The organism is Tenacibaculum skagerrakense (assembly GCF_004345825.1).
GTDB classification, from domain to species: Bacteria; Bacteroidota; Bacteroidia; order Flavobacteriales; family Flavobacteriaceae; genus Polaribacter; species Polaribacter skagerrakensis.
In genome coordinates this window covers 173,015-230,685 of record NZ_SLXM01000007.1, presented here as the reverse complement: position 1 = coordinate 230,685, position 57,671 = coordinate 173,015, and the positions used below count along the sequence as shown (strand labels likewise).

Here is a 57,671-nt window from a genome sequence, read left to right as displayed (position 1 = left end):
CACTTACTTTTTCCTTTATCTCATCAAACTTCTCTTGAAGTACATCAACATTTTCTTTATATGACTGTGCCAAGTCTGATGCAAGTTCTTCTTGTTTCTCATAAACACTATCTTCTAAATCAGCATATTGATCATTAAAATCGTTATACGCATCTTCAGCAAGTTTCTTTTGAGAATCATCTAAGCTATCAAACTTTTCTTTTGATTTTTTCTTACCATCTTCAATGGCTTGCAAAGCTCCATTTAAACCATCGGCTATAATTACAGAAATATCATCTAAAACGGTATTCATTTTAGATACGAACTTTCTTTTTTCTGATCTAAATAGTCTGTCAATAGCTTCTGTATCTTCACCAAAAATCCAATCATCAACTACAGTCCAACCATAAATTTCCCCTAAACCATCTTCTACATTTTTCTCAAACGTTTTCTGAGCACTTTCAGCTTCTTCACTGAATTTCTTATCAACATCCTCTGATAATTTCTCTAAACTATCTGTTACTTTTTGTTTAGTTTCATTGTAAATAGCTTCAAACTCAGCATAAATTTTCTCTTGCTCAGTTTTATCGCTCGTTTTATTCGTAGTTTGATTAGTAAGAACTGTATTTTCCGACAACACTTTTGCTGCCTGTATTTGATCTAATCCTTCTTGACTTGTAGTTGCAGCTGTTTTTTGTGCCGCTCCTAACTGAGCTTGTTCTTTTTTTCTATATCTAACAGGAGCTAATTTAGCTTCTTTTTGTGCGTTATTCTTTTCATCTAATGCGCCCGTAAATTTAGGTTCATTTGATTTAGCCAATTGATCTTCCGTTACCTCATTTTCACTCATGTAATCATCAAGAGATTGACTTTCTTTTTCCATCGAAATTTCTTGATTGGTTTTTGGTTTTGGAATTGCTGCCTGAGCATTCAATGGCTTTGGTGGTGCTCCAGGATCTGCTACTGGTAAAGGCTTAGCTTCTAAAGTTGGCTGACCACTGTCTGGAGCAGGTTTATCTGCTTCCTGTTTCATTGGTCCAGCTAGTTTATCACTTTCTGAAGTTACTTGCCCCGATATATTTTCTTTGATTCCTTCAATTGGCTTATCATCTCTAAAGTCTTGAGCTTCATCTGAATTTCTAGGTAATTGATTTTCTAAATCATCAAGGTTTTTTTCAAGTAACTTTTTAAACGATGCTGGTGTAAAAGGCTCTCTTTTCTTTTCTTCCTCAGAAGTAGCTTCCATAGATGTCGCATGAGCCTGTTGATTGTTTTTAGTTGTTTGCGCAGCAGGTGAAGCATGTCCTGCTTCTTGCTGTTCAGTTACCTTAGTGTCCGGATCTGGGTGTTGAGATTTTTCTTCTTTTACTGCTTCAGTTGTTTTTATTTGAGCTTGAAATTCAGGATCATCTTCTGGTTTCGTAGGAGCTTTAGGTGTTTTATTTTCTTTATCTCCTTTTCCTTTCTCTTTTGATTCTTTCTCTTCTTTTTTGTCTTTTTCTTTATCTCCTTCTTTTGCTTCAGGAACTGCAGGCTTCGCATTCGGGTTAGGCATTGCTGTTGCTTCCTTTGTAGCTGGTACAGCATTGCTTATAGCTTCAGATGAACCTCCACCAGCATTGGTAGCTGCTCCATTTACTTTAGAAGTTACCTCTGTTTGAGGATTATCTGAAATTAGCGAATCATTTGCATCTCTTTCTTTTTCTTGTGTAGCTCTTTGTAATTTCTGATTCGGGCTGTTATTTTGTTTAGGCGCAAAAAAAGTAGGTACTTCTTTTTTTAGAGCAGCAAATACTTCACTTGTTGTTTCTTTAGTAGTACCTTTTACAGCAACATCCTCTTTATTTGTATCAGGTTTTTCAGCCTTCATTTTAGGCTGAATAAAAGAATCACTAGGTTTTTGATTCTGAGAACTAGGTTTAGTATGTTGCGCTTTTGATACAAACATCCTTTATTGCTTTTTTATGTTTAATTCGGCAGTAATACCTGCATCAAAATCTTGGATTTTCCCTTCTATTTTTTTCCCTCTGTTGGTTATTTTTCCTGTGAATTTCCCACTAGTTCCTAAATAGGTTGTATAAGGAATGATTACATTAGTTCCATTTACATTTACATTTCCAATTCCTGTGGCTGTAGTTACCCATTCTCCAAACACAAATGAATATTCTGTAAAATTTATTGTTCCAGAATCTTCATGGTTAATTTGATACCTCCCATTAGAATTATTAATATCAACCCATTTCCCAGTTAAATTGTACGTTTTTTTAACCACAGTAAGTGTTTCTGGTTTAACAGTTGGAATTACTTTTACTTCTTTTGCTTTTATATCTTTCGGAAGTTCAGATTTATCTATTATTACTTCCTTTTTTTGTTCCTCTTTTTTATGATCTTTTTTTTGTTCTTTATTTCCTATAATACCAACATTAAATAGTATAGTTATTATACTACCAATGGCAGTAATTAGCCCTGTAATGGCTATTACTGAAGTTGAAAATTTGGTATTTGTTGTGTGTTCCATTTTCTATTTATCTATCTTAGGTATAGGTGGAATTAAACTTTCATCTATTAGAGAAGGGTTCTTTTCTAGTTCTTTTAATGTATTAGGATCTAGGTAGATTCCTTTTGCATGTGCAGCGTAGTTCTGTAATCCGTCTATCATAGAACTTCCATAAAACTCAAAAATCTCGGCAACAGCTTCATTTCCTTCATCATACTCTGAAGTAAAATTTCCTTCGGCTCCTTCGCCCGGATCCATATTATTTACCACATTCCCCTGATCATCTTTAATAGCATCGATTCCATCTAACGCATCTCCATAATGAGTAAATTCGTTAATTAGAACTTGATTTAAACTAATACTAATGGCATTTTTTTGTTCTGCTGTTGCATTTGGATTAGACATAATTTCTTCATATTTCTCAACCAATCGATAATCTAACTTGATAGTATTTCCTTGATTAAAATATTCCCCATGCTGATCAGGGTTTGAAAATTCTACAAGTTCAATAGTAGGTCCATTTCCTTTTTCAAAATCTGTAGTTTCCTTTATTTTTTCTTCAGTTAAAATTCCTACTGAATTTTTTAATAATGCTTGTTTTATTTTATCACTACCTGTTAAATAATCTCCAAAATGACTAGTCATATACTTGTAGAAATATGGAAATGCTGTTTTATATTTTTTGAGTTTATTTTTGTCTTTATCCTCGGTTCCAGGAACTACAGATTTTTTTTGAACCAATTTTTCTATCCCTCCCTTTTGTTGAATGGTATGGGTTAACTCATGAGCTAATAAGTGTTTCCCTTCTTTTGAATTTGGATTATATTGATTTTGATTAAAGTAAATATCATTACCATTCGTAAAAGCTTTAGCTCCAATATCTGAACTCATTTGAGCAGCTTCAAAATCAGTATGAATTCTAACATTCGAAAAGTCAGCACCAAAACCATGCTCCATTTCTTGCTTTGTATTTTGATCTAATCGTTGTCCTCCCGAACCTTTCCTTAATTTTGATTCTATTGATGATGTTTTAGTTACTTTCCCATTAATTGTTTTAGTTTGAACTTCCTCGTCCTCTTTGCTCTGAACCGTTTCCTCTTCTTCCGCCTTCTGAACTTCCTCTTCCTCCTTACTCTGAACAGCCTCCTCTTCTTCTTGTTTCTGAACTTCCTCTTCCGCTTTACTCTGAACAGCCTCCTCTTCTTCCATTTTTTGAACAGGTTGCTCCTCGTCTGCTGTTTCCTTTCTTTGAACTAAAGGAGTAACCTCTGACGCTAACGGTTTTTGTTGTACTTCTTCTTCATTTCCTTTACGTTGTACGGTAGCATCAGAAGACGAATTGTTAACAACCTTGTCTGCCATTTTATCTGCCTCTACCTCGTACTTATCGCCAGCCTTACCCATTTTTAACTTTGGCTGAATAAATGCTCTTTCTTGTTCTTTATTAGTATTCCCTTGTTTATGTTTTTTATCTCTTTTGAACATGATTCACTCAGTTTTTGTTGATTTAGCTTCCTCTCTTTTTGACTTCGTAATGTCTTGTATCAAACCGATAATTTGATGCCATCCATCGGTACCACCTGCAATAACAACTGCAGTTAAAACTGTATCAACAAACTTGAAAACTATTGCTTGAATTGTAAAAGCTTCAGATGGAACTTCCATAAACGTTTCTAAAATTCTAAACCCGGCAATGGCTAATACAATCCCAACACTAAAAGAAGCCAATGTTGTTTTATGAATATTTCCTTCTTTGGTTGCTGTTTTGGAAACAATAAAAACCTCATTAAATCTTTCAGTTAATGCTAGTATTACTGGAAATGACATGAATAGTGTACTGAGCTCAATATCTGATATAGATTTTAAATGAATTAATTCTAAATCGATATTAAAAAGTACTACAGCTGTAATTGCTATAGGAATCAAGTAAGCTAGTTTTGTTTTCATTTTTTAAAAAGCTAATTATAATTTATTATGCTTAGCACACTATTTACCAATCTGTAAATAGTAATGTATTCATCCATGGTAGTTTACACAATCCGTAACTCCATGGTAGTTTGTCTAATAATATATCTTGTGTTCTTCTTTCAATAGTAAGTTGTGGATTGTCCTTAGTTAAATCCAGTTTACCTTGTCGTTGAATAAATTCATTTCGAATTAAATCTGGCGATGAGTTTTTTAATATCTCCCAATTCTGAACTACCGATTTTAGTAAGTTTTCTGTATTCTCTTTCATTTCATCTGAAAGCGTTACATCTCTTTCTATAGTTTGATGGATGGGAACATTACATAAGAACTTTTCAAATATCAAATTACTTTCTAACTGTTTTTCTTGTTTAGTAGCTACATAATGTAATAAGTGTACAGCTTCAGATGGGTTAATAATTTGATTATTTTCATCTAGTAAATTACATGAAGTAAAAAACTGCTTTAGAAAAGGATGGATTAGAATAAGTCCGGCATTATTAATTATATACGATTTCGGTTTATTGAATCCTTTGAATAGTTCTTTTATCGTTTTCAATGGTGTTATAGGTTGTTGCTCATCAGTTTTCAAATCGTTTAGAACTTTAGCATCACTAATTTTCAACTCTTCATTTGAGCTATTATTTGGATGTATTACTATTGCTTGATTTGAACTATCTGTAGTGGTTTCCTGTACTTCTTGGTTTGTTACATTTCCTTTTGATAAAGACGAATTATCTTTACTTTCTTTTTTGTTTATACCTGATTCAGAATCGATTCTATCTTCACTATTTTTATCATTAATGTCATTTTTCTGATTAAGATTTTGACGCTGAAGTTGAATCTGATCTGAAGAATCTGTTTCCTCTATGCTATTAGACTCTTGGATTTGTTTCTCTGAACTTTGAGTGGTTGAAGTTGTTTCTAATTGAGAAGATTCTTGATTTTTAAACAGGTTGTTGTTAGTAGTTAGATTACACTCTAATTTGTTTTCTAATAATTTCTCATCCCCTACTAATTTTTCTTCATTTAAAACTTCGATATGCTGTTCGTTTTCTTGTGTAAACTCTGTTTTTACTTCTCTTGAGTCTTTCAATACTTTTGTAGTAATCTCCGCCTCGATATTATCTTTTATGCTTTCTGAAACAATATCTTTCGTTTCTTTAGTATCAGTTGAAGTAAACTGATTTTCTAACTCCTTTGTTCTTTCTATAAGTTCAATTTCTGAAAACCCACTACTTTCAATTTTAGTTACTATTTCCTTTGGAAGAATCTTACTAATTTCAGAGTGTTTGACAAAAATTTGTTTTAAAAACGTTTGTAAACTTGCTGCTGATTGTTTGCTCTTTTGATGTTTAGCTAATTCAATGATATTCAGCATATACATGATAAAAACCATTAAATCTCCCTGAACAACGTAATGAGCAAGCGCATTCCAAACTTCTTTTCTACTCTCGGAAGTAACAACAGTACTATCAAGCGTTTTAATTTCAGTTAGCAGTTGCTTTAAAAACAATGGTTTTTTTTCAATTCCTATAAACAATATTTGTAACTCATTACTTAAAAACTGATGCAACAATCGAAGTTTTTGTGATGGAGTATCTAGCACTTTTAAAAAACGTGCACTAAAACTTGACGTTTCCGTTATTTCATAAAGATCTTTTTGATCAAAATTAAAGCTCTTTGTATGATTATTCCACCAAGAAAAAGTACCATTTTCTAGAAAAGAAAAGAATGTATCTGTTTTAGAGTTTAAATACGATTTCTCTTCTATTTTAACGTTATGTACTTCTGGTTGGTTAACAATTTTGGTTAAGGTATCAGAGAGTTGCTTTTTTAATTCTCTTCTAGAAGCTTCTGATGTAATTGAAAAATTTTGATTGCTAACATCAATATCCAACGTTAATTCTGGTATTAGTTTTATAGAATCTTCAGAAGAAATAGATTCAAAAAAGGATTCAATAAGAGGAAATATTTCCTCTTTTAAAAAAGTATCAATAGAGTTTTTCAATTCTTCTGCTATCTTTTTAGAATTGGTATTAATGTCTATAGAGACTTTATTAATTATGTGTTCTTGAATCCTCATTTGAATCTTCTCCCAAATTTTTAGCCTACAGTTTCTGTAAGTGTTTTTATTAATTTTAATTGGATAACATCTATAATTATTTGTGAAGTTATTACTTCAGCACATTTTTCTAAGAAACTTAATAGCACTTTACTTTCAGTATCTACATTAATTTGTCGCTCTAAAAACTCTCGTAAGTCTAAATCAATTGCTCCTAAAACTCTTTGAATTTCTAAAGCAATAGTATTATCTCCATCTCCTTTTGTTTCAAGTGTTTCTGGGCTTTGACAATGTAGAATTGAGAAATACAGTTTAATTTGAGCTCGGTAATATTTCTTTAAGATTTCGTTATTTGGTTCTTTTTTAAGTGCCTCAGAAGTATCGTTTATTAGTTGTAAAAATGGTTTTTCGATAGCTGAATTATTAGCTCCAATAGTATAGGCCGGTAAAGCTTTAAATACTCCTTCATACATCTTTTGAGTTCTATCAATTATAGAACCTTCTTTATCAATAGGCTCAGTTAATAATTTTAATTCAGCATCTAAGATATCTCTAACATCATCAGTACAAGTCCTTATGACAATAAAAGGAGTTTCAACAACATCTGAATACGTATTTGTTCCACAATCGCTAACTGTAGTTAAAGAAACTCTAACTGACTCTCCATCATAATTAGATAAATCGACAGTAATGGTTCTTCTCGTAGTTTGAGGATCTCTTTCTTCTCCGTTTATATTCCAGATATATTCGTTACCAATCTCAGAAGTATTGGTTAATGTTAAGATTCTAGTTTCAGCATCAAAACTACTTGTAAAGTTTGCTCTAGATCTTTCTGTAACTTCTATTGTTGCAGAAACAGATGTACCTACTAAGTTTACAGTAACTGAGCCAGCACTCGTTAATCCTGAGTTTGCTCCAACAAATTCCCAAACACCTCTATCTTCGTTAAACGAAATTCCATTACCATCTAACTTCATTCCATCTATTTGAGGACTTATTCCAATGACATGCGCTGTTTTATCTTCTAAACAAAAGATTGCATCAGGTACCTCAATTACGAAATCTGGATACGAAACATTAACTTCAATACTCGCTTCTGAAGAACATCCATTTTTACCTTCAACTCTAACATTAATTTTGAATGTATTTACAGAGCCCGGTTCTATTAGATACTTTGGAGTAAACATTTCTACTTCGCTAGTTTGTCCTTCAGATTCCCATTTGATATTTAATGAACTTGGATCAATTCCATCAGGTAATTGAACAGTAAAGTCTCCTACATAAATTAACTTCTCTTCTTCCCAAACGAAACCTGCTGTTTTTCCTTCTACAATTGATATTTGTTTTACTTCATGAATGATAATTCTAGCATTGGTAGATTGACCATCCTCAAAGAATCGGATAATTCTTTCAAATTCAGTGAATAATGATGAATCAACAACCAATTCACTTCCTTCAATAGACAACCCTGCAATTGGAGCTCCTTCAATAGTAATTTCACCTCCAACATTGGTGAATGAAATTCTTGCGGTTGGTTCTGTTTCCGTATCTAAACAATATGAAGGAATAATTGCTAATTCTGATGGTGTTTCGCTATCAAAAATGATAGTTTCTATAGTAATGGTTTTACTACAAGGTCCTAATGATACCTCTAACGAAGGTGTAATGATATTTAAATCGTTAATTGGCAACGTATAAGTATGTGTAAACTGATTGTTAACCGGAGTTTCTTCAACTTTTACTCCGTTACCTAAAAAGTCGAAGTTATATTTTACTTTATTGATAAAGTTAGACGTGATAAAAATATCATCTCCCCAGTTTAGAGTGAATACAACATTTGCTTCCGTTTTATCATCATTATAGGTAATTGGTTCCACTGTAACACTTAAATCTACATCTGGATACACTATAATTTGGCAATCTGTAGGTTCATCATTTACTGTAAAGTTGATTGTTTTTCCTAAATAATTTTTATCAATTTTAGTAACATCAAGTTTAGTTTTATTATCTGTTGGATCGATGAAAATACCTGACTCAAAATCTTCTGGAATATCAGATTTTACAACACCATCTATTGGTAGTTTATTAAATACTAATGGATCAATAGTTGTACTGTTATCTAAACAAACATAACTTACCGGTAAGCTTAAGAAAACAGGTTCTTTAGGCACGATGAAGTTAATTGGCGCACAATCTGAACAACACATGTATGGCAATGAAAAATCTGCTACTACTGTATTTCTCAACGTTTCATTTTCACGAATTACTTCGTTTTCGTCGAAATACAATCTGTTATTGGTTCCTACTACCGCTGGGTTGTAAATTTGGAAGTAGTATTGATCTTTTGGCACTAAACGATCTTTAATCGTAATTCTCATTCCTACAGAACCATCCCTATACATTAATGTTCCTTCCGCAGAAATAACTTCTGATAATCCTGCTCTAGACCAAGCTCTATTTAAAAATGCTGTAAAGTTTACAACGGTATCTCCTAATGTTTTTCCCACTAATACCACATCATCATCTAAGAACAAACGCTTGGTAAAATCTGTTGACTTAGTATCTACAAATGAAAAGTTAATAGTGGAGCTTTTATCCCAAAGATTTATAACTCCTCCGTTTTTAAAGCTAAATAAACCTTCTTTTTCTAAAAATTCATTTTTAACAGGAAACGCAGTATCTCTAGTCCTATCGAAAATTGTATCTATTGGTTTTTCGTCAGTTGGTTGATTTCTAAAAATTACATCTAAAATTACATCGTTAAACGTATTGGTATCAGAAGCATTTTCAGTAACATACACCATTACAAAAGTTCCTCCTGGAATAACTCCAGCTTTATGCTCTAAACCTGGATGATGTTTTACAAATTCTGAAAGTTGTATTCTTTCTAATATTTTACGTTTTCTTTTTTCAATTTCTGCAAGTAAGGTTTCTAATTTTTTACCTGAGCAACAAACAATTGACAATTGATTAATTAACAATCCAAGTATTTGTTTCGTTGTTAATGCTAACGTAGTTGCATTGTATCTTGCCTGTAATTTTTTTACTTGCTGACATAATTTTTCGATAGTTAATTTATAACTTACTAAAATACTATCGTTAATATCTCTAATATCTAATGGAACCTTAGTATCTAAAACAAAAGCGTGTACTAACGTTTCTGTGATATCAGTTAAAATAAAATCCGATAATTCTGGTTCTTTTACCCAAACTTCACTCTCTCTTATTGGCGCAATTTCTTTTTCAAGCTCTACAAGAATATCACTTGAAGAACCGCCCTTATTTTTATCAAAAATGTCTGCTATAATAACTCCTAGCGTATCTTGCTCTTTCGTTAAGTTTTCCTCAATGATGTTTTTATCATACGATTTGTACAACATTTCTTGATCGGATAAAAACTTTTGATCCTCTAGTAATCCATCATTAAATGCATATTCTTTACTTACAAAATCTGTTTTGAATAATGTTTCTTTCGACGTCATTACATCTCTAGTCATTACTACTTCATCTCCTGCAGAATCTTTTACTGCATCTCTTACATTTTTATACTTATCCGCAACAGTATTTACTTTTGGCTCTGTTAATTTAAATGCAGAAAAGGTTTTACTTACTTCAGAAAGAATACAATTTTGTTCTGCTTTCCATGCGTTTAATAGCATTTTCAAATCTTCAAACTCGCACTCATAATCATTGATATTAATAGTTTGAGTAGTTGCATTGATTGAAAGTGTTTTTACATCGAAACTTAATCCATAATCTTTCTTAAGCTTTTGAATCTTTGCTAACGCTTCTCCATACATTTTTCCTTGATGTCCTTCAATTCGATAGAAATCATTTTTATCGATATTATAGGCTAAAGGATTTTGAATCGGTAATGATGCATCAAGATTCGTTTTATGGTAACTTAAATTCTGATTTGCTTTATAATTTACCGTCTTTTGAAAATTCCAGTTTTGTAATAAGTTATTAGATACATTGTAGTAAAAAGGAACAGCTTTATCACTTAAATTAGTATGTGCCATTGAAGGCGTGATTTCTATTTCCTTGGTTTGTGTAGTTCCTATATAACTGTTTGCAATTGAAATAGCTCTGTTTAACAACAATTGAATCTTACTAAGATTATCATCTTCTGTACTAACAATTGGAGAGTTATAAAATCGGTGTCTTAATTCCGGGATTTCAGTTGCAGCTATTTTTCCTAACATTAAATGCTTTGGAAATGCTCCGATATTTGGACAACAATTTACATTGATGTGTAATAATAATTGCTTGATTTCATTATAGGTATCAATTAAATCTTTTAAGGTGTCATATCGATACTGAAAATCTAACGGAACACTTAAGGGACTAAAACTGAATAATGATTTTATTTTGTTACTGATAAGCGGTAATCCGAACTTATTTAAAATTACTTCGTATCCTAAGATTAAATCCGTAGCAATGCTTTCATCTTTAACAGCTGAATTGTACAAGCCTTTTAAAGAAGAAAATGTTTCTGTATTATTTTCATTTAGTACTACTCTTTTAGCCTCAACAACTGGTAAAGAATCGTTAATCTTAAACCAATCGTGTTGTGTAAAAATATCGTCTTTAGCAGCTATTGCTTCTATATCTTCGCAACTAATTAATAAAACACGTAAGTTGTTAATTTGCTCAATTCCTTGATTATCACAATTCAGTTTATTACACAGCGCATCTTCATTTGGATATTGCTCTAAATACAATAGCACAGCCATTTTATTGATATCGGTAAACTCAACTAAATTGGTATAAGAACTATCACTTTCAGTATACACTTCCCATAAGTTATACTGATTGTTTTGACTGTTTAAAAACTTCGGATATTTAGCATCATTGTCTTCAAACTTCTTGAAAAACTTGAACTTCTTAGACTTTAAATTCTTCTCTATTAAATCATGAAACTGAACTAAATCACCATCCGTTGTAACTCCGGCTCCTTGTGTAATTGTTAAACTATTTATTGCCGATTTATCTACTGTAAACTCAGGACTAAGGTGAAATCCACATGCAATTCCAACACCACTTAATCCTATTCTTGACAAACGATCTTGATCATCAAAATAATCGATGAAAGAATTTAATTGCTTAGCTGTTAATACCTGATTGGTATTAAACCTGCTGTACTCTGTAGTGATATCTTTTAGTTTAGTTTCCATACCGAATGTGTTTTGGCTGTGTTATAAAACACTATGTTTTTTACGTTATTTAGTTGTTATTTGTATTCTCTTCTTTATCTTCTTCAATCATTCCAATGCTCGATTGTCCTAGAATTACTCTTCCATCTAATGCCTCATCTTCTGCGTCGCAATCTGTTAATCTACCAACAGGATATACTGTATTTAGTTCACGCATAGCAAACATTAAATTCTTCAATTCTGGTTGCGGTTGCTCTTGTGCTGAGTTGGTTCTTTTGAATAAGTATTCTTTGTATGCTTTTTCAAATCTGAAAAGATCATTGTCTTCTGTAATTCCTTTTCTTGCTCCTACCCAACAAATTCTTGGAAGTATATGTGATGGTAATTCTTCTCTGATAACATCTTCTATGTATCTTCTAAAATCTGGATTAGAAAAACGATAGGTAAATCCAGGAAGTACAATACTAACTCTGTATGAATACGGATCGATCGTTCCACAGTCATCACAATTATCAGCACAAATTGGTAGAAATCCTTTAGTTGTATTTGTGGTAACATCTGGACGAAGCAACATATGTTCTACTAGAAAAATTCCTTCTTCCGTAAACTCATTTTTCATGAAATTAATGAGGTACAGAATTGCTTCTTTTAACTCATTTGTATCCTCATAATATTTAAACTGCTTCGCAATAATGTAGTCTGAACTACTTTCAGATTCTTCAGGATTAATTACATCAAATGAATATTTTACTGGAATACTTGGGTTTGAAGGCGTACTTGCGTGAATCTTTAAGTTTCCGATTTGTACATCATCTAAATTGCTTTTTTCAAATGCATTTTCTACTGCTCTTTCTGTAGTTTGAACAATTTGTAAAGCCGCAAAATATAATTCTTCTACTGCAAATGCTGTAGTTGGATAATCATCTGTGGCAGACACTAAAATATTCCCATCATTATCTTTAATTCTCCAACGATATACAGTGTTTCCGCCACTTACTAAATCATATACCTCAACATTTGAATTCGTTAGATGTCTTCTTTTTTCATTGGTAATTCCCATTAAACGAGCAATTCGTTTTTGAAAACCTGATATGTTTAGCGTATCCCAAAGGTTTGTTTTAGGTTGATTGTAATAATTAAATGCCAATCCACGATGTGAACTAATTACTTTATAATCTTTTAGGAAAGCCTCTTTATTCGCTAAAACTATTTCATCAGTTGCCGTACCGTAAAGTGCCTTCATTAAAAAAGTATACTCTCCGAAACGTTCCGCAAAACGGGCAATAAGATGATCTAAAATTGAGTTTCTTCTTTCGATATTATTATCGAATTGACTTAGTAAAAGTTCTGTCAATTCATCATCATTAGATTGAGGATATTCACTTACTAAATCGTCGAAGTCTTTAATATCTTTAACAGCTTGCGTAAAGAAAGAACGTGTTTCAGTTCCTGATACTGATAACAACGTACTTACTTCTGACAAATGCTTGAAATAGGTTGCTAAAATTTGGTCGAAAAAAGTTAAATATCCCTTTAATTGTTTGGCTTTTGCTCTTCTTGAATTGGTTACATGTATTCCTAAACCTTCTTGTCCGATTCCATAAGCATCTGGAAAATCGTTTTGAATTGTTGTGTATTCCTCAGATTCTAAAGCAACTCCTTTTGGTAAATCTAAAATTAAATCTTCCTTCGAAATTTCTTGAGCAGCTATTGCATCTTCTTTAATCTGAGCTTTATAAGTTTCAACCCTCTCTAAATTTAAATTCAGTGGTAAAAATCCTTTAGTAAAATTGAAGGTACTTTTGCTACATAAAACAGGTTTTTTGTCTTTATCAATACATACTACCCATTTGTTTTCCTGTACAATAGTATCATCACAAAAACCAACCGAAATATCTTTAATCAGTTTTACACCTTCCACATTCATGATAATTTTCATGATATCTGAAAGACGGACTTCTGTGCGAAGCTCTGCTTCTTTTAACTCTTCAGTATCTATAAAACCATTTGATAAAACCGGACCTTCAAAGATTTCATCAGTTGAATATCCTTTATCTTGCATTCCTTCTAAAGAATAGAATTGCAGAGAAGGCGATAAGTAATTTTCTATTTGATATAAAATATTGGCATACACCCACTCTTCATCAACTTCAGAAAAGACATCAATATTTGCACAAACCGATATTGGTTGCGATTCAACTTGTTTTACTTCAATTAAATCTTCACATAAATTTCGATTGCTATGGTAGGTCTTTTTAATCTTATTTATAACCAATACTTTATCAACTTTATCTTCAAAATCGACTAATAACGTATACAATCCTTTCAGTTTAAAATCTTTCTGAAATTCATCTGGAATATCAGTAAACTCAGCATACGACAGCAAACTGTTTTTACAATCTACATATACCGTTTTGTCAAATTTTCGTAACCAACAATTTTTCACACCCTCTAAATCAATAAACAACTTTCTATAGTCAAACTCATTTACAGGTTTAGATGGAAAAATTTCTGAAGCTTTATAAAACTGTGTTTGGATAGCTTTTTTTGGATCTTTTGATGCTAATAAATTCTCAAGCGGAATATCGATTCGCATTCCTAAATCCGTAATCGCATAACATAACATTTCTAAGATGGTAATTCCAGGATCGTGTGAGTTGAAATCGGTCCATAATTTACCTCCAAGCTGCTCTAAATAAGCAATTCCTTCTTTACGTAAAAAATGAAAATCTAAATCGTTATTAGAACTAACATTTTTAGGAATTGTGATATGTTGATTTATAGTTGACATACTGGTTCAATGATTGTTTTGGTTCCTTTACAAGTAGTTAATACCGTACTTACTGAATGCTCTTTAGCGGATACTAAAATTGATTTTGGATCGCTTGGAACAATCTTGTAAATGTTAGCATCACCATTCATCGTTACATTTTGTAGATAATCTACATAAGGAAGTTTCTCTATATAATCTATTAATACACTTTTGTGAAGCGCAATTCCGAAAGTGACTTCTTTTGTATCGTCAAAAGCCCACGGTGATAAGAACTTTGTAATATCAGTTTTTAACTGTTCTTTATAAAAATTCTCATCATATCCATCATAGAATTTTGCTTCTAAACCAATTGCTACCTCTTCGTAATTTGGGTTGATAATGTTTGCCTCTACATGAAGTGTATTTAATGCATTTACATGAGCTTTAATTTTGTTTAATAAAGCCATGCTAACACGAGGCTGATAGATATCGAATACATTTTTATTTACGGTATCAGGAACTACAACTATGGTAACATTTCCAGCCGAAGTAAAACTTGTTTCTGATGTATGATTTAGACATTTTACTTTATAAATTTCTGGAAATTCTTGTAAAATGATATGTTCATAGTCCCAAAGTGTAATTGCTCTGTTTTTGTGACGTAGACGTTCGCTTATTCTTCTGTAGAACTTTTCATCCGTTTCTTCGGGACTTCCTCCAAATGCATTATAAGGTTGTGAAATACCTTTTACTTGCGGAATTCTAGTCACCATCTTTTTGATAGTTCCTGCCGGTAATCCGTCTTTTAAATGACTTACTTCGTTATTATTATTTTCGAAACTTGCTAATACAGCTTGCGCATGTATATCGATAGCCTGACAAACAGCATCGAATGATTTATTCATTTGTGCTTTAATCCAAACATAGCCTTCTGGTAGTAACGTATTATCGGATGTTGCTTCTCTTGGAATCGTAAATTTGAAAATTCCTGACTTTAAAAAATTATCAGCGTCGTTTGAAATAATACTATCTTCTAAACTCTTCCATTTATTATTACACAATACTGACCAAAGTACTTTTTCGGTATCAGTAAAACTATCTGTAAGAGGATTTTCACTTCCCTCTAACACTTGAATTAATAATGCAACACTTTGTTGATTTACAACCTCTTCAAGCCCAATATATAAGTGTCCTCCAAGACAATATCTTGGTACTAATACTGTTTGAATAGTGTCTTTATCAAATACGTCAATAATGTTTTTCTCTTCCTGTAAATATTTCTTTATCGCATAGTTTTCTTCGCTTTGACCAAAAGCATGCTCGTGAAATAATTGAATTCTATTATCTGATTTAGCTGCTTCAGACATTACTAATGATTCTTCTGCTACATAACCAACAGAAATTCCTTCAATAAGAGGTGTATAAGGTTCGTTAGGCAAATTAATTGTCTTACTTTGAGAACTAACAGCCAATGCATATAACTTTGGATACAATTCATGTAAAAAAGATTGTTCTAAAGACAATTGTAAAGGTCCTGCTTTATCTATTCCATAAGAATTTGCGACGTTTTGAGTAGTTATAATAGAAGAATATGTTATTTCTACATTTTCTCCATCTATAATTGTTTCTCTTTCAAAAAGATTAATAATTGCTCCTTCTGTTTCTTTGCTAACACCTCCAGCATGCAATAATCTTTTTTCAATTTTAAAATACTCTGGGCCAGATACAATCAAGTTGTCTTCATTCTCTGAAATAGTTTTCCCTAGTAAACTAGCATAACCATTTATTGATGAATAAGAGGTAGACTTCATATAAGCTGCATACCAAGTTTTTAAATCCTCTGGTACATTTTTCCATCTAAGATTTACTGTGAATTCAGTCCACTCTTTTGAAAAAGCCTCTTCATAGTTTATAGTAAAATTGCTTCCTATGATTGGTCTAGTTGTAAAAGGAGTAAATGGCTTGTTTGATTTTAAGCTTCCATTATCGTTTTCAATAGCTACAGAGGTGATACCTTGTACATCTGTGTTTATTGTAATTTCATTTAAGGTATTTTCTGCTAAAAGCTTATAAAACTCATAACCAGTTTCATTAGACACATCAAATTCGAAACGAACTAACGGATGCGTTGTATTGTATTTTGTAAGCAAAAATTCTTGATTATAATTTACTAAAGCATCCGCATCATAATCTAATTGAAACGTAAATTGTACTTCCTTTTTATTTGTATTGAATTCGCCATCATTGGCATTGTCAATTAACGTTAATTCTGGTTCTATCCAATTTTCTTGACCACTAGCAAACAATGAGATGCTTTTAATTACTTCATCAATATTTACTGTTTTACTACTAAAATTATCATCGAAGTTAAACGTAATTGTAACTGTTCGTAAACCTTCCTTCAAGAACAACATCGGTGAAGCAATTGAAAAACCAAGCTTTGCATCAGGCAGTTCATCAACATTTTTTGCAGTTTCAGGATAACCAAAAGGATACCAGTAAGGTTTACCTTCTTCTAATGGCTCTTCTAATCCATCTTTGGTTTTTACATTGTTACTAACTTTAATTTTCTTTACCTCTTCTGTGTTGCTGTTATACAATGTTTTTAATTGACTAACAGTTGTTTTGTTAGCAATTAGCTCTTCGGTAGTTTTATACACAAGCGGATTTCCTAAAGCATCTTTTTTAGCATCTAAAGCAGTACCTTCAACTATTTGCTGGTCGGTAACTTTTTTTGCCAATTCAAAAAGCACATGCGCTTGATCTGCAATAGGTTCTCTTTTATCTACTTGTAAAATTTCTTTATAATAAAAATCTAAATGACGTTTGGTTAGTTGATTAAATCTTTCTTTAGATAATTCTAATAGGTTTAAAAAACAGATAAATAATGTTAGATGCGCAGTAACTTTAGCATCTTTAGACATTTCTGCTAAATTCTTAGCTACAGACTCTTTTAATTTATCATATTCTCGGGTTCCTCTGTACGGAATTTCCTCTGTGGTAAGTTGTTTGAAAAAGTTTTTCCAATCTCCTGCAACTACTTCATAATCTTTGGTTGAAAAGTAATTTACATTCTTTGAAAAATTGTAAGCGAATAAAATCCAATCTTCAATTGTAAAATCGTGTAATTCGAAATTCTCAGGATCTAGAGCTTGAATAAAACGTTGCTCTTGTCCTGTTCCGTTACGGGTTAATATATTTGGTATGATTTTACTCATGATTCCTTTTAATTTATATCTGTTCCTTCACCTTTATAAAAAGGAAAAACAACATTAGTTCTACTGTTGGTAGCTCGTATTCTATATTCAATTTTGATAATTAATTGTCCTTCTAAAGGATCAGTTTCAGAGACATCTATTTTGATAACATCTATTCTTGGTTCGTGATATAGAATTGCTGTTTCAATGAGTTCTTTGGCATAGGTAATTAAAGTACGGTCTAACTTTTCGAATAATAATTCTTGAAGATTACAGCCATAATTAGGCAACATTACACGCTCTCCTAATCGAGTATTCAACAATATCTCTAGGCTACTTTTTATATCTTCTTCTTCAGATATCATCACAACTTCGTTCAAATCTTCCGAAAACTCAGGTGGAAATCCCCAACCTATTCCTAAAAAAGCTTTTTTGTTTTCCATTTGTTTATCCTATTAGTACTGTGAATTCACCTAAAACGATTGTTCCTCCATGTGAGGTACTGTCTCCCATTCTTGCTGCGGGCATCCCTCCTATCAATACAGTTCCTGATCCTGCAACTATTGTGTCTGGCGGACCAGTACAAGTTGCCATATCTCCAACTCTAGCGGCAGGCATACCTCCAATTAAAACCGTTGGTTCTCCTGCTGGTAAAATTGGCCCTCCAACATGAGGTACAGTTCCTGTTACCATCGGACAAACGTGCATATCGGTTACTCTTGCTGCTGGATTTCCCATTTTTTTTATTTTTTGTTTTTACGATCCTTTCTGCTCCGTTCAAGGACCTCGTAATCTTAATAACTCTAGTTAATTTGAACTAACGATCCTTTTAAAACCGCAATAGCACTTGTAGAAACTTCTGCTCCTGCACTACCCTCAGCTTTAAACTCTGCATTCGCTGCAATACTTACATTAGTTCCTTCTATGTTAACATCTCCTGAAGCTTTTATTGAAATATCTCCAGCACTTTCCATAGAAATACCATCACTATTTATGACTATGACATTTGAGTTATCATCTTCTATAGTAATTGCACCTTCATCTTCATCGAGAGATATGATTTTTCCTGCAGGAGTTTCAATAGTGATGATCTTTTTTTCATCATCAAATAACACTTTCATTTCACTTCGTGTGATAATGCCTTTTTCATGATTATCATCAGCAGCTGTAATTGGAGAAGGCTTTGCACTACTGTGGAGCATTCCTAAGACAATTGCATCATTTGGATCTTGGTTGATAAAACCAACAATAACTTCATCGCCAATTTCGGGGCGGAAATAAATTCCTCTATTTTCACCTGCATCTGGTGAAGCCACTCTACACCAAATTCCTTCTTCTTCATTGTTGATTATTGGAATTTGTACTAGAATTCTATCCTCACCATCAGGATCTTCTTCTAATTGAGAAACGATTCCTACTTGTAATCCTTGAATAGCCGGTAATAATCCTGAAGCTGGTTTAGCTGATATTTCAAAAGTTTCCGAAAACCATTCTGTAGTGAGTCCGAATTGAGCATTTACAACCCAATTTCCATTACTAATTTCATGCTGAACTGCTGAAACATAAACGTTTCCGTTGAATCGGTCACCTACACCTTCTAACTTTAAAACAGTATTTGGTTTTACAGAAGGTATTCCTTGGAATTTAATTCTTCCTCGAACTTTAGCTAATTGTTGAAATAACCATTTAGCATCAGCCCAATCTTGTAATTCTGTATCGGTAACTACGCCTCCATGACGAAGCTCTAAATTTTCTAATCCGATTACATCACTTAAATCACTAGAACTTAAATTCCCATTTAAGCTTACACCTGGATCTTTACCTTCTACTTCTACTAATTCTTGATCGGCATGATTCCAACCATAAGCAGCCACTTTAGAAACCTGATGACGCGCATCAATTTCTGCATCAAAGTCTAATAAAGAGCCTCCAAACGTTACCGTTTCTACTTCTGACTGACTCACATCTGGCTTTGCTATTTTAATTGTTCCATCATCTACAAAACATAACTTGCCATTTGCTTGTGCTCTTGATACTAAAAAATCCCAATCAGAGGCATTGTATTGAACTAACTCTGCATGTGTATGGTTAGTGCTTTCTACATCACTAGACAAACCATACTCTCGAATAATCTCTTCAAAAATGTCGCTATCTGAGCTTTCATAAAAATACTTGCTTTTTCTTCCTACGGTCATTTTTACAGCTTCATCCTTGCATTCAATAATTAGTTGAGCAGAGTTTGCTCGAATTCTAAGATTATGTTTAATAACAATTCCTTTGAAAATGGTTTCTTCATCTGAATGATATCCGGCAGTAATTTCTATTTCCTTTCCAGGAATTAATAAGTCTTCATTACTCAATTGAAAATCTCTTGCAGAAGGATCTCCATCTATCAAAATAATTTGTGCGGTAGGTATTCTATTGACTTCTTTTGAAACCGTAATATTTTTAACCTCGTACACTTTTGAAAGTTCTTCTCCTTCAATTAAGATTTTAAAAGTGATTAAATCAGCACTTTTAGAAGTTTGTATGACTCCGGTATTATTCATTTAAGCAAACTTTTGTAATGGTGGAAAAAATAATTCCTGACCTGGTTTTAATTTTCTGAATTGCGTAATGTTATTCACTTTAGCTATTTCCAAATAGTACTTTGGATCTCCATAAATTCGATGACACATGAGCGGTAATGTTTCACCCGCTTTAACTTTTCGATAATGTGTTAAATCAGGAGATTGATTATTCTCTCTAGCTACTCGTAAATCATCATCAACAGTTCCTTTTATTTTAAGCTTTGCATTGGCTCTTAATGGAGTTCCATCTGGAGCAAATAATCGGTATTCTATTGATAAATCGACTAATGAGCCTTTAAAAAGCAACGCTCCCCATTTTACCATCAGGTAATATGGTTTATGTTCCTCTCCGTTGTAATCAAAAACGATTCTTTTGAAAGCTTCTATCTTATCTATAATTCCATCTGTATGGTTAGCTTCACCATCGATAACTCCAGAACTATCAAACAATAAATCAAGATCTAACTCTTGTGGAGCTATTTTTGTAAACTTTGGTTGAGTTCCACTAGTACCTTGTCCTTGTTGCTCCTCGTACTCTGGTTTATACGCAACCATATACTTTTCTGGATTTACAAGTGTTGTAAACTCACCGTCACCTACAGCATCATTAAACTTTTCGTCTTTGTATGCTTTTATGACTAATTTTTTTAATTCTCCTTGACTCATATTTTCAATTATCTGTTATCAGTTACCAATTAGTAGAACTGATAATTATTTATTGATAAGTGTGTTATCGTTCTTTTTGTCTTTGTAGAATATCCATTACTTCTTCTACACAAGCAGCAACTATTTCATCTTTGCCTCCCCCTTTTGCACTTCCTGAATTAGAACTTCCTTGGGATTTTTCATCAACATTAATTTTGATATGTAATTCTTTGATTGTAATTGGCATGTTATACAATGTTAAAGTACTGATAGGTTAATTCGATAGTTTCAATAACTAGTTTACTCTCCTCTGCATTAAAGTCGCCCACACTCCATTTTATAGGATAAGCTCTAACAATATTCCAAGTTTGCAAAGGTTTTCCGTCCTCACCCAAAAGCTTTACTGTGATGTCTACGGGTTCTATCTCAAAGTTTTCAAGTGCTTTTTTACACCATTTTATAACCTCAGAATTTAGTAGCATTCCACGTTTTAATACTAGGTTTGGAAATTTAGAACGAACTGGAATTTTATGCTTAAATCTATTTTCTCCACCTTCAGCAATTTCTTCAGTTTCAAGGTCTACGGTTAGACCTGAAACTGATTGAAATGAAATGTCTGTATTTTCTGTGGATAGCCCTTGAAATTCAACCATAAAGCTAAAGCCAACTGGTGGATAATAAATTTCCATTAAATCATTGTTAGTTTTTCATGAACGAACTCGGCAGTTTCGATAGCTATTTCATTACCGTCTGCTTTTAAATCGGTTGGTGTTACTTTAGTGATATATGCATTTTGACATTTCCATGTTACTGTTGCATCACCATTTTCATCTAACAAGCTTATTGTTAAATCTCCTCTAAATTGCTCACCTCCTTCTTGGAAATAAACAGTTTTAGCCCATTGCTCATAAAACTGTTTGCTTTTGTCTGCAAATGTTCCTCTTTTTACTGTTACGTTTGGATATTCAAACATTCCAGGTTGTTTCGACTTGTGGTATTCGCTATCTGCTCCACCACGATACTCAATCATTTTATTTTCAAAGGTTAACCCAGAAACTTCTGTACAGTTAAACTTTGTATCTCCAAAAGTTACCTCGAACGAAAACTTTGGAAGTGGATATAATTGTGCCATGATTTCTTTATTTTATGTTTTTAATTTTACTTGACTTTTTAATTATGCTTCTTGCATTTTATGTGAGAACTTAAGAATGATAAATTCTGCAGGACGAACTACAGCCATTCCTATTTCGATAATCATATTTCCTTCTAGGATATCTTGAGCGGTCATTGTTTCACCTAAACCTACACTTACATAAAATGCTTTATCTGGTGTTGGACCTGCTAATGCTCCAACTCTCCATTGCGTTGTTAAAAAATTATCAATCATTGCTTTTACGCGAACCCAAGTATTTTTATCATTTGGTTCAAAAACAAATTGCTCAGTAGCTTTTTTAATCGATTCTTCAGCCATATTAAAGAAACGTCTCACAGATACATATCTCCACTCATTATCGTTTCCAGCTAAGGTTCTTGCTCCCCAAACTAAGTTTCCTTTACCTACAAAAGTTCTAATTGCGTTAATAGATTTTCCAGCAACTGCATCCACATTTAAATCTCTTTGCTCATCACTAGAAATTTGTAATGATGGTTCTAACACATAATTAACACCTACATTTGCTGGTGCTTTCCAAACACCTCTATCAGAATCAACTCTTGCATAAATACCTGCCATTGTACTACTTGGTGGCAACACAACTGGTAATGCTCCAATTTCAATTTTAATTTCATTATAAACTTGACTGTAAATACTTTCAATACTCTTTAATGTTCTACCATTTAATTCTCCATTATTGACGTCTGTATCATCACCCGCTTTTACATTGGCAATTAAAGTATCTAATTCACCTTCTGCATCAGAAAGTACATCTGTAGTTGCATGCACATATACTTTATCTAATTCAGCAGAAATCGTATTTACTTGCGTTTCTAATTTTGCTTTTGAATTTGCCTTTTCGATATTATCTAAAGCTAATTGTAGTGCTTCACTTACTTCATTTATTTTGTTTGTTCCAACAAATACATCGTTTATTGCTGTTACCTGATCTGTGATAGCTAAGGCAATCGCGTTTACATCTGGAGTAGCTGCATTAGCATCGTGATCTGTTAAAGGAGCTTCCTCTACGGATGCTGCTGCTGCATTTCCTGAATCTTCAATTAAACCTGCAATAGAAGTTAGGTTGTTTAAAGAGCCTATAATTTTACCAACAGTGGTTGATAATTCAGAAACTCTTGTTTTTAAAGTAGCATATGTTTCACCAGAAAAATCTGCTGCATCTAAATCATCTGAAATTTTCTTCTTTGCTACTCCAATGTATCCAGCATCTGCATCTGTAGTATCTCTTAATAAGTCATTTTCAGCAGCAAAATCTACTTTATAAGCTTCTAGTTGTGCTACAGCCTCAGAAATTGCTGATGGTAAATCGGTAGTGTGTGTAATAGTAATAGATTCCTCGTCATAACGATAATCTAAAATTGTTTTTAAATGAGGGTAGTAAACAGCCCCATACTTTAAATAGTCTTTCTCTAAATTCAATCTGTTTCTTGCAGCTAAAGCATCCGCTACTGAATCAGAAGAAGTATGCGTATCTATAATCGCAAAACGGTCTTGCATTTCATTACATTGAATCAATGCATTGTTATATAGCGTATAAAAATCTACTTCGCTTAACTTTTTTGCATCTGGAAATACAATTAAAGTTGGTTCATCTTCTTTTCGTAAAGTATCTAAACCATCATTTAACTTATCAAATGTAATACTGTTTTCTACACCACTTCCATTTACATAAGTATCTACAGATACTACATAACATGGACCTCCTCCATTTGCAAAATACATTTGCATTGCATAATACATTAAATATGGCTTTGGGTTTGTTGGTGCTTCTACTTTTAATGTACGATCTTGTTGACCATCAACATGTGTATCCTCAACAGTAACAGTAATTCCGGTTTCCTTTCTTGCGAACCCAAAGTACGTTTCATACTCTAATAAAGAAGTAATGCGTGTTGGTTTATTGGCTAAATCGCCACTAATCTTCTTTTTTGCTTTTTCGGTAAACCCAATAAATGCTGGTATCGCTGTTTCTACTTGAGCCACCGATGGTGGAAATTTTACGATCTCTTCTACGTAAACTCCTGGTGTTTTGTAAGCTGACATAATTATTAATTTTAGTTTTTATTAAATGAATATTTCTGAATAGTAATCTTGTTCTTCTTTAGTAACACTATCTATTGTAGGATTAGGAAAAAATAGGTTTCCAGAGGGTTGTGGTGTTACATCTGTTTTTTCGATTTCCACTTTACCATTTTTAGTAAGTGGATGTTCTTGTTTGGTTACCATAATTTGGTTTTCAGATCTTTGCCTGTATCTCCAAAATGTTTTCTTGTTTTCTATATAAATTTGAAAATCGACAGTGTCTTTTAACAAACATTGCTTCTCTATATCAAAGTTTCCTGTTTGTTCATCTTCGGTGTCAACCAATTCGGTTAAATTGGAGTTGTCATCACCTGAAACTTTTATTTGAAAAACCCCGATAACTCCACTATTTTTTAGTTGTTTAACTGATGTATTTAGGTAGTTGAAAATTTCGGTTTCATCATCCGTTAAAGCAGTATCATTATCAACTTTATCTTCGATGCTTTCTATTAATGACTCATCAATACTAGAAATAGTAACTAGCTTTGGTGTGTTCGTATCAAACTCTTGTTCTTTTTCTAACTCATACACGAGTTTTCTAGATTCTCTTTCTGTGATTACAAAGTCTTCCCATTTTTCAATAGAAGAATTTGAATCGAAGACATTAGTTGCCGAGGAACTAAGATTTGATAGATAATAAAGTTTATTATTTGTTTTCTCAGTAACATCTGAATAGTTAAGAAAAAATCGGTCTTTTGCTTTGATAAAAAAAGTAAAAACCACATCATTAGATAAATTGATAACAGGACTATATCGTACTACTACGTCATTTCCTTCTTCAGAATTAACCTGTAACGAACTAGTTAATACCCTAATGCCTTTTGAATGATTTCTAATTAAAATTCTATGATTTTTAGCTATGCTTCTTGTTTTTTTATTCGGAATTACTTCCATAAAATCAAAAAGATTATAGCTTCTTAAAGAGTCTTGTTTCTCTTCTTCAGATAATTCATCATTGGCATTGTTTGCATGATACTTTTTTTCTCCTTGATCAAGAAAATAGGCATGTAATAAATCGATATTAAAAAGTGCTTTGTATACCATCTTATTAATTATTGATTAAAGAGTTTCTATTCATTTCTGAGATTACTGCACCTTCTTTAGCTACAAGATCTCTTTCTATTTCAAGAAGTGTGATTTTATAGAGAACTGATGGTTTTTGCTTACCTCCTAAGGTTCCCCATATAAAGTTGAGTTCTTCAAAACTTGGAGTATATAATTCTGTTATAAACTTGAAGCTCTTAATGTTTTCAATTCCATCTACATTTTGATAGTTAGAATTGGCTTGAGTAAACACTTTTTTTCCTTGGAAGAATTCAATGATTTTAGTAAGACTTTTTAAAGACTCTGTGTAACTAGATTTATCAATACTAAAAAGGATGAAAAGATTTAGGTAGACTTTTGGGTTTTTGTACGTAACCGTATTACCACTAACATAATCGTTACGTGTGTTTTTTAAGGCAAACTCTTCTTGCAAATTAATTAACGACAATGCGATATCTGGAAAATTACCTGGTGAATTTCCTTCAACTTCTGCATCTGCTATATTGGCTAGTGCAACTGAATTTTCTTCGAGGTAATCATTTAATTCTTCAGAAATAATTTGTAGTATTTCATAAATCATTAGTAGCGGTAGTTTATTTGGTTCGGTAGATAACCCAAAACTACTACTGCTTATAACAATTTTTTCCAATTAAAAAACTGTTTTACTAGTGTTCTTTTCCTTTAATTTTTTAAGGTGTTTTTTGAAATAAAAAGGGGGAAATCCCCCTATTAAAATTGTAGTGAAAAATGTAGCTTAAGAAGCAACATATGCTTAGCGTTTGGTGATAAAAAAAAGCATTCAATTTTTTGAATGCTTTTTAAATTGATGATTAAATTTGATTTATCTTCAATAATCCTCCCCTAATTAATCTTTTGGCTAGTTTTAATTTATTATCATCATTAACTCTTGGTATCTCTTGAACTTCAAAAGTATCTGACTCTGCAATAAATTGAAAAACAGATGCTATTTGTGCAGGTCCTTTAATAACATTTCCTGGGAACATAATTCTACTGAAACCTCCAATCTGCATAACCTTTGCTTGCATATTGTCTCTTTTAGTAAGTTTAGATTCTAATGTTAGAGAATCAATTTTATCTAATTGAGCAAAATGACCATCAGACATTGGTGGTAAATCAGTTCTAAACTCTTCGTTGATTAAAAACAATGTGCTTTCCAAATTATTACTCTCAAAAATTTTCTCCAGCTTATCTTTAAACTTTAAAGTTAACTCCTCTTTAAATTTATCCTTTTGTTCTTGCGTATAATTTAAAAAACCAACTGGTAATGCTTTTCTAAAATCTATATCATGTTGAGAAATGGACTGTAACGCTTTTGAGATTAAATCTATGTGCTGTGTTGAATAAACACCAACTGTTAAATGTAATGATGACTCGTCTGTTGTATAAGCTTCATGTGGTAAACCTCTAGGCACATACATAAAATCACCAGCTTCTATTGTAACCTCTTTTTTACCTGACAACTGTCCTTCTTGAAAAATAGGCTGAAAGCTTTTTAATAATGGCGTTTTAAAGTTAGTATCGTCATAAAAATTCCAGTGTTTTTTACCTGAAATCTGTAAAACAAAAACATCATGTGTATCGTAATGAGGAGATAATGCTTTTTGATTTGCTGGTGTTAAATAAGCATTTACTTTTACATCATGACTTAATTCTTGTCTCAAATTATGAACCAACGCGTTAATAGGTTCGCTGTATCTATTAATTTCGTTAACAACTAGAGTATACCCATCCGCATAAGCAGCATATAATTGATTTAAGTTTAATGTTCCATCAGGATTTTCATATCTAGTAGGCAACAACGGATCTTGGTTTTTAACCACTCGTAAACTTTTACCTCTAGGTTTTCCATATTCAAGTATTCCATCGAAATTTTCGATTGAAAATAAATTTTTAAAGTAGTACGGACTTTCTCTTTTAATATGTAGAAAATTACTTTCCCAAAAATTAGCAACAAAATCACTAGATGATCTTGGATATAATATTTCTGCAAAATTAAAATTACTCGTTATAGTTTCGGTTGTCATTATACTCATATTTCTTTTATTTTCAGTAAAGTTACTTTCATAAAAGACTATATAAATGCATAAAAAACTGATAAAACTGTCTTTAAATGCTATATAGCTATAACAGGCAATTAACTAGAGATTTTAATAGTATAAGTATTCTAAAAAATAATCTTTTTATTTGGGGTCTATTATGGCTTAGCTGAGAGTAAATTGAATAACTTTATCTATTTGAAAATTTAAGCTAGTATTATTAATTTCCTCTTTTAGTTCTTTTAATTTGTTAAAATCAACTAATTCATTTTTTTCAAACTTATCAACCTTTTCTTTAAAAATATTCCAATAGTTAGCATTATCATCTGGATGAGGAATATGACCTGAAACTTTTAAATTCTGCAGTCTTTGTGCTATATCTTCTCTATCGTAGCACCTAGTCCCAACTGTTATGGACGGTACTTTATTCATTATAGGGTAATGATACATCCCTGATCCACATTGATGAATTACCAAGCTCGAAATACTACAAACATGATGTAACGGAAGTAATTGATTGTAAAAAACAGATTCTTTATATACTTCATCAATTTTACAATTGCATGTGGTAATTACGGCATAGTTTTTCTTTAAAAAATACTCTATATATTGATTTATTGGAGTCCTATCAATAGTCCCTGTAGTAATAAAAACAATACGTTTTTTATTATTTCTATCTAAAAACTTGTTTAATCGATCTAACAAATTTTGTGAAGGTTTATCCTTTATAATTAATGGTCCTGAATAGAAATAGGATTCTTTATTTTTGATATTATCGGGTAAACACTCTATTGATGGGATACCAGGAATAATTTTAGCTTTTGAATTAGAATATTGTTCTAGAAAACTGATATCAGAATCATTTACCTTTTTTTTATCCTTCCTTTGCTGCATTGAATGTACATGGCTACTAATTCTATATTTTGTATCAATAGATCTAAAAATCCCTGTGCGTTGTATTGAAATCCTGGGTATACTTCTCTGTTCAGCAATTATTGGGGTGATGAAAGAGCCATCTTCTATAACTATATCGGGTTTTGTAATATCAAAAGCCTCTGTTTCCATTTCAAAAATTCGTTGATTAATTCTAGCTATGTCTAAATTATTAATCAACCTTTCATCTAACATATAATTAGTAGAAACAAAAGGAATCTTTTTGATTTCCAGAAACCTCTGAACTCCTTTATTAACTAAAAAAGAATTAGTTACCTCCATACCCTTTATCAACTTATTGTTCAAAACATACAGCGGTAAAAAGTGAGACAACCCACCATTTATATAAGGAATACTTAAAATTTTCATCTTTTAAATTATATTTTTAAAAAAAATAACCGAATTGATATTAAACACTTTGCATGATTTAATATTAATTCGGTTCATGATATTATAGATGTTTAAAGAAATAGAGAATACTATTTTCTTACACTTATAACACATTTATATAAAACTAGAAATACTTAATTTAAGACGATTAAGCTTATAAAAATTATGCTACTGAAATTGAATAACTGTACTTATAAGATTCTTATAACCTGTTACTTTTAACTCTTTTTACGAAGTAACAATAAAACACCAATAACTAACGCTAGTATGTAAATCATACTTTGCCAAAATGGCTCGAATTTTGAAGTTTTAAAATTAAAGTTTCTATATAAGGATGCTAATATTATTACCATCATCATAATAATCATTACTGGCTCTGTCTGTAATTTAAATTTCATGAAAAATTATCTTTTTAAAAAGCCAAAATAATAATTAAAATTTTGGCTTTTTATTTTTTATAATATATATTTAGCTGTAAGATAAGTAGCCGCAGCTCCAACAGCAAAACCTACAACATAAGCAGCTCCAACAGCAAGAGTTATATCACCTCCTGATATCATTTGTAACTCTTCGTCTGATAATTCTAAATCATCTAAACTTGGCTTGGCTGGAATGTTTAAATAAATGATTGAAGTATCTGTTTGATCTTCTACAATCAAGTTTTTTTCACCTGGTCTAGAAGGTGTGTTTTCTTTTCCTAAGTGTGCCGCTATTGTTGCTCTTGGATTAGCTATTAACTGTTCTTTAAAAGAAGCGCTATCCCAAGCTTTTTGTACTAAATCTGAGTACAACTGTTGACCCATTTTATTTTCTTCTACTGTAACTTTCATCTTTATCCTTATTTAGTTTACTATTTTTTATTATAAAATTGCTTTAACAGCTGCAGCAGCTCCCATAAATGCAACTCCTGCCATAAATCCAATTCCTGCTGCTATTAATATATCTCCTCCAGATACCATTTCTAATTGCTCATCAGATAATTCCAAATCATCAGTACTAACTTTTCTAGGTATATTAATGTAAATAGTTTCTGGATCTGTTTGATCACATACTACTACATTTCCTTTAAATTCTTTTCCGATTACTTCTGAAATAGTAGCTTCTGGATTATTAATTAATTCATTTTTGAATTCTGCACTATCCCAAGATTTTTGCACTAACTCACTATAAATTTCTTGTCCTTTTTGTTGTTGTTCTAATGTTAATTTCATCTTTTCAATGTATTATTTTAATAACTTATTTTTTAGTATTCAATTGGTTTTGTTGGAAATGTTGGTGATGGTAATGGGAAAATAATATCAAATGGATTTGGGAATCCGATAACACAACCATCTCCTGTAATACCTCCAGCTACTAGCTCTAATTGCTCTTCATTTAATTCTGCATCTTCCACTGTTCTGTTAGCTGGAATATTGATGTAAACATTTAATTCATCACTTTGATCTCTTACTAGAAACTTCTTACCTTCAGGAATTTGTAAAGTTTTACCTGTAAGTTTTTCAATTGCTTCAACTGGATTTTCTAATAATTCTTTCTTGAAAGTTTCATTTTCCCAAGCTTCGCTAATCACTTTTTGAAATAATTCTTCTTGCTGATTTGATTTCATCTTTTTAAAAATTTAAAGTTGTTAATATTTATTTTTTAAGAATTTGTTTAAATTCTAATTTGCTTTTTATCTATAAAATTTTTGGAATCGTTGGTAATGAAGGTTTTAAGATATCACTAATAATATCAATAATATCACCTATACTAGTACCTCCTGCTACAGCTTCTAATTGCTCTTCACTTAATTGTAAATCATCCATTTCAGGTTTAGCTGGTATATTGATGTATACATAAGAAGTGTTCGTTTGGTCATTTACAACCACCTGTTTACCTTCAGGTAAATCCAATTTTTCTCCAGTTAGTTTTTCGATCGCTTCAACTGGATTTTGAATTAATTCATTCTTGAAGTTTGCATCTTCCCAAGCCTTTTTAACTATTGTGTTAAATAATTGATTTTCTTTAGTAGATTCCATAATACATTTATGTTTTTATTTTATGTTGTAAATATATTTTATGGAATTAGCACAAAAATGTCAAAGAGACTGAGAAAACTGCAATTCGTTATTTTTTTGGATTTTTTTTACTGATTTACTTGATTTTAAAGAAACAAAATACATTTCTAGCGCTCCTTTTCCTTTAGCTTCTATTGCTCCTCGGTATTCAAAAGTCAATTCTTCGTCATGCTTAACAAGTTCATAAGTTGCACTACTAATGTTAACTTTTTCAATAGCTCCATTGCTTTCCATTCGGCTAGCCGTGTTTACCGTGTCTCCCCAAATATCATACTGGAACTTTTTTACCCCTACAACTCCTGCTACAATTGGGCCAACATGAATTCCTACTCTCATATCAAAGGCTGGCTTACCTTTTTGTTGATTTTCTCTTTTTCTTACTTTGATAAAATCTTGCATTTCTAATCCAGCTAAAATCATTTTCTTAACTGCATTAGCATCTGGTTTTGGCAATCCTCCAGCTGCCATGTACGCATCTCCAATAGTTTTTATCTTTTCAAGCCCATATTTCCCCATTATTAAATCGAAGGCTTTGAAACATTCGTTAATTTCTTCAACTAATTCTTGAGGAGTTAATAGTGAAGCTGTTTGTGTGAACGATTTAAAATCAGTAAATAATATGGATGCTTTTTCAAAATCCTGCGCTTTTACATACCCATTTTCTTTTAATTCATCTGCAACCTCTTCTGGCAAAATATTATGGAGTAAATGTTCAGAGCGATCTTTTTCTACTTGCAACCTAGCTTTGGCTTTTTTAGTAAAATTAAGCCTGCTCCACAAAGCAACTGCTATTAAAATGATAAAGGCTCCTGTTACCAATAGCATGTTTCTTTGCTTTTCCTTTTTCGCAACTTCTTCTTTATGAGCTAACTGAATTATTCTTTCTTTTTCAACATTGGCAATACTATCTAATAGCATTTCCTTTTCAAACTTCATTTTTAAAATTTTATCGGAAGTTTGCTTTAAGTTTAGACTATCTTTTAGAAGGTGCATTTTTTCTAAATATAGTAGTGCATCTTTATTTTTATTAGCAGATTTGTATGCGTTGTACAGACATTTACAAGCTTCTTCTTGAATAGATATTACTTTAAGTTTTGTTGCTATTTGTAAGCCTTCTTTACATTTTTGCATCGCTGCATATACTTCTCCTTTTTGCTCTTGTAAAGTTCCAATAGCTATTATAGCACTACTTTCATATAGTGCGTTATTTTGGATTGACGCTTTTGTTAATGACTCATTGTAAAACGATAATGCCTTTGTATAATCTTGTTTTTTGTAATATAATTTTCCAAGATTAAATAACACTTCTACTTCTCTTCTTTCATCATTAAATTTTTTTGTCAATTCTAGAGCTGTTTCAAAATTTTCTTGAGCTTCTTCAAATTTAGAATCTCTTAAATACATTTCTCCCAAACCATTTAAAACCTGAATTAACGGTTTCTCGTTAGCTACAGAAGTGTATAATTTTTTTGATAATTCGAAATGTGATTTTGCGCTTTCATAATCTTGTAACTCCATATAAATACTTCCAATGTTTTTGGTAGTCCCTGCAATTTGTGAAGTATCCTCTAACTTTTCTTGAATTTGAAGTGCTTTTTTATATTGATCTAGCGCTTTAGGATAATTCCCTAAATAATAGTAAATAGCTCCTTGGTTATTAAAAGAAGAAGCTAACCCTTTTTTATTATCGGTTAATTGGTAGTATGTTATACTTTCATCAAAAGCTTCAAAAGCATCATTATATTTTCCCTGGTAATAATAAGATATTGCAATTTTACTAAAGCAATCTCCAACTAAAGCGTTGTTATTTTCTTTTTTTGAGAGCTCTAAACTCTTTGTGAAATCTTGTAATGCCTCTTTAAATATTCCTTTCTTTATTTTCTGATTTCCTGATTTATACAAGCTATCAGCAATGGAATTTATAGCAACAGCATTATCTTGAGCGTAAATTGAATTTACGATCAAAATAAAAAAAGGAAGTACTCTTTTAAAATACTTCCCATAATTGATTTTTATATGTTTCCCTTTAACACACACTTTAAAATCTTTTTTATTAACTCCCTCCATCAGAAACTGTTATCCCTGTACTTTCCTGTGAAAGAATGATTGGTGGATCTAATGTTTCACCACCACCACCTGCTACAATATCTAGTTGATCATCGTCTAACTCAACATCTTCCATATTAGGTTTAGCAGGAATATTAAAATATATAATAGATTCATTTGATTGATCTTTTACTACAAAGGTTTTTCCTTCTGGGATAATTAATGTTTTTCCGGTTAATTGTTGGATAGCTTCCAAAGGCGAGTTCATTAGCTCTTCTTTGAAGTCAGGATTCTCCCATGCTTCAACAATTATCTGTTTGAATACTTTTTGTTCTTCTGTTGGCTCCATTGTTTTACGTTTAGAATTACCCTCATTATACATTTTAAAGTTCCTAAAAACGCTTACGATAAAAATGCCAAAAACACTGACAAAAGCAACACTAGAGTTCTACAATAATTTAACATTGAACGTTTCCTGGTTCTACTAAAAAACTAGTACATTTTTCAATAAAAACAGAGGTAGGACCATCTTCTTGATTGATTTTTTTTGCCGTTAAAAAATACGTAGTAGCAGTTTTGTAATCTTCTTGTTTATAGCAAGCTAAACCTTTTGAGAATGCAGTGTTAAAAGTTATTTCTTCTTCAGTAAGTTTTTCTTTTTTACTCTTAATTACAGTAAAGATATTTACTGGAAATTGCTTTCCTTTAACGTAAATAGTATCTATTTGTCTACAATAAAACTCATCCTTAATTTCATCATAGGTTTGTTCGCAAATTAACAAATCTATATTGTACGTTTTGGTAGCACTTTCTAATCTAGCAGCTAAGTTTACCGAGTCTCCAATAACCGTATATTCAAATCTTTTTTCAGAACCAATATTTCCTGAAACTACATTTCCTGTACTAATTCCTAAACCTATATGAATGTTTGGAGAAAGTTTATTTTCTTCATTCAGGTTTTTTAGTATTCCTAACATTTCTAAAGCACAGTTTACTGCATTTTTACTGTCAGAAATGTTTGCGTACGGAATTCCAAAAACAGACATGATTGCATCTCCGATGAATTTATCTAAAATACCATCATATTTATACACTAGAGAAATCATTGCTTCAAAGTAATTATTCAACAGCTTTACAATTTCTATGGCACCAATTTTCTCTGTTAACGTGGTAAAGTTTCTGATATCAGAAAACAGAATACTACACTTTGAATATTTACCTTTTAAAGCAGATAAATTATCTCTGTTCATCACTTCATTTACCAAGTGTTGAGGTATGTATCTACTTAAGTTAGATTGGATTCTTTTTTCTTTTGTTAAATCGTTAAAAACTAAAATTACGCCAACATTATTATCTTTAACATCCTTCATTGGAAGAATACTAATATTGAACGTGATTGATTTAGTTTCAGATATATGCAGTTCAAAATTCTCCTGATACGATTTTTTGCCTGAGATTAAAGTTTCCAAGCATAACTCTTTTATTGCATTATCGAAGAATGCTATTTCATTGATTTTTTTATCGATAATACTTGATGCTTCATTTACATCAAAAATCTTATAAAACTGATTGTTAGCCGTTTTAATCTTTAAAGAATTATCGATGGTAATAATACCGTTATCAAGGTTTTGAACTAAAATGTTTAAGTAGTTTTTCATCCCTTGAATTTGGTCAAATAGCTTAGCATTTTCGATGGCTATTTTAATCTGACTTGCAAATCCTGTTAGAATATCTAAATCCTCTTGATCAAAAGCTCCTTTGTGTTTATTGATAGACTGAATAACTCCTAAAACTTCATTTTCAGAATTGAATACAGGTACACTTAAAATAGATCGTGTAGTATAACCCGTTTTTTTATCTACTGCTGGATTAAAATCTGGGTGACTGTAAGGATCGTTAACAATTAGTGCTTTTTTACTTTTTGCAACGCTAGCAACTATTCCCTTATTTGTTCGAACTACATTATTTTCTAGGCCTTTAGCAAATATTGTCCATAATTCATCCGTTTCTTCATCTACTAAGAATAAAGAACTTCTATCTGCATTTGTAATTTCAGCAGCCTTATTCATAATAAGCGGAATAAGCTTATTCAAATTAAGCTCTGAAGAAACTACCTTGAAAACTTCTAATAGTGAAGAAAAGTTATTCTTTAAATGTTCACTAGCATAATACAATTCACTATTCTTAATAATTAACTGAATTGCTGCAGAAAAACTATTTAATACTCTAATGTCTTTAGGCTTAAACTCACCTGTTTTTTTATTTAAGCATTGTAAAATTCCTACAACTTCCTCTTTATCGTTAAACACAGGAACACATACTACCGATTTTGTTAAAAACTGTAACTTATTATCGAATTTATTATTGAAGTGTTTATTGGTTTGAACATTATTTTCTATTACAGGCGCAGCTTTATTAAAAGAATCCCAAACGATACCTGAGTTTTTAGGAACAGAAATAATAACGTTTTCAACTCCTTGTGCTACAATACTATCTAAGGTAGATTCTTTCTCATTCAATAAAAACAAGGTGCTTCTTTCAGCATCTAGAATTGTTGAAACTTTCTCTAAGATCGTATTAACTTCAAATAATGTTTTTTCGTGTTTCTTCATTATATCAATTCTTCTTCTAATTGTTTATGATAGTTTTTCAACAGTTCTTCTTCTCCATGATCCATTGCCATTGTCAATAAATCAGTTTCACACAAACTTTTAATTCTACTTACATAATCATTTGATGAGGTTACTTCTCCAAGAGTTGTATCAAACTTGGCTACGCTATCTATGGCTCTTACAGTAATGTATTGTAAATGATTAATAGCTTTCTCTGATAATTCCTCATCTAAATAATTTTGAAATCGTCCGCCTTCTCTGTATTCCGGATACTTTTCTAATCCTAAAAAAGCAAGCATCCACTCTTTATCAAACTTTTTAAGAGCACTTACAATCCCGGCGTAATCCGCAATCAATTCATCGTATATATTTTTTGAAATTGAACTATAGTTATTCAATGTAAAAACATGCGCACATTCGTGTTCTTTTCGAATTGAAACTGATTTATCGTTCCATTTATTTTCAGGAATATTAACAGTTGTTGCTTTAACACCACTATATGGTTTTGTGCTTAAAATAATGAGCTTATCTTTATACAATTCAGGGTTCGGCAAAACATGGTTTTTGAATATACTTCCCCAATTTTCTAGCGGTGATTTTTCTTTCCAATACTCTTTTAAGTCCTCTATTCTATTCCAATTATTGATTCCATTGATAAAAATAGCTCCCATAGAATCCGACATTGGTTGCGGCTCATTTTTATAACAAATTGCTCTTATAACTGATTTAAAATCGTCTGGATTTGGCACTACCAAAACAGGAACTTTTCCTACTAATTCACTATCGTAAATAGTTAAATCCAATTGTTCTGGATTATTCAGTTGAATTCCCTCAGAGGGAAATTCTTTTTTCCCTCTTAAGGTTGCATTCTTATACATTTCTGTAGCAGAAATGTTTTGTTTAACAGGGAAATTAAGTTGAACTAGATACTTTTTTAATGTTTGAAAAACTCCAGCTTTTAGTGATTCTTCTTTATATTTTTCCCATGCTTTAATATAAGGCTCATCAATTCTTTTATTAGACGCTTTTTTAGTTTTCTCGAACTTACTTTTTGTATACTTTATAAGTTCTTCAACTACTTTATCGTCATTAATAAAGCTTTTTAAAAATTGATTTTTTTTTAGGTCTTCCATTTATGCGATTTGTCTTTTCGCTAATTTTGAGAATACTCCGTCTAGTTTCATTAACTCATCATACGAACCATACTCTACTATTTGTCCTTTATCTAACACATAAATCCTATCTGCATTTTTCACCGTACTTAATCTATGTGCAATTACAATTCTTGTAGCTTGTAATTTATCTAAACTTTCAGATACAATATTTTGTGTTTTATTATCTAGTGCACTCGTAGCTTCATCCATAAATAATAATCTTGGTTTATGTACAATAGCTCTAGCAATCATTAAACGCTGTCTTTGTCCACCAGAAAATGTTCCTGCTCCCTCACTAATTACAGTATGCATTCCCATTGGCATTTGTTTAATATCTTCTTCCATCCCCGCCATTCTAGCAGCCTCCCAAGCATCATCTAGCGTTAATTCTGAGTTACCAACAATATTTTTATAAATACTTCCAGACATTAATGCTCCGTTTTGAAGCACAACACCGATTTGACGTCTTACCAAATCCTTATTCATAGAATCGTAAGAATTTCCATCATAATAAATAGATCCAGCTTCTGGCTCTTCAAAACCTAAAAGCAATCTCATAATAGTTGATTTTCCTGAACCTGAAGTTCCTACAAAAGCTACCATTTCACCAGAGTTAATTTTAAACGATAAATCGTTAAGAATTAATGGCTGATCTTCATGATATCTAAATGAAATTGAATTCAATTCGATCTCTCCTTCTAACTCTCCTGGATCTAAACTTTCCCCTTCTGATTCTGGCTTTTCCTCTAAGATTGGCTTCACTCTTTCATATAAAGTAATAATGTTAAGAGAAGTAATTAACGCCATACTCATTTTTAAGCAATCTCTTAAGAATTGGTTGAATGCGCTGATGAATGCCATAAATGCTCCTACTGAAATCATTGCTCCTACATTCGCTGCATTATTTACTGAATAATAAATAAAACCAAAGAAGAACATATTGGTTAATAAAGGATAAGAAGCGTTGAAAGTTTCAACATAGTTTTGATAACTTCCTGAAGTGAAACCTAATTTTTTAAGATTTGCAAACTTGTTTGCCCATAGTGCAAAAATTCTTCTTTCTCCACCGGTAATTCTAATTTTAGTTATTCCAGACAAGAACTCAAATAAAAATCCTTGTAGCTCACCTTGAGTATCTGATATTTGTCTGTCGTACCTTAACTTTAACATACCAATACCTGTCATAAATACTATCGCAGCAACTGCTAATCCAACACCAATCCAAGCTAAACTAGACTCGTAATAGAACAATAAGAACAAGTTTACAAAAGAGAAAGCTCCACTCAACACAGCTGTCATTACTGTATTAGAAAGCACTTGTCTGATTCCGTTAATACTTAATGCTCTGTTTGTTAAATCTCCTGCTGAAAACTTCTTGTAAAATGTAACCGGTAGCCTTAGTAGATGATCCATTACACCCGCCTGAAGATTGATACTTGACTTAGTTTCAACACGTAATTGTAAAACTCCTTGAATTAATTGCATTCCTGCCGTTACTAAAGCTAGCATAATCATTATGATTAACACCTCTACATGTAAAGAAGTGTCTGCTGTAGGTATTACATCATCAAACATAATTCCTGAAAGAACTGGAACTAAAAGTCCTACTATACTACCAATAAAAGCAGCTAACATCAAGTATTTAGCATCTTTCTTTACTCCTTGAATTGCAAACTTACCTATTTCTTTTACAGATTTCATAGTACCCTCGAATCCGTAAAAAAACATGTAACAAATTGGTTCCAAATCCTCTGCAATTTTATAATCAACTTTTTGCTCTTCTCCTGTAACTACATCTTTCAACACATATGATGTAGATGTCTTTTGAATTAAAGCTACTGGAGTTTTTTCTTTTTTCTTAAAAGCTAAAAGATGTCCATTTTCTTCTTTCCACCAAGTACCTCTTAAGATTATTTTTCGTACTCTAACTTTTGAAGCCTGAGCGATTGCCTGTAATTGGTTTGTAGTATTGTTTTTATAAGATTCTAAGTATTTAGGAACTTCAAATTTGAAGCCTATTTCATCTCCAATAAGCTTACAAGTTTGAAATAAATTGTTATCTAAATTAGTATCAGAATCATCATCAATAACCTTTTTTGTTCCTGAGATAATAGATTTTAACTTCTCTAAAGTAGCTGTTAAATTACTTTGTTCAGTTTCAACTTTATCTGCAATTCTTTTTCGTTCTTCCTCTTTTGCTTCATTAAAGTTAGAGATAAGTTTAGTGTATAAATGATTTTGCAAATCATTCATTGACAACATAAAATAAATCTCATCATTTAACATTTCGATGGTAGACTTAACTGCTACCTCTGTTCTATTCTCCTCAACAGAAATCCAGAAATTACTTGATACTGGAACTGGAAATTTAAATTCATCATTAGTCTTTATCGTCTGAGTTCCTGCGTAAGCTTTAATCTCTCCTTGTAATAATTCGGCCCAAACTAATTTTCTTGATGGATATGCAACGCTTCCCTTCTTTAAAGCAGTTACTGTATAATCATCAAGAGCTGTATGAACTCTAGGTGACAAATTCTTATGAATTAAATGAACTTGTTTCAAAATCCACTTATCAATCATATTTTCAAGAAGAAAATGATCAATATTTAACAACCTATTTTTATTGATAGCTACTAATGAGGCTCCTTTACTAACTACTAAAAGCTGAACATCTTGCTTATACTCTTTTGATGTAATTAAGCTAAATAGAAGCTCTCCTTGTTGTGCTGTATATAAGTAATTTAAACTGCTTTTGTATACTCCATTTTCATCTACACTAGCATAAAATATATCAACTTCCCCAGAAGTAATCATCCAAAACCTATCATGTTCACTTAAAATAAGTGACTCATTCGATGCTAATTTTATTCTTTTATTTTCAAACATTTCGATGATTATTTTGCGTCAATTAAACGAGCATATGCTCCTGACTTTTCCATTAATTCTTTATGTGTACCTCTTTCAACTATCTTACCGTACTCCATTACAATAATCTCATCACAATCCATGATAGTACTCAACCTATGTGCTACAATTAAACAAGTACAACCTCTTCGTTTAATATTGTCCATCACAATCTTTTCAGATTTTGGATCTAAGGCACTCGTTGCTTCATCCATTACCAAAATAGAAGGATTTAATGCTAACGCTCTAGCTATTTCTAAACGTTGACGTTGACCTCCACTAAAGTTAGAACCTCTTTCTATTACTTCACTTTCATAAGCTTCAGTTCGTGCAGCAATAACATCATGAATAGCTGCATCTTTAGCTGATTGTATGATACTTTTCTCTGGAATTTTATGATCCCAAAAAGCAATGTTCTCGTGAATAGTTCCTTTAAACATTAACACCTCTTGGTCTATAACCGCTACTGATTCATTAACAATATGTCTAGGAATTTCTCTTCTTGATGTACCATCAAATAAGATATCTCCTTTCCATGGATCATAAAGTCCTGATGCTAATCTTGCCACTGTAGATTTACCACTTCCTGAACCTCCAACTAATGCAACTCTACTTCCAGGTTTTAGCGTTAGGTTAAAATCTTCAATTAAAGGATCCATTGTAGTATTGTAACCAAATGTTACATTCTTCATTTCGAAGTGACCCGTTAGTTTATTGAAAAACTTATCTGTTTGTTTTGTAGTGTTTTCATCTTCAGTAAATTCACTTGAAATCTCATAGTTAAGAACGTCGTCAATTCGAGTCATATCACTTTCAGTTTCTTGTAAAAGACTTCCAACACTCACTAATTGGTTTACTGGTCCTATAAAATTATTCATCAGATAAAGGAAAGCAACCAACATACCTAAAGTCATTTCCCCATTCATAACTCTAGTTGCTCCAACTCCTAAAATAATGGCACTGTTTAACGACATTAATAAAGGTGGAACAGTATTTAACCTTGTAGTTAACCAGCCTAACTCTTGTTGAGCATTAGTTACTTTCGCTAAATAACCTGTCCAATTTGTAAAGAAATCGTTTTCTCTTCCAGAAGCCTTTAGTGTTTCAATCATGCTAATTCCTGATGTTGTTGTTCCTAATAGCTTCCCGTTTTCACTTGACAATCTTCTATTCCCATCTTTTCTAGCTCTTGAAACATATCTAAGAATTACAATGTTTAAACTGGCCATAAAAATTCCAATTACAGTTAACACAACATCATACGAAAACATTAATAAAGCATAGAAAACTACCATAATAACGTTAAGTGCTGAGTTAGCTAGGTCTCCACTCAACAATCTTGCAACTTTATCATTTAGAGATACTCTGTTTCCTATCTCTCCACTGTAACGTTGTGTAAAAAAAGCGATTGGTAAGTGAAAAACATGCCATAAAAATTTACTAGAAGTACTAAGAGCTAATTTTGTTTCCAGTCGCAATAAGTAATATTGTTGAATATAAACTAGTAACGAATTTACCGCTAACATTCCTCCCATTATTAACAGAAGTGGCATCACAAAATCAGAAACTCCATTGATTAGATATTTATCAATAAAAATTTTGGTAAATGATGGTATTACTAATCCTGGAATTACAAGAAATAGGCTTGCTAAAATGATATAAGTTAAGCTTAATTTAGAATTTGAAACTCTAGAGGCTAATGCATTTAGTAAGCCTTTTTTCTCATTTCCTTTTTCAAAATTCTCTGAAGGTTTAAAAGTAAGCACAACTCCTGTATAGGCATCATCAAACTCTTGATGGCTAACATAATATCTTCCTTGAGCTGGATCACTTAAGTACACTCTATCTTTGGTAAACCCTTCAATAACTAAAAAGTGATTAAAATTCCAGAAAATAATTGCTGGCATTTCTAAATCTTTTAATTTTTCAATAGATTTAGCATACCCTTTTCCTTCTAAACCGTATTGCCTAGCGGCTTTTAAAATATTTGTAGCTTTTAAACCATCTCTAGAAACTCCACAAGAAATTCTTAATTTTTCTAACGGAACAAACTTACCGTAATATCCTAGAATAATGCTTAAAGCTGCTGCCCCACATTCTACGCCTTCCATCTGTAAAACAGTAGGAGTAGTAACCCTTTTGGGAAGTTTCTTTTTTGTATTGTCTTTTTTAGTAAACATAATTCAGGAGGTATTAGTAAAGATCAAAGAACTTCTTAAATGCTGGTATTACCAATGCAATTGGAGGCTCTGACTTTACAGTTATTTTTCCCATACAAGAAGTTCCTTCGTTAATTAGAATTTTAGGTCCTTGTGCAGAAGTCCACTTAAATCCACTATAAGCATCTTTATCTTTTTCAAATTCTACATACACTTCAAATAATGCTCCCTGTTGCAATAAACCACGAACAAGCTGGTCATTTTTTACAGTCATCATCATTCCTTTTTGAGTTATTGGAAAGTCTGAAACATAAGTAACTTTTCCTTTCATGAAACCAAACTCTTGCGGTTGAACTGTTGATGGTACAACTAAAGCTTGCATTCCTTCTTTAATTTTTTTACCATCTTGAGAAGGAATGTATAACACACCTCTTAATTTGCTATCGTCTTTACTTTGATGTTGGTTTTTTAGTTTAAACAAAGGCGTTCCTTGCGCAACTATTACCCCGATATCTGATAACACTTCTACAACTTCACCAGAATAAGAACTCGTAATTTTTGTTTGTTTCGCATATCTCTCCTCTAAGTGCTTTAACCTGATTTCTGTTTCAGAAATACGTTGCTTACTTAAGTTTATTTTTTGTTGTAAATCAAAACCTAGATTTAACTTTTGACTAGACGTTTGAACTAAATTAGCTTTCAATTGTTCGATTGAGTTTTTCGCTCCTTCGATTTGTTGTTCTGTATTAACTACTTGCGATCTAGTGATTAATCCTTTTTTATATAAATCGTTCTCCGTCTCAAGTTGATTTCTCAAGAAGTCTAATCTCTTTTGATCAGATTTAATTTGCAACTCTATACTATTTCTTTGCTGAACAATTAGCTCACCTTGAAGTTTCGTATCCTCACTTCCAAAAGACAACAATCTTTGTAATTCGAATTCACGTTCTTTTAACGAAGCCTTTACCTCTTCGATTTGTTGAAACAATTCTGGTTGTTCTATTAATCCTACTACTTGCCCTTTTTCAATAGTATCTCCAATGTTAATATTTAATTGAATTAATTGTCCTTGAGATGTAGAAACAACTTCATGAATTTCTCCGCCTAATAAAACTCCTACAACATTTAATTTTGTTTTAATATTTCCGAAGAAAGACCACATAATTCCTGTTGTTAATGCGATAACTACAGTTGCCAGTGCTATCCATCCTTTTGGACTTGTAACTTTGATTAACTGATCAAGTTTTTCTGGTGTTGAAAGCTTTTCCAACGCTGCTTTTCTAAAAAATCCTGCTGCCATTTTATTTAGTTTTTATTTTTTTGGAATCGTATAAAATAATTCCTTGGTGATTTCTGAGTTTGTTTGTTTAAGAAGTGTGCCTGTTTGATATCTAAGACTTACAATTGCTGACGCGAATTGTTGGTTAGCCTGTAAATATTCTAGCTGTGCAAATGTTAATCGCTCTTGGAATAAGATTAGGTTTAATAACGTAGTTAAACCATTTTGAAACTTTTCCTTTTCGTTGTCAAAAACCTGTCGATAATAACGTAAAGATTCCTCCGCCTTTTCAAGGATTAAAACACTATTCTGTAAATTATTTACAGCTATAGAAACATTAAGAGATACGTTTCTTTTTAAATTTTCGTTTGAAATTTGTTGGTTTTCAAAAAGTGTCTTATTCTTTAAATAGCTACCACGTGCATTGTTATTGTTTAAGGCAAATGCAAAATTTAGTCGAACTCCAAAACCTACATTTCTGCCTTCGCTTTGCGTAAAAGTTGACAACGCATTTGTAAGTCCGTTACCAAAATTTAACCCTCCATAGTTTACAAATCCTGATAAGTTTAACTCAGGCTTTTTGCTATTCTCTGCAAAACTTAACCTAGTTCTAATTGCTTCTTCTGTTTGTAATGATGCTTCAATATCACTTCTGTTTTCATTTGCTAAAGCGATATAATCTTGAACATTAAGATTATTAGTATAACCCGATGTTAACACCTGCGGGAAATCATCAATAGGATCTTTTATAGCTTTACTTTCTAATTCGCTTAAACCAATAACTCTTCCTAAATTTAACTTTGCACTATAATACTGTTGTTCAGCTGCTTTTGTTTGTCGTACTTGATTTGCTAAATCAGCTTGAATTTGTGCAAGATCACCCGCTGGCTTTTTATCTGCTTTAACTAATTCCTCGGTAATTTCTAAGACTTTTTGAACTCGTAACTCATTCTCTTTATAAATTTCCAGGCTTTTAAAAGCAGCTACATATTGCCAATAGGCATCGGCTAATTGTAACAATTCAAACGAATTTCTAAAGTTCAAATTAGTTTTTTCACTCTCTAAATCAAGTAATGATGAATTCTCTAATGCTGAAGCAACATCTGCACTCCCTCTTAATAATGGTTGCGTTAAAGAGAATGAACTCGACATTGAATGCTCTTGAATATTAGCTCCAACATCTCTAAAAAATCTATCCAATTGATAGTTGTCATTCGACATAGAATAGTTAACAGACCAGTCAGCAATTAATCCTATTCTAAACCTTTTTTGTAAACCTAAAGAAGTTATAAAACGGTTAGCTTTTAAATCTCCAGAAAGATCATTAGTTCTTGGATCAAAAGAATATAAATTAGAAACTGTTCTATCTGTAGTAATTCCTGATGTTAGTTGATAATCAAACAAACTTTTTTGTATCTGATAATCTCCTTCTGCATTTAAAATTGACAATTGATTCGTTTGAACAATTGGACTTTTGTCTAAAGTTAACTGTGCAAGATTTACTATATTTCCTTGCGTTAACTCTTGAGCATTAATTAATTGTAGAAATGAAAATAATAAAATTGTGATTTGAAATCGATTCCCCATGTTCCCCCCTAATTATACTTCTGAAAATTTTTGTAAAATTTGCCCAAATCTAGATCCCCCCATAGAAACTCCATCTAGAACAGATTCATCTATTAAATCTTCTTCACTTGGGTTTCCGTAACCTAATTGACTTGTTGTTTTTCGTAATCTGTTTGATAAGAATAATGCTAAAGCATAATAGAAATTTGCTTTAAACTCAAGATTAGAAGCTAATCTGCTATTCATTAATTCTCTTGATATTGCATATACGCTAGTTTCTTCAGTAGCAATAACAGACACTGAAGGTGGACGCGACTCTAAAAACGACATTTCTCCTACAATTTCTCCTGCACCAATTTCTGCGATTAGCTTACTGTTTTCACCATCAGTAATTGATAATTTTCCTGATAAAACGATATACAAACTATCTATTGTTTTACCTTTTTCTATCAATCTATCTCCTACTTCTAATTCTTCTTTGTATCCGTTATTAATCATCCATTCGATGTCAATGTCATCAAGATGTCCTAATAAGAAAAGTACTCGTTTCATAATTATATTTTTTCTGTTATCTATTTATGCTAGCTAAATTAGCTTTGTTGACTATTAGAAAAAGGACAAGAAATCTGCGATAACTGCCAAATACCTATAGAAACAGGCTTTGGTATAATTACTCAAAGAACCAATAATTTGTATATGTAAAACTGAAAGTAACCCTGACAAAAAGGACAAAAAAAAAGCGGTCTTAAAATTTAAGACCGCCATGGTAAATTTCTCAATTGTTAACAATTAAAGTTTAAATAAAATTAGTCCTTTTTTGCGCCCTTACACATTTTTTAATGTGCCTAATAATTATCTAAACCGGGGGTTTCTTTGTTCATAACACAAATGAAAAAAAGCTAGAAAGTAGTTAACATAATTGTATAATGAGAAATAAATAGAAATAAAAATACACCACCTCTAGCTTAAACTATAATTCCCTAGATTTTAATAGTTCCTTAGGATACATTCCGTATTGTTGATTAAACAATTTCGAAAAATAATGCGTGTCATAATATCCTACTGCGTACGAAATTTGTGACACTGTATCGTACAGGTAACTATCTATTAAATCTTTGGCTTTATGCAATTTTAGTATTCTAATATACTTGTTAGGTGTTAGTTTTACTAAATTTTTAATCTTTCTGTGAAGTTGTCTTTCACTTACAGATAACTTGAATGATAAGTCGTAAAGATTTAAATCTTTATGCTTAATATTTTTATAAACTTCTTGCTCCATACTTTGTAACCAAGAAATATCTTGCTTTGAAATTTTTTGAGTATTTACTTCTTCTTTACACATAGACTGTACTCGCTCATTTGAGTTATATACTTGAAAAAAAACTAAATCCTCGTAAGTAGTCCCGTTAGCTTTTTTTACTACTTCATCCACAATTCTTTTGATTTCTAAACTGTGCGTAAAAATCATTTGATTTTTAGCAACTTCTTTAACTTCTTTATTTTCAGACTTAGTAAATTCTTCGATAATAGATGCTAACGGAGATTCTATTTCTCTCAATAACTTAGACAACATATCCGAGTTAGCTAAGCCATCTGTATTCTGTAGACTCAAATTCATAATACTTTTCTGTTTTTAGATTTCAAATACTCGCTTTGAATTTTGGTTGATGTGAATTAAATCGGAAAGAATTTTTGTAATCTTCTTCGATACAAACACACTTACAAATCAACTACAGAAATCAGCTGAAAAAAAGTCTTCTCACTCCAGATTTATAAATCTAAAGGCTAGATTTATAAATCAAAAACACTAATAACGATAAATTAAAATTCTGTTTTTTAGGGTTTTAAGTCTTTTAACTTTTTTGTTTATAGAAAAAACCTATTTTTGCAACTAGTCTCAAGAAACCAAATGAAAAAAACTACAAATCCTTATATTTTTTTAAGAGATTTTTGTTTTAGAACTCCCATTTTGTCGTTAAACTTTTATGAAGATCTTACTAAAAAATCTTCATTTGGGTTGGATGATTTAAAAAAGTTATGGGGAGATCCTACAATAAAAGAAGCTATTTTTTTAGCTTCAAAATCTTTGCACGATGAAATAGATAAAAATATAGATGTTAACAATCCAAAAAATACTGAGAAATTAAAGCTGTCTTTCTTAAAATATCTTTTTAGAGCTTCCACAAGATGCACTCCTTTCGGTTTATTTTCTGGAATGAGTGTAGGGAAAATTACAGATAAAACTGCGATAGAATTAAATACAATTGATTTCTTCAAAAGAAAAACAAGTTTTGATACAGACTTCTTATTCAATTTAGCTACCAGCTACTCCAAAAAAGAAGCCATAAAAAAGAATGCTGTTTATTTTCCAAACTCCTCTTTGTATCCTTTTTACAATCAGTATCGATATGTAGATTATCAATCGGAAAAGAATCAAAGAAGTTATAGCATAGAAGCTGTTTACAAAAATGAGTATTTAGATTCGATAATTAAACAAAGTGAAAAAGGAGCTAGTTACAACGAGTTAGTTGACTCATTAAGTTCCAATGAAATTTCAAAAGAGGAAGCATCTGATTTTATTGATTCATTAATTTATAATAAAATATTAGTCAATAACGTAGAAGTTGCTGTAACTGGAGGCGATACTTTCGACACTTTACTAAGTGAGTTAGAAGACTGTAAAGACTCAAGCTATAATCTTGAAAATTTATATTCTTTCCAAAAGTCCTTAAGTGATTTAGATAAAAAAATTGGAAATAATATTTCTAATTATAATAAAATCATAGAGGTTGTAAAAGAATTAGATATTGATTATAATCCGAACTATTTATTTCAAACAGATTTAGAGTTAACAACTACAGCTAATGAGATAAATCAAAAAGTGGTTTATCAACTACAAAAAGTGATTCCTTTATTATTAAAAATTAATAAATATCAAGAAAACAAAAATCTAGTTCATTTTAAAAATAGGTTTATCCAAAGATATGAAGACCAAGAGGTATTACTTAATGAAGTTTTAGATGTTGAAAGTGGAATAGGGTATATTCAGAATTCATTAGTTTCTGATACCACTCCTTTTTTAAAGAATATTACACCCACTAAAAAGAAACAGTTAACATCACAATACGAGTTAAATGAAGCAGAAAAAATTATTGTCAATAAATATTTAGCATCTCAACAAAATAAGGAAACTGTTTTAGTTTTAAAAGAAGAAGATTTTGACAGTATACTACCGGAAAATAATTACTTACCAGATACTTTATCTGCTTTTACAGAAGTTATTCAAAATGAAAATGACAACTTAATTGTCTTGTATACTTTAAGTGCTAGTGCAGGAAAATTATTAGGACGTTTTACACACTCAAAAAAGGTTGAAGAAATTGTAAAGAAAATTACTGCAATTGAACAACAAATGCATCCAGATAAAATTTTAGCTGAAATTGTTCATCTTCCAGAATCTAGAGTTGGTAATATTTTAAGAAGAAACCACTTACGAGATTTTGAAATTCCTTACATCTCAAAATCTACTTTACAACAGGAAAATCAACTTAATTTAAACGATCTATTAGTATCTGTAAGAAATAATAAAGTTGTTCTAAGATCTAAAAAACTACAAAAAGAAATAATTCCTAAACTTACAAACGCACATAATTACTCATATAATGCACTACCTGTATATGAATTTTTGGCTGATTTAGAATTACAAAATCAAAGAGATAGTTTAGGTTTTTCATGGCCTTCTACTATTGCTCACTACAGTTTTTTACCAAGAGTTGTATATAAGAACATTATATTGTCTAAGGCTAAATGGAAATTGAATAAAGATAGTATACCAGAATTTTTAGAATCTGATAATGACAATACGCTTTTAATTATAAAAAACTGGCAAGAAGAAAACAATGTGCCAGATTTTATTCAAATAGTTAATAATGATAATACGTTGTTAATTAATTTAAACCATCTTGATAGTGTTTTAATTTTAAAAGATACACTCAGAAAAAAGGGGAAGATAACATTAGAAGAGTTTTTACAAACAAGCAATACCTTTGTTAGTAATACCAAAAATGAATACTTTACTAATGAATGTTTATTCACTTTTTACAACCAATCCAAACTAAATAAAAACTAATGGTACAACGAAAATTTTTATTTGGTGATCAGTGGTTGTACTATAAAATTTATTGTGGTAAAAAAACTTCCGACGCAATCCTTACTGAACTAATTCAACCGTTATCTAATAAACTCTTACATGAGAATTTAATTGAAAAGTGGTTTTTTATTCGATATGAAGATCCACAAAATCACTTAAGAGTTCGATTTTTATCTACTAATAATAATCACAACGGAAAAATTATTCAGTTAGTAAATAGGCAACTCCAAGAATATTTTGAAAATGGATTTATTTGGAGTGTTCAATCAGATGTATATAATAGAGAGCTAGAAAGGTATGGATACTCTACTATTAGCCTGACGGAAGATTTTTTCTTTTTAGATAGCCAACTTTGCTTACAAGCTTTATCTAGTATTCAAAACGATGAAACGCAGTTCTTGTTTTCGTTGAGATATATAGATACAATCCTTGATAGTTTTGAATATACTTTAGAAAAAAAATTACAATTTGCTAAAGAACATCTAGAATCCTTTAAACATGAATTCAATGCAGATAAACACTTAAACAAACAATTAAATGTCAAATATCAAAAATTAAGACAGGCTATTGTATCATTTCTTAATCCTAGTAATGATGTTATACAAGGCTATATTGATCTAATTGATGTTACAAAAATTAAAAAAACATCAGATGTAATAGTAACAAATCTAACTAATGAAAACATTAAGTTAGATGATTTACTATCTAGCTACATACACATGACTGTGAATAGACTATTCAGAGACAAGCAACGCTTACATGAATTAGTTTGTTACAATTGTCTTTATAAATATTATCAATTAAAAATCAGCACCAATGAATAAAAAGTTAACCTTCCTGTTCCTACTAATTATTCAGTCGATATTTACTCAAAACGCTGTGATAGATTCTTTAGTAAATGAAGACTATGAGAATTTAAAAGTAGGTTTACAAAAAATAGAGGTTGATTCAATAACTGAATTTAATCATACTCAAGCGTACTTAAGAAAGGCTAAAAAAGAAAACAATCTTGTAAGGATCGCTGATGGCTATTACTTTTTATCACGTATATATAATGATGAACTTTCTTTACAATATTTAGATAGTGTTATTAGTCTTTCAAAGAAATTAAAAAAACACTCGAAATATCCAGCCATTGCATATGAGAGTAAAGGATTAATATTTCACCAAAAAGGAGATTTTGATAATGCTTTAAAATTTTATGTCTTAGCATTAAAACATACAAAAAATGACAGCTTCCAACATGCCAGTGTAAAATTTGATATTGCTTCTTTAAAATATAGATTAGGATTTAGAGAAGAAGCAAAACAATTATTTAAAAGTTATTTAAATGAATTAGACAAGCTTGATTTTCCCAACAAAGGTTATTATTATAACATAGGTATTTATGCCTATTGCGATGCTTTGATTTACACTAAAAAATTAGATTCAGCTCAAATTATGATTGATGAGGGAATTAAAAGAACCCTATATAGTACTGATGAAATTCTTAAAACAAGATTTATATTAAATAACGGTATAAATTCCTATTACAAAAAAGAATATAACAAAGCATTAAAAGCACTTTTAGAGAGTATACAAAGTATTAAAAAACAAAATGATGAATTAACAACGGCCATTAATCAATCGTACATTGGTAAAACCTATTATGAATTAGGTAAAAAAGATAGCGCCATCACATATCTTAACAAAGCACACTTATTTTTACAAGAAACTAATGATGTAGCTCTTGAAATTTTAGACGGATACCAGTATTTAATCAATCATTATAAAACTGAAAAAGAATATGATAAACAGCTGTTATACATAAACGCTTTAATGAAATTCGATTCTGTTTACAATTCAAAATCCCGAAGAGTTTCTCAACAGATTACAAAAAATTATGAAATACCTTATTTACTATCTGAAAAAGAAAAATTAATCTCGACACTCCAACAAAATGAAGACAACAATAATAATTTAAAACTAGTATTTCTAATACTAAGCTTTGTTGCTGTAATTGGTATTACATTGTTGTTTAGAAGAAATTATATTTTGAAAAAACGATTTGCATTGATATTGAACGAAAACACTACAAAAAAAGCAATTAAAAATCAAGAAAATAAGGTAGATGATAATATTGATGAGCAAATTGAAAACGATGAAAACGATGAATTAGAGAAAGTTGGTGTTTCGGAAGAGATTACACAAAAAATCCTTATTGATTTAAAAAAGTTTGAAGACACGCAACAATTCTTAAAGAAAAAATATACACTTTCTTCTTTGGCAAAAGAGATTAAAACGAATAGTTCCTATTTATCTAAAGTAATCAATTATAAAAAGGGAACCAATTTTGCCAATTATTTAAACAATTTGAAAATTGATTATGCGATAAACCGCTTAACAAACGACAAAAAGTTTAGATCATATACTGTAAAAGCTATTTCAGAGGAGTCTGGATTTAATAGTCAACAGACATTTTCTATAGCATTTGTTAAGAAAACTAAGTTGCAACCTTCCTATTTTATAAAACAACTAGAAAAAAAACAAAATTCTGAATAGCAATGTTTTATAAGTTATTAATTTATGAATTTAAAGCTTTAGATTTATAAATCTACACTAATATCGTTTTTATTAAAGGTTTCTATTCTATAGTTTAGCAACAGAAATAAATCTAAAATAAAGTATAATGGGAAATCAAAAAAACAAACTACAGTTAGAAAAGTTTAGAGTTACTGAAATTAAAAACTCTAATCAAATTTTTGGAGGAAGTACAGCAGGAGGGGAAAATCCAGAATGCTCACTTTCTAAACTTACAACTACTACTAAAAACAAAGACAAAGGAAATCAAATAATATAGTTTAGTCTTTGAAAAAAGAGATTATTAAAATAAACTTAATAATCTCTTTTTTTTATTTTTACCAAATTAACATCAAATAATGCTAAAAAAATTCCCCTTCCTATTAATAATCCTTTTTTTTCAGTGTAAAGATTATAACAAGTTGAATCAAGAACTATTAACACCTAAAATCGTTATTGAAAACCATCATGGTAAAGAATTAACCGACCATTTTAGGTATCTTGAAAATGAAAGTGACTCTACGGTTACTAATTGGTATAAAAGTCAAACAGAATTTGCTCAAAAAACTCTAGAAAATATTGTTAATAGAAGTGCTATATCTAGTTATTTCGAAAAAATCAGTAACGAAGAATCAAAAGAGAAATTATCTAGTCTTTCCATAGTAAATCAACTATACTTCTATTTAAAAGCCTCTAATACAAAAAATACTAAAGACTTATTTTACAAGAAAACCAATAATGGAAATGAGATTCTATTATTCTCTCCTTCTGAATCAGAAAAGTTTAAAAATCATGTAATTAACTACATAAAACCTAGTCCTAATGGAACAAAAATAGTAATTAGTCTTACCGAAAATGATGAAGAAATTTCTAAAATGATTATTGTTGATGTAGCATCTAAAGAAATTTCTCCTCAAATAATAGAAAAATGTTGGCCATCTGCACTAGGAGGTATTAGCTGGCTTCCTGATGATTCAGGTTTTTTTTATATGCATATTCCTGTAACCGATAAAAACTCTGAGGAATTTGCTTTAAATACAAGCTCTGTGCTTTATAAATTAGGTACAGATCCAGCCGATTTAAATATTATTTTATCTAGCAAAAAAGGAAGTGACTTTAAAATTAAAGAAGAAGACTTTCCTATTGTTCACTTAAAAGATGATAGATATATTTTTGCTGGTATATACAATGTAAGTGAATTTGTAGATTATTACTTTGCACCTATAGAAGAATTAAAAAACAAGAAAATAAATTGGAAACCTCTTTACAGAAGTACCGATAAAGTAAAAGATTTTTATCTAAAGAACGATTCGATCTACTTATTATCTGCACACAATGCTTCAAATTTTAAAATATTGAAAGATAAGCTTTCAACTATCGATATTGAAAAATCTAAAACATTTGTTCCAGAAAACACGTCTGAAGTGATAACAAGCATGGCCATAACTAAAGATGGTCTATTTTACGTTACCAATAAAAATGGTATTAATGCTAGTCTTCATAAAAAAGGTTTTGAAGATGCTTCATCTCAGAAACTAGATATTCCACAATCAGGCCATATTAATTTATACTCATTAGGAATACAAAACAATGATTTATGGATTGTAACTAAAGGATGGATAAGTGATAACGTAAGATATAAACTTGATACTGACTCTAACACTTTTGTCAAAGAAAGCCTTGTCCCTTCAACTAAATCAGAACGAGTTGATTTAGTTGTTGAAGAAGTTGAAGTGAAATCTCATGATGGCGTTATGGTTCCTTTATCTATAATTTATAAAAAAGGGACTAAACTCAACTCAAAAAATAGAGTCATGATAACAGGTTATGGAGCTTATGGTTATTCGGACACGCCTCTAATGGATGATTATATTAAAGGTTGGACACAAAACAATGGTGTGTATGCAGTTGCTCATGTTAGAGGAGGGGGTGAAAAAGGAGATACTTGGCATTTAGGTGGTATGAAGAAAACAAAACCTAATACATGGAAAGATTTTATTGCTTGTACAGAATATTTAATTGAAAAAAAGTATACTTCATCTGATAAAATTTTTGCTTGGAGCGCAAGTGCTGGAGGCGTTTTGATTGGAAGAGCTGTTACCGAAAGACCCGATTTATATAAAGCCATTGCTGTTAGAGCTGGAATGTTAAATGCTACAAGAGCAGAATTTGGTCCTGCTGGTCCAAACAATATTACTGAATTTGGTACCGTAAAAGATAGTTTAGAATTTGAGTATCTTCTTGAAATGGATGCATATCAACATATTAAAGAAGGAGTTAAGTATCCATCAATGTTTTTAACTGCTGGTTTAAACGATGGTAGAGTTGGGGCTTTTGAATCTGGAAAATTTGCTGCCAAACTTCTAGCATTTAATGATAATCCTAATCTAACTTTATTGAAGATAGATACTGAAGGCGGGCATGGTTTCGACAGAACTAATGCTAAAAGAATAGAAGATTTAACAGATCTACTTTCTTTTGGTCTTTGGCAAACTGGGCATCCCGATTATCAATTAAAATAAATAAGTTTCTTTTTATTATTCTAAATGTATTAATTCTCTATTGAAACATTTTAATAGAATATTTATAACGACATTTGCCGCTAAATTCTAGAAATTCATCATAAAATGAATACAAGAGTACTTGCACTAACGGCTGTATCTATTGTTACTATTATATACGGAGTTACTTTTACCGTAGCAAAAGAGGTAATGCCACATTATGTAAAACCTTTTGGTTTTATTTTTATTCGCATCACTTCAGCAATGTTACTGTTTTGGTTTGCTAGTATTTTTATTAAAAATGATAAAATTAAAAAAGGCGATTATAAAATAATTGCTTTAGCTGCTTTCTTTGGTATCGCTTTTAATATGCTTACCTTTTTTAAAGGTTTAAACTACACAACTCCTATCAATGCTTCTGTAATGATGGTTACCTCACCTATTTTGGTGCTAATTTTTTCTAGCATATTAATAAAAGAACGACCTACCGCTATTAAAATAATAGGTGTTTTTATCGGACTTATCGGTGCTGTTGTTTTAATACTTTACGGTGGTAAATCATCTGCCAATGCATCAAACATGATGTTAGGCAACTTTTTAGTATTTATAAACGCTGCATCCTACGGAATGTATTTAGTCGTTGCCAAAAAAATAGTCGCAAAATATAAACCTATTACCTTTATTCGTTGGTTGTATTTATTCGGATTTATTTTTATGTTTCCTTTTGGAATTTCTGAGTTTACTGAAATTAACTGGCAAATTATTCCGCTATCAGGATACTTAAGAATAGGATTTGTTGTTGTTTTTGCCTCTTGCATTACCTATCTTTTTAACTTATATGCTTTATCAAAGTTAAAACCTACTACCGTAAGTGTATTTATTTATTTACAACCTGTAGTTGCAAGTATCTATGCGTTACTAGTTGGAAGCGATTCTTTAGATATTATCAAAATCTTTGCTACTATTTTAATTTTTGTTGGTGTTTATTTAGTTTCCAAACAGGCTTCTGCTAGTACAAGCAAATAATGTATCTTTACGGCCTATTAAAATCAAGGTATGATTCAATCTATGACAGGATACGGTAAATCCGTATTACAATTACCCACTAAGAAGATAACAATCGAAGTTAAATCTTTAAATAGCAAAAACTTAGATATAAATACTCGTATTCCTTCTTTTTACAAAGAAAAGGAGCTTACTATTCGTAAAAAATTAGCAGATATCTTAGTTAGAGGTAAAGTAGATTTTTCCATTTATGTTGAAATGACTGCAGATGAAACTTCTACTTCTGTTAACAAAGGTGTTGTTACAGAATACATGAAACAACTTCGTGATGTGGTGTACATTGATGTGAATGATCAGGTTGAGTTATTAAAAATGGCTGTTAGAATGCCAGATGCTCTTAAAACTGAACGAGAGGAGTTAGACGAAAATGAATGGTCAGAAATTGACAAACATATTACTAATGCTTTGAAAGAAATTGTTCAGTATAGAACAGATGAAGCAGCTTCTCTTGAAATCGATTTTAAAGAACGTATCGCTAACATTAAATCTTGTTTAGAAGAAGTAAAAGAAATGGACGGTGATCGAATTGATAATGTAAAACAGCGTCTTGCTAAAGCGTTAGATGAGTTAAAAGTTGAAGTTGATGAAAACCGTTTTGAGCAAGAGTTGATATATTACCTTGAAAAACTAGATATCAACGAAGAAAAGGTTCGTTTAGCAAATCATTTGGATTACTTTTTGCAAGCATTGGATAGTGACGACTCTAATGGTAAAAAATTAGGTTTTATTATTCAAGAAATTGGTAGAGAAATTAATACCACAGGATCCAAAGCGAATTATGCACCTATGCAGAAAGTGGTGATTCAAATGAAAGACGAATTGGAAAAAATTAAAGAACAAATATTAAACGTATTATAATGACGAAAGACTTTAAAGGTAAATTATTTGTATTCTCAGCTCCCTCAGGATCTGGAAAAACTACAATTGTTCGTCATTTATTAGCGCAAGAAAAATTTGGTTTAGAATTTTCTATCTCTGCTACTTCTCGTGAGCCTAGAGGAGAAGAAAAAGACGGTGTTGATTATTATTTTATCTCTAGAGATGAATTCATTAATAAAATAAAAAATGATGAGTTTTTAGAATGGGAAGAAGTTTACACTGAGAATTTCTACGGTACTTTAAAAACAGAAGTAGAACGTATTTGGGCTAAAGGAAAACACGTTATTTTTGATATTGATGTTGCAGGTGGTTTACGAATCAAAAAGAAATTCCCTGAAGAAACTTTAGCTGTTTTTGTAAAACCTCCAAGTGTTGATGAATTAAAAAGACGTTTGAAAAAACGTAAAACCGAGAGCGAAGACAAAATTAACATGAGAATTGCAAAAGCTTCTGTAGAGCTAGCAACCGCTCCTCAATTTGATAGAATCATTAAAAACTATGAACTAGAGGTTGCTCTTAAAGAAGCTGAGGAATTAGTTGGTGATTTTATCGGACTAGAAAAATAAAGACGAATAATGAAAAACATCGGGTTATATTTTGGTACGTTTAATCCTATTCATATTGGTCATTTAATCATTGCCAACCACATGGTTGAGAATTCAAATTTAGATGAAATTTGGATGGTGGTAACTCCGCATAATCCTTTTAAGAAAAAGAGTACGCTTTTAGACAATCATCATCGTTATGAAATGGTGTATCGAGCTACTGAAGACTACGATAAGATTGCTCCTTCAGATATCGAATTTAAATTACCTCAACCGAATTACACTGTTCATACATTAGCTCATATTTCAGAAAAATATCCTACGTATACATTCAGTTTAATAATGGGAGAAGACAATTTGAAAAGTCTTCATAAATGGAAAAACTATGAAACAATTTTAGAGCATCATCACGTATATGTGTATCCTAGAATTTCTGAAGGAATAGTAGAAACACAATTCGATCAGCACCCAAAAATCCATCGTGTAAATGCTCCTATTGTAGAGATTTCTTCAACGATGATTCGTAATGCTATCAAAGAAGGTAAAAATATCAAACCTCTTTTATCAACAAGCGTTTGGAACTATATTGATGAAATGAACTTCTATAAAAAATAGTCTTCCTATTTTTTCGTTGTATATTTGATATTCCAAACCTAGTACAGTGACAAAAAAAAAGAAAAAACCTAGTAAATTAAAACAAAAGCTAACCGATAAGTATCGTTTAGTTGTTTTAAATGAAGATACCTTTCAAGAGCGTTTTTCATTAAAGCTTTCTCGTTTAAATGTATTTGTTGTAGGTGGTGTTTTCTCAATTTTTATCATCACTCTTACTGTATTTTTAATTGCTTTTACTTCTTTAAAGGAATACATACCAGGATATTCATCTACACAGCTAAAGAAAAAAGCAACACAACTTACTTACGAGGCAGATTCTTTAAAAATGAAAATTGCAGTTTTGGAAAAGTTTACAAAAGCTATTAGACCTGTGCTTACTGGTGAAATTGAACCTGAAGCTATAGATTCTATAAGAAACGAATCAAAAAAGGTAGTGGTAGATTATAAAAAACTATCTGCAACTGAACTAGATTTACAATTTAGAGAAGAGATTGAAAATAAAGATCGATATGCGCTGTCTGCGGGTTCTGCTGATAAAGCAAAAATCATATTCTTTGCGCCTATAACAGGAAACATTTCTCAATCTTTTAATGCTGCTAACAAACATTTCGCCATAGATATTGTAGCTAAAACAGGAACTCCGGTTAAAGCTGTTGCTGATGGTACTGTGATATTATCTGGGTGGACTGCTGAAACTGGATATACCATTACTATTCAACATAGTAACAATTTCGTATCTGTATACAAGCATAATGGTGAGTTATTAAAACAACAGGGAGATTTTGTAAAATCTGGTGAGGTAATAGCAGGTGTAGGTTCTACTGGAGAGTTAACTACTGGTCCACATTTACATTTCGAATTATGGAATAATGGATATCCAACAAATCCAACAAATTATATTGACTTTCAGTAACTATTATAAGTCAGAAGTATAAAAACTTCCAAGCTTCTAACTCCAAACAAAAATAAATTATATGTCTTTAAAATCTTTTTTAGCGATTCCTTTTGCAAAACGTGCCGTAAAAAGTGTTCGGAAATGGGCTAACAAACCACTAGAAACGCAAGAAAAAGTAT

Annotated in this window: 46 protein-coding genes (2 of these 46 running past the window's edge); 11 read left to right on the top strand and 35 right to left on the bottom strand. The window is 31.2% G+C overall.

Translation table 11 applies throughout. From position 1 onward, the window contains the following. The 35 genes from EV195_RS12590 to EV195_RS12425 form a co-directional block, all read right to left on the bottom strand. A protein-coding gene (locus tag EV195_RS12590) for a hypothetical protein (RefSeq protein ID WP_132795312.1) crosses the window boundary here: on the bottom strand, nt 1-1,927 show its 5' portion. It extends 2,057 nt beyond the left edge of the window; the window shows 1,927 of its 3,984 coding nt (coding positions 1-1,927); it begins with the start codon at nt 1,925-1,927; its stop codon lies off the left edge, out of view. A 3-nt stretch (nt 1,928-1,930) separates the two neighbouring features. Beyond that, nucleotides 1,931-2,497 (bottom strand): hypothetical protein, encoded by a 567-nt coding sequence (locus EV195_RS16740; protein WP_165915738.1) that lies wholly within the window; start codon nt 2,495-2,497, stop codon nt 1,931-1,933. Between the two features lie 3 nt (nt 2,498-2,500). Further along, entirely contained in the window at nt 2,501-3,961 is a 1,461-nt protein-coding gene (locus tag EV195_RS12580) for an eCIS core domain-containing protein (RefSeq protein WP_132795311.1), read from the bottom strand. A gap of 3 nt (nt 3,962-3,964) precedes the next feature. After that, nucleotides 3,965-4,423, bottom strand: coding sequence for a hypothetical protein (locus EV195_RS12575; RefSeq protein ID WP_132795310.1), 459 nt, complete (start codon nt 4,421-4,423; stop codon nt 3,965-3,967). A 43-nt stretch (nt 4,424-4,466) separates the two neighbouring features. Then, nucleotides 4,467-6,527 carry a contractile injection system tape measure protein gene (locus tag EV195_RS12570; protein ID WP_132795309.1) on the bottom strand — a complete coding sequence of 687 codons (2,061 nt, stop codon included), beginning with the start codon at nt 6,525-6,527 and terminating at the stop codon, nt 4,467-4,469. Between the two features lie 20 nt (nt 6,528-6,547). Beyond that, nucleotides 6,548-11,683 (bottom strand): hypothetical protein, encoded by a 5,136-nt coding sequence (locus EV195_RS12565; RefSeq protein ID WP_132795308.1) that lies wholly within the window; start codon nt 11,681-11,683, stop codon nt 6,548-6,550. 49 nt (nt 11,684-11,732) lie between these two features. Next, entirely contained in the window at nt 11,733-14,453 is a 2,721-nt protein-coding gene (locus EV195_RS12560; protein ID WP_132795307.1) for a hypothetical protein, read from the bottom strand. Continuing rightward, the gene (locus EV195_RS12555; RefSeq protein WP_132795306.1) at nt 14,441-17,632 is read right to left on the bottom strand and encodes a baseplate J/gp47 family protein; all 3,192 of its coding nucleotides are present in this window, start codon (nt 17,630-17,632) and stop codon (nt 14,441-14,443) included. The genes EV195_RS12560 and EV195_RS12555 overlap by 13 nt, the downstream gene beginning before the upstream one ends. Before the next feature lie 8 nt (nt 17,633-17,640). Continuing rightward, nucleotides 17,641-18,054, bottom strand: coding sequence for a GPW/gp25 family protein (locus tag EV195_RS12550; RefSeq protein WP_132795305.1), 414 nt, complete (start codon nt 18,052-18,054; stop codon nt 17,641-17,643). Nucleotides 18,055-18,058: 4 nt separating this feature from the next. Further along, nucleotides 18,059-18,349, bottom strand: coding sequence for a PAAR domain-containing protein (locus EV195_RS12545; protein ID WP_132795304.1), 291 nt, complete (start codon nt 18,347-18,349; stop codon nt 18,059-18,061). Between the two features lie 65 nt (nt 18,350-18,414). Then, nucleotides 18,415-20,160: a type VI secretion system tip protein VgrG gene (gene vgrG / locus EV195_RS12540; RefSeq protein ID WP_132795303.1), complete on the bottom strand. Its 1,746-nt coding sequence runs from the start codon at nt 20,158-20,160 to the stop codon at nt 18,415-18,417. Further along, nucleotides 20,161-20,847 carry a CIS tube protein gene (locus EV195_RS12535; protein ID WP_132795302.1) on the bottom strand — a complete coding sequence of 229 codons (687 nt, stop codon included), beginning with the start codon at nt 20,845-20,847 and terminating at the stop codon, nt 20,161-20,163. Nucleotides 20,848-20,911: 64 nt separating this feature from the next. Further along, nucleotides 20,912-21,073: a DUF5908 family protein gene (locus EV195_RS16735; protein ID WP_165915737.1), complete on the bottom strand. Its 162-nt coding sequence runs from the start codon at nt 21,071-21,073 to the stop codon at nt 20,912-20,914. Between the two features lies 1 nt (nt 21,074). Beyond that, nucleotides 21,075-21,515, bottom strand: a complete 441-nt coding sequence (locus EV195_RS12530; RefSeq protein ID WP_132795301.1) for a phage tail protein — start codon at nt 21,513-21,515, stop codon at nt 21,075-21,077. Further along, nucleotides 21,515-21,958, bottom strand: a complete 444-nt coding sequence (locus EV195_RS12525) for a phage tail protein (protein WP_132795300.1) — start codon at nt 21,956-21,958, stop codon at nt 21,515-21,517. The genes EV195_RS12530 and EV195_RS12525 overlap by 1 nt, the downstream gene beginning before the upstream one ends. A gap of 42 nt (nt 21,959-22,000) precedes the next feature. Continuing rightward, a complete protein-coding gene (locus EV195_RS12520; protein WP_243693118.1) occupies nt 22,001-24,043 on the bottom strand; it encodes a phage tail sheath C-terminal domain-containing protein in 2,043 nt (680 codons plus the stop codon). 21 nt (nt 24,044-24,064) lie between these two features. Next, nucleotides 24,065-25,126 carry a hypothetical protein gene (locus tag EV195_RS12515; protein ID WP_132795298.1) on the bottom strand — a complete coding sequence of 354 codons (1,062 nt, stop codon included), beginning with the start codon at nt 25,124-25,126 and terminating at the stop codon, nt 24,065-24,067. A 4-nt stretch (nt 25,127-25,130) separates the two neighbouring features. Next, a complete protein-coding gene (locus EV195_RS12510) occupies nt 25,131-25,775 on the bottom strand; it encodes a DUF4255 domain-containing protein (RefSeq protein ID WP_243693117.1) in 645 nt (214 codons plus the stop codon). Between the two features lie 181 nt (nt 25,776-25,956). Then, a complete protein-coding gene (locus EV195_RS12505; protein WP_132795297.1) occupies nt 25,957-27,180 on the bottom strand; it encodes a cupin domain-containing protein in 1,224 nt (407 codons plus the stop codon). Nucleotides 27,181-27,348: 168 nt separating this feature from the next. After that, nucleotides 27,349-28,485 carry a hypothetical protein gene (locus EV195_RS12500; RefSeq protein ID WP_132795296.1) on the bottom strand — a complete coding sequence of 379 codons (1,137 nt, stop codon included), beginning with the start codon at nt 28,483-28,485 and terminating at the stop codon, nt 27,349-27,351. 239 nt (nt 28,486-28,724) lie between these two features. Further along, nucleotides 28,725-28,904, bottom strand: coding sequence for a hypothetical protein (locus EV195_RS12495; protein ID WP_132795295.1), 180 nt, complete (start codon nt 28,902-28,904; stop codon nt 28,725-28,727). Between the two features lie 57 nt (nt 28,905-28,961). Continuing rightward, the gene (locus EV195_RS12490) at nt 28,962-29,336 is read right to left on the bottom strand and encodes a class IIb bacteriocin, lactobin A/cerein 7B family (RefSeq protein WP_132795294.1); all 375 of its coding nucleotides are present in this window, start codon (nt 29,334-29,336) and stop codon (nt 28,962-28,964) included. 30 nt (nt 29,337-29,366) lie between these two features. Then, the gene (locus tag EV195_RS12485; RefSeq protein ID WP_132795293.1) at nt 29,367-29,717 is read right to left on the bottom strand and encodes a class IIb bacteriocin, lactobin A/cerein 7B family; all 351 of its coding nucleotides are present in this window, start codon (nt 29,715-29,717) and stop codon (nt 29,367-29,369) included. 32 nt (nt 29,718-29,749) lie between these two features. Next, entirely contained in the window at nt 29,750-30,112 is a 363-nt protein-coding gene (locus tag EV195_RS12480) for an NHLP leader peptide family RiPP precursor (protein ID WP_132795292.1), read from the bottom strand. Nucleotides 30,113-30,182: 70 nt separating this feature from the next. After that, nucleotides 30,183-30,524: an NHLP leader peptide family RiPP precursor gene (locus EV195_RS12475; RefSeq protein ID WP_132795291.1), complete on the bottom strand. Its 342-nt coding sequence runs from the start codon at nt 30,522-30,524 to the stop codon at nt 30,183-30,185. 60 nt (nt 30,525-30,584) lie between these two features. Next, nucleotides 30,585-32,630, bottom strand: coding sequence for an adenylate/guanylate cyclase domain-containing protein (locus EV195_RS12470; protein WP_132795290.1), 2,046 nt, complete (start codon nt 32,628-32,630; stop codon nt 30,585-30,587). Continuing rightward, nucleotides 32,617-32,958 carry an NHLP leader peptide family RiPP precursor gene (locus EV195_RS12465; RefSeq protein ID WP_165915736.1) on the bottom strand — a complete coding sequence of 114 codons (342 nt, stop codon included), beginning with the start codon at nt 32,956-32,958 and terminating at the stop codon, nt 32,617-32,619. The genes EV195_RS12470 and EV195_RS12465 overlap by 14 nt, the downstream gene beginning before the upstream one ends. 109 nt (nt 32,959-33,067) lie before the next feature. Then, a complete protein-coding gene (locus EV195_RS12460) occupies nt 33,068-35,221 on the bottom strand; it encodes an adenylate/guanylate cyclase domain-containing protein (protein ID WP_132795288.1) in 2,154 nt (717 codons plus the stop codon). Further along, the gene (locus tag EV195_RS12455) at nt 35,221-36,354 is read right to left on the bottom strand and encodes a DUF7005 family protein (RefSeq protein WP_132795287.1); all 1,134 of its coding nucleotides are present in this window, start codon (nt 36,352-36,354) and stop codon (nt 35,221-35,223) included. Before EV195_RS12455 ends, EV195_RS12460 begins: the two co-directional genes overlap by 1 nt. Further along, the gene (locus tag EV195_RS12450; RefSeq protein WP_132795286.1) at nt 36,355-39,261 is read right to left on the bottom strand and encodes an NHLP bacteriocin export ABC transporter permease/ATPase subunit; all 2,907 of its coding nucleotides are present in this window, start codon (nt 39,259-39,261) and stop codon (nt 36,355-36,357) included. It abuts the gene before it with no gap. A gap of 8 nt (nt 39,262-39,269) precedes the next feature. Further along, complete coding sequence (locus EV195_RS12445; protein ID WP_132795285.1) at nt 39,270-41,459, bottom strand: NHLP family bacteriocin export ABC transporter peptidase/permease/ATPase subunit; 2,190 nt, start codon at nt 41,457-41,459, stop codon at nt 39,270-39,272. A gap of 13 nt (nt 41,460-41,472) precedes the next feature. Continuing rightward, complete coding sequence (locus EV195_RS12440) at nt 41,473-42,738, bottom strand: NHLP bacteriocin system secretion protein (RefSeq protein ID WP_132795284.1); 1,266 nt, start codon at nt 42,736-42,738, stop codon at nt 41,473-41,475. 12 nt (nt 42,739-42,750) lie between these two features. After that, nucleotides 42,751-44,304 (bottom strand): TolC family protein, encoded by a 1,554-nt coding sequence (locus EV195_RS12435; protein WP_132795283.1) that lies wholly within the window; start codon nt 44,302-44,304, stop codon nt 42,751-42,753. Between the two features lie 12 nt (nt 44,305-44,316). Beyond that, a complete protein-coding gene (locus EV195_RS12430; RefSeq protein WP_132795282.1) occupies nt 44,317-44,835 on the bottom strand; it encodes a cyclic nucleotide-binding domain-containing protein in 519 nt (172 codons plus the stop codon). A gap of 418 nt (nt 44,836-45,253) precedes the next feature. After that, nucleotides 45,254-45,901, bottom strand: a complete 648-nt coding sequence (locus tag EV195_RS12425; protein ID WP_132795281.1) for a helix-turn-helix domain-containing protein — start codon at nt 45,899-45,901, stop codon at nt 45,254-45,256. Nucleotides 45,902-46,192: 291 nt separating this feature from the next. Between EV195_RS12425 and EV195_RS12420 the strand changes: the two genes are divergently transcribed. The 11 genes from EV195_RS12420 to EV195_RS12375 all read left to right on the top strand — a co-directional run. Beyond that, the gene (locus EV195_RS12420; protein WP_132795280.1) at nt 46,193-48,412 is read left to right on the top strand and encodes a lantibiotic dehydratase family protein; all 2,220 of its coding nucleotides are present in this window, start codon (nt 46,193-46,195) and stop codon (nt 48,410-48,412) included. After that, nucleotides 48,412-49,257 carry a thiopeptide-type bacteriocin biosynthesis protein gene (locus tag EV195_RS12415; protein ID WP_132795279.1) on the top strand — a complete coding sequence of 282 codons (846 nt, stop codon included), beginning with the start codon at nt 48,412-48,414 and terminating at the stop codon, nt 49,255-49,257. Before EV195_RS12420 ends, EV195_RS12415 begins: the two co-directional genes overlap by 1 nt. After that, nucleotides 49,250-50,974, top strand: coding sequence for a helix-turn-helix domain-containing protein (locus tag EV195_RS12410; RefSeq protein WP_132795278.1), 1,725 nt, complete (start codon nt 49,250-49,252; stop codon nt 50,972-50,974). Before EV195_RS12415 ends, EV195_RS12410 begins: the two co-directional genes overlap by 8 nt. 127 nt (nt 50,975-51,101) lie before the next feature. Further along, nucleotides 51,102-51,272, top strand: a complete 171-nt coding sequence (locus EV195_RS16730) for a hypothetical protein (protein WP_165915735.1) — start codon at nt 51,102-51,104, stop codon at nt 51,270-51,272. A 142-nt stretch (nt 51,273-51,414) separates the two neighbouring features. Next, nucleotides 51,415-53,514, top strand: a complete 2,100-nt coding sequence (locus EV195_RS12405) for a prolyl oligopeptidase family serine peptidase (protein ID WP_165915734.1) — start codon at nt 51,415-51,417, stop codon at nt 53,512-53,514. A gap of 105 nt (nt 53,515-53,619) precedes the next feature. After that, complete coding sequence (locus tag EV195_RS12400) at nt 53,620-54,519, top strand: DMT family transporter (RefSeq protein WP_132795276.1); 900 nt, start codon at nt 53,620-53,622, stop codon at nt 54,517-54,519. A gap of 30 nt (nt 54,520-54,549) precedes the next feature. Next, nucleotides 54,550-55,416, top strand: a complete 867-nt coding sequence (locus tag EV195_RS12395) for a YicC family protein (protein ID WP_243693116.1) — start codon at nt 54,550-54,552, stop codon at nt 55,414-55,416. Then, nucleotides 55,416-56,003, top strand: coding sequence for a guanylate kinase (gmk, locus tag EV195_RS12390; RefSeq protein WP_132795275.1), 588 nt, complete (start codon nt 55,416-55,418; stop codon nt 56,001-56,003). The genes EV195_RS12395 and gmk overlap by 1 nt, the downstream gene beginning before the upstream one ends. 9 nt (nt 56,004-56,012) lie before the next feature. After that, on the top strand, nt 56,013-56,597 hold the full coding sequence (gene nadD / locus EV195_RS12385) for a nicotinate (nicotinamide) nucleotide adenylyltransferase (RefSeq protein WP_132795274.1): 585 nt from the start codon (nt 56,013-56,015) through the stop codon (nt 56,595-56,597). A 46-nt stretch (nt 56,598-56,643) separates the two neighbouring features. Beyond that, entirely contained in the window at nt 56,644-57,510 is an 867-nt protein-coding gene (locus EV195_RS12380; protein WP_132795273.1) for a M23 family metallopeptidase, read from the top strand. Nucleotides 57,511-57,571: 61 nt separating this feature from the next. Continuing rightward, on the top strand, nt 57,572-57,671 hold the 5' portion of the coding sequence (locus EV195_RS12375) for a GH3 auxin-responsive promoter family protein (RefSeq protein ID WP_132795272.1). 1,397 nt of this gene lie beyond the right edge of the window; the window shows 100 of its 1,497 coding nt (coding positions 1-100); the start codon lies at nt 57,572-57,574; its stop codon lies off the right edge, out of view.

Coding starts and splice junctions, on each gene's coding strand:
- EV195_RS16740 (WP_165915738.1), bottom strand. CDS start 2,497: ATGGAACACACAACAAATACCAAATTTTCAACTTCAGTAATAGCCATT.
- EV195_RS12580 (WP_132795311.1), bottom strand. CDS start 3,961: ATGTTCAAAAGAGATAAAAAACATAAACAAGGGAATACTAATAAAGAA.
- EV195_RS12575 (WP_132795310.1), bottom strand. CDS start 4,423: ATGAAAACAAAACTAGCTTACTTGATTCCTATAGCAATTACAGCTGTA.
- EV195_RS12570 (WP_132795309.1), bottom strand. CDS start 6,527: ATGAGGATTCAAGAACACATAATTAATAAAGTCTCTATAGACATTAAT.
- EV195_RS12565 (WP_132795308.1), bottom strand. CDS start 11,683: ATGGAAACTAAACTAAAAGATATCACTACAGAGTACAGCAGGTTTAAT.
- EV195_RS12560 (WP_132795307.1), bottom strand. CDS start 14,453: ATGTCAACTATAAATCAACATATCACAATTCCTAAAAATGTTAGTTCT.
- EV195_RS12555 (WP_132795306.1), bottom strand. CDS start 17,632: ATGAGTAAAATCATACCAAATATATTAACCCGTAACGGAACAGGACAA.
- EV195_RS12550 (WP_132795305.1), bottom strand. CDS start 18,054: ATGGAAAACAAAAAAGCTTTTTTAGGAATAGGTTGGGGATTTCCACCT.
- EV195_RS12545 (WP_132795304.1), bottom strand. CDS start 18,349: ATGGGAAATCCAGCAGCAAGAGTAACCGATATGCACGTTTGTCCGATG.
- vgrG (WP_132795303.1), bottom strand. CDS start 20,160: ATGAATAATACCGGAGTCATACAAACTTCTAAAAGTGCTGATTTAATC.
- EV195_RS12535 (WP_132795302.1), bottom strand. CDS start 20,847: ATGAGTCAAGGAGAATTAAAAAAATTAGTCATAAAAGCATACAAAGAC.
- EV195_RS16735 (WP_165915737.1), bottom strand. CDS start 21,073: ATGCCAATTACAATCAAAGAATTACATATCAAAATTAATGTTGATGAA.
- EV195_RS12530 (WP_132795301.1), bottom strand. CDS start 21,515: ATGGAAATTTATTATCCACCAGTTGGCTTTAGCTTTATGGTTGAATTT.
- EV195_RS12525 (WP_132795300.1), bottom strand. CDS start 21,958: ATGGCACAATTATATCCACTTCCAAAGTTTTCGTTCGAGGTAACTTTT.
- EV195_RS12520 (WP_243693118.1), bottom strand. CDS start 24,043: ATGTCAGCTTACAAAACACCAGGAGTTTACGTAGAAGAGATCGTAAAA.
- EV195_RS12515 (WP_132795298.1), bottom strand. CDS start 25,126: ATGGTATACAAAGCACTTTTTAATATCGATTTATTACATGCCTATTTT.
- EV195_RS12505 (WP_132795297.1), bottom strand. CDS start 27,180: ATGAGTATAATGACAACCGAAACTATAACGAGTAATTTTAATTTTGCA.
- EV195_RS12500 (WP_132795296.1), bottom strand. CDS start 28,485: ATGAAAATTTTAAGTATTCCTTATATAAATGGTGGGTTGTCTCACTTT.
- EV195_RS12495 (WP_132795295.1), bottom strand. CDS start 28,904: ATGAAATTTAAATTACAGACAGAGCCAGTAATGATTATTATGATGATG.
- EV195_RS12490 (WP_132795294.1), bottom strand. CDS start 29,336: ATGAAAGTTACAGTAGAAGAAAATAAAATGGGTCAACAGTTGTACTCA.
- EV195_RS12485 (WP_132795293.1), bottom strand. CDS start 29,717: ATGAAATTAACATTAGAACAACAACAAAAAGGACAAGAAATTTATAGT.
- EV195_RS12480 (WP_132795292.1), bottom strand. CDS start 30,112: ATGAAATCAAATCAGCAAGAAGAATTATTTCAAAAAGTGATTAGCGAA.
- EV195_RS12475 (WP_132795291.1), bottom strand. CDS start 30,524: ATGGAATCTACTAAAGAAAATCAATTATTTAACACAATAGTTAAAAAG.
- EV195_RS12470 (WP_132795290.1), bottom strand. CDS start 32,630: ATGGAGGGAGTTAATAAAAAAGATTTTAAAGTGTGTGTTAAAGGGAAA.
- EV195_RS12465 (WP_165915736.1), bottom strand. CDS start 32,958: ATGGAGCCAACAGAAGAACAAAAAGTATTCAAACAGATAATTGTTGAA.
- EV195_RS12460 (WP_132795288.1), bottom strand. CDS start 35,221: ATGAAGAAACACGAAAAAACATTATTTGAAGTTAATACGATCTTAGAG.
- EV195_RS12455 (WP_132795287.1), bottom strand. CDS start 36,354: ATGGAAGACCTAAAAAAAAATCAATTTTTAAAAAGCTTTATTAATGAC.
- EV195_RS12450 (WP_132795286.1), bottom strand. CDS start 39,261: ATGTTTGAAAATAAAAGAATAAAATTAGCATCGAATGAGTCACTTATT.
- EV195_RS12445 (WP_132795285.1), bottom strand. CDS start 41,459: ATGTTTACTAAAAAAGACAATACAAAAAAGAAACTTCCCAAAAGGGTT.
- EV195_RS12440 (WP_132795284.1), bottom strand. CDS start 42,738: ATGGCAGCAGGATTTTTTAGAAAAGCAGCGTTGGAAAAGCTTTCAACA.
- EV195_RS12435 (WP_132795283.1), bottom strand. CDS start 44,304: ATGGGGAATCGATTTCAAATCACAATTTTATTATTTTCATTTCTACAA.
- EV195_RS12430 (WP_132795282.1), bottom strand. CDS start 44,835: ATGAAACGAGTACTTTTCTTATTAGGACATCTTGATGACATTGACATC.
- EV195_RS12425 (WP_132795281.1), bottom strand. CDS start 45,901: ATGAATTTGAGTCTACAGAATACAGATGGCTTAGCTAACTCGGATATG.
- EV195_RS12420 (WP_132795280.1), top strand. CDS start 46,193: ATGAAAAAAACTACAAATCCTTATATTTTTTTAAGAGATTTTTGTTTT.
- EV195_RS12415 (WP_132795279.1), top strand. CDS start 48,412: ATGGTACAACGAAAATTTTTATTTGGTGATCAGTGGTTGTACTATAAA.
- EV195_RS12410 (WP_132795278.1), top strand. CDS start 49,250: ATGAATAAAAAGTTAACCTTCCTGTTCCTACTAATTATTCAGTCGATA.
- EV195_RS16730 (WP_165915735.1), top strand. CDS start 51,102: ATGGGAAATCAAAAAAACAAACTACAGTTAGAAAAGTTTAGAGTTACT.
- EV195_RS12400 (WP_132795276.1), top strand. CDS start 53,620: ATGAATACAAGAGTACTTGCACTAACGGCTGTATCTATTGTTACTATT.
- EV195_RS12395 (WP_243693116.1), top strand. CDS start 54,550: ATGATTCAATCTATGACAGGATACGGTAAATCCGTATTACAATTACCC.
- gmk (WP_132795275.1), top strand. CDS start 55,416: ATGACGAAAGACTTTAAAGGTAAATTATTTGTATTCTCAGCTCCCTCA.
- nadD (WP_132795274.1), top strand. CDS start 56,013: ATGAAAAACATCGGGTTATATTTTGGTACGTTTAATCCTATTCATATT.